General features: G+C 71.6%; 54 protein-coding genes (1 of these 54 cut by a window edge). 18 read left to right on the top strand and 36 right to left on the bottom strand.

The window, feature by feature from the left end:
• The 3 genes from AC0NH5_RS38495 to AC0NH5_RS38485 form a co-directional block, all read right to left on the bottom strand.
• A protein-coding gene (locus AC0NH5_RS38495; RefSeq protein WP_474412547.1) for an energy-coupling factor ABC transporter permease crosses the window boundary here: on the bottom strand, positions 1-312 show its start. Its footprint begins 387 nt before the window's first position; the window shows 312 of its 699 coding nt (coding positions 1-312); its start codon is at positions 310-312; the stop codon falls past the left edge of the window.
• 126 nt (positions 313-438) lie between these two features.
• Positions 439-1,143 carry an MBL fold metallo-hydrolase gene (locus AC0NH5_RS38490; RefSeq protein WP_474412545.1) on the bottom strand — a complete coding sequence of 235 codons (705 nt, stop codon included), beginning with the start codon at positions 1,141-1,143 and terminating at the stop codon, positions 439-441.
• A gap of 106 nt (positions 1,144-1,249) precedes the next feature.
• The gene (locus tag AC0NH5_RS38485) at positions 1,250-1,951 is read right to left on the bottom strand and encodes a TetR/AcrR family transcriptional regulator (RefSeq protein ID WP_474412544.1); all 702 of its coding nucleotides are present in this window, start codon (positions 1,949-1,951) and stop codon (positions 1,250-1,252) included.
• 55 nt (positions 1,952-2,006) lie between these two features.
• On the opposite strand from AC0NH5_RS38485, the gene AC0NH5_RS38480 reads away from it, so the two are divergent.
• Positions 2,007-3,266 carry a saccharopine dehydrogenase family protein gene (locus AC0NH5_RS38480; RefSeq protein ID WP_474412542.1) on the top strand — a complete coding sequence of 420 codons (1,260 nt, stop codon included), beginning with the start codon at positions 2,007-2,009 and terminating at the stop codon, positions 3,264-3,266.
• A gap of 10 nt (positions 3,267-3,276) precedes the next feature.
• Positions 3,277-4,122, top strand: coding sequence for an NAD(P)-dependent oxidoreductase (locus tag AC0NH5_RS38475; protein WP_474412540.1), 846 nt, complete (start codon positions 3,277-3,279; stop codon positions 4,120-4,122).
• Here the strand turns inward: AC0NH5_RS38475 and AC0NH5_RS38470 are convergent.
• Complete coding sequence (locus AC0NH5_RS38470) at positions 4,099-4,221, bottom strand: hypothetical protein (RefSeq protein ID WP_474412538.1); 123 nt, start codon at positions 4,219-4,221, stop codon at positions 4,099-4,101. The genes AC0NH5_RS38475 and AC0NH5_RS38470 overlap by 24 nt on opposite strands.
• Before the next feature lie 334 nt (positions 4,222-4,555).
• A complete protein-coding gene (locus tag AC0NH5_RS38465; protein WP_474412536.1) occupies positions 4,556-5,176 on the bottom strand; it encodes a hypothetical protein in 621 nt (206 codons plus the stop codon).
• A 332-nt stretch (positions 5,177-5,508) separates the two neighbouring features.
• Between AC0NH5_RS38465 and AC0NH5_RS38460 the strand changes: the two genes are divergently transcribed.
• Together AC0NH5_RS38460 and AC0NH5_RS38455 are read left to right on the top strand one after the other, a co-directional pair.
• Positions 5,509-6,708, top strand: coding sequence for a coiled-coil domain-containing protein (locus AC0NH5_RS38460; RefSeq protein ID WP_474412535.1), 1,200 nt, complete (start codon positions 5,509-5,511; stop codon positions 6,706-6,708).
• Positions 6,709-7,292: 584 nt separating this feature from the next.
• Positions 7,293-7,631, top strand: coding sequence for an RNA polymerase-binding protein RbpA (locus AC0NH5_RS38455; RefSeq protein WP_127552714.1), 339 nt, complete (start codon positions 7,293-7,295; stop codon positions 7,629-7,631).
• A gap of 419 nt (positions 7,632-8,050) precedes the next feature.
• On the opposite strand, the gene AC0NH5_RS38450 is transcribed toward AC0NH5_RS38455, so the two are convergent.
• From AC0NH5_RS38450 to kdd, 9 genes are all read right to left on the bottom strand, one after another.
• A complete protein-coding gene (locus tag AC0NH5_RS38450; RefSeq protein WP_474412533.1) occupies positions 8,051-8,557 on the bottom strand; it encodes an FxsA family protein in 507 nt (168 codons plus the stop codon).
• 60 nt (positions 8,558-8,617) lie between these two features.
• Positions 8,618-9,406, bottom strand: coding sequence for a polyprenol monophosphomannose synthase (locus AC0NH5_RS38445; protein WP_474412531.1), 789 nt, complete (start codon positions 9,404-9,406; stop codon positions 8,618-8,620).
• The gene (gene lnt / locus AC0NH5_RS38440; RefSeq protein WP_474412607.1) at positions 9,403-11,001 is read right to left on the bottom strand and encodes an apolipoprotein N-acyltransferase; all 1,599 of its coding nucleotides are present in this window, start codon (positions 10,999-11,001) and stop codon (positions 9,403-9,405) included. The genes AC0NH5_RS38445 and lnt overlap by 4 nt, the downstream gene beginning before the upstream one ends.
• A 375-nt stretch (positions 11,002-11,376) precedes the next feature.
• Entirely contained in the window at positions 11,377-12,618 is a 1,242-nt protein-coding gene (locus tag AC0NH5_RS38435; RefSeq protein ID WP_474412528.1) for a glutamate mutase L, read from the bottom strand.
• Positions 12,615-12,977, bottom strand: coding sequence for a 3-aminobutyryl-CoA ammonia lyase (gene kal, locus AC0NH5_RS38430; protein WP_474412526.1), 363 nt, complete (start codon positions 12,975-12,977; stop codon positions 12,615-12,617). The genes AC0NH5_RS38435 and kal overlap by 4 nt, the downstream gene beginning before the upstream one ends.
• Positions 12,974-13,714 carry a lysine 5,6-aminomutase subunit beta gene (gene kamE / locus AC0NH5_RS38425; protein WP_474412524.1) on the bottom strand — a complete coding sequence of 247 codons (741 nt, stop codon included), beginning with the start codon at positions 13,712-13,714 and terminating at the stop codon, positions 12,974-12,976. The genes kal and kamE overlap by 4 nt, the downstream gene beginning before the upstream one ends.
• Complete coding sequence (gene kamD / locus AC0NH5_RS38420; protein ID WP_474412522.1) at positions 13,711-15,255, bottom strand: lysine 5,6-aminomutase subunit alpha; 1,545 nt, start codon at positions 15,253-15,255, stop codon at positions 13,711-13,713. The genes kamE and kamD overlap by 4 nt, the downstream gene beginning before the upstream one ends.
• Positions 15,256-15,259: 4 nt before the next feature.
• Entirely contained in the window at positions 15,260-16,783 is a 1,524-nt protein-coding gene (locus AC0NH5_RS38415) for an amidohydrolase (RefSeq protein WP_474412520.1), read from the bottom strand.
• Between the two features lie 5 nt (positions 16,784-16,788).
• Positions 16,789-17,808: an L-erythro-3,5-diaminohexanoate dehydrogenase gene (gene kdd / locus AC0NH5_RS38410; protein ID WP_474412518.1), complete on the bottom strand. Its 1,020-nt coding sequence runs from the start codon at positions 17,806-17,808 to the stop codon at positions 16,789-16,791.
• A gap of 131 nt (positions 17,809-17,939) precedes the next feature.
• On the opposite strand from kdd, the gene AC0NH5_RS38405 reads away from it, so the two are divergent.
• Positions 17,940-19,283, top strand: a complete 1,344-nt coding sequence (locus tag AC0NH5_RS38405; protein ID WP_474412517.1) for a KamA family radical SAM protein — start codon at positions 17,940-17,942, stop codon at positions 19,281-19,283.
• A 46-nt stretch (positions 19,284-19,329) separates the two neighbouring features.
• On the opposite strand, the gene AC0NH5_RS38400 is transcribed toward AC0NH5_RS38405, so the two are convergent.
• On the bottom strand, positions 19,330-19,521 hold the full coding sequence (locus AC0NH5_RS38400; RefSeq protein WP_474412515.1) for a CsbD family protein: 192 nt from the start codon (positions 19,519-19,521) through the stop codon (positions 19,330-19,332).
• Between the two features lie 103 nt (positions 19,522-19,624).
• On the opposite strand from AC0NH5_RS38400, the gene AC0NH5_RS38395 reads away from it, so the two are divergent.
• Both AC0NH5_RS38395 and AC0NH5_RS38390 read left to right on the top strand, forming a co-directional pair.
• A complete protein-coding gene (locus AC0NH5_RS38395; protein ID WP_474412513.1) occupies positions 19,625-20,350 on the top strand; it encodes a class I SAM-dependent methyltransferase in 726 nt (241 codons plus the stop codon).
• Between the two features lie 130 nt (positions 20,351-20,480).
• A complete protein-coding gene (locus AC0NH5_RS38390) occupies positions 20,481-21,572 on the top strand; it encodes a hypothetical protein (protein WP_474412511.1) in 1,092 nt (363 codons plus the stop codon).
• 254 nt (positions 21,573-21,826) lie between these two features.
• Here the strand turns inward: AC0NH5_RS38390 and AC0NH5_RS38385 are convergent, their stop codons facing one another.
• Entirely contained in the window at positions 21,827-25,171 is a 3,345-nt protein-coding gene (locus AC0NH5_RS38385; protein ID WP_474412509.1) for a DUF4132 domain-containing protein, read from the bottom strand.
• 72 nt (positions 25,172-25,243) lie between these two features.
• Here AC0NH5_RS38385 and AC0NH5_RS38380 point away from each other — a divergent pair, with 72 nt between their 5' ends.
• Entirely contained in the window at positions 25,244-25,462 is a 219-nt protein-coding gene (locus AC0NH5_RS38380) for a hypothetical protein (protein WP_474412507.1), read from the top strand.
• 12 nt (positions 25,463-25,474) lie between these two features.
• On the opposite strand, the gene AC0NH5_RS38375 is transcribed toward AC0NH5_RS38380, so the two are convergent.
• Positions 25,475-26,899 (bottom strand): diguanylate cyclase, encoded by a 1,425-nt coding sequence (locus AC0NH5_RS38375; RefSeq protein ID WP_474412505.1) that lies wholly within the window; start codon positions 26,897-26,899, stop codon positions 25,475-25,477.
• A 293-nt stretch (positions 26,900-27,192) separates the two neighbouring features.
• Here AC0NH5_RS38375 and AC0NH5_RS38370 point away from each other — a divergent pair, with 293 nt between their 5' ends.
• Positions 27,193-29,691 (top strand): DEAD/DEAH box helicase, encoded by a 2,499-nt coding sequence (locus tag AC0NH5_RS38370; RefSeq protein WP_474412503.1) that lies wholly within the window; start codon positions 27,193-27,195, stop codon positions 29,689-29,691.
• 108 nt (positions 29,692-29,799) lie between these two features.
• On the opposite strand, the gene AC0NH5_RS38365 is transcribed toward AC0NH5_RS38370, so the two are convergent.
• The 7 genes from AC0NH5_RS38365 to AC0NH5_RS38335 form a co-directional block, all read right to left on the bottom strand.
• Positions 29,800-29,976 (bottom strand): DUF397 domain-containing protein, encoded by a 177-nt coding sequence (locus tag AC0NH5_RS38365; RefSeq protein ID WP_474412501.1) that lies wholly within the window; start codon positions 29,974-29,976, stop codon positions 29,800-29,802.
• 88 nt (positions 29,977-30,064) lie between these two features.
• Positions 30,065-30,919: a hypothetical protein gene (locus tag AC0NH5_RS38360; protein ID WP_474412499.1), complete on the bottom strand. Its 855-nt coding sequence runs from the start codon at positions 30,917-30,919 to the stop codon at positions 30,065-30,067.
• A gap of 346 nt (positions 30,920-31,265) precedes the next feature.
• A complete protein-coding gene (locus tag AC0NH5_RS38355) occupies positions 31,266-31,772 on the bottom strand; it encodes a hypothetical protein (RefSeq protein ID WP_474412497.1) in 507 nt (168 codons plus the stop codon).
• A gap of 435 nt (positions 31,773-32,207) precedes the next feature.
• Positions 32,208-32,834, bottom strand: coding sequence for a hypothetical protein (locus AC0NH5_RS38350; protein WP_474412495.1), 627 nt, complete (start codon positions 32,832-32,834; stop codon positions 32,208-32,210).
• 185 nt (positions 32,835-33,019) lie between these two features.
• Positions 33,020-33,763 (bottom strand): DUF6807 family protein, encoded by a 744-nt coding sequence (locus tag AC0NH5_RS38345; RefSeq protein WP_474412493.1) that lies wholly within the window; start codon positions 33,761-33,763, stop codon positions 33,020-33,022.
• Between the two features lie 234 nt (positions 33,764-33,997).
• Positions 33,998-35,779, bottom strand: a complete 1,782-nt coding sequence (locus tag AC0NH5_RS38340; RefSeq protein ID WP_474412491.1) for a sensor histidine kinase — start codon at positions 35,777-35,779, stop codon at positions 33,998-34,000.
• On the bottom strand, positions 35,776-36,465 hold the full coding sequence (locus tag AC0NH5_RS38335; RefSeq protein WP_474412489.1) for a response regulator transcription factor: 690 nt from the start codon (positions 36,463-36,465) through the stop codon (positions 35,776-35,778). The genes AC0NH5_RS38340 and AC0NH5_RS38335 overlap by 4 nt, the downstream gene beginning before the upstream one ends.
• 156 nt (positions 36,466-36,621) lie before the next feature.
• Between AC0NH5_RS38335 and asnB the strand changes: the two genes are divergently transcribed.
• The 7 genes from asnB (at position 36,622) to AC0NH5_RS38300 (ending at position 43,775) form a co-directional block, all read left to right on the top strand.
• Positions 36,622-38,517, top strand: coding sequence for an asparagine synthase (glutamine-hydrolyzing) (gene asnB, locus AC0NH5_RS38330; protein WP_474412487.1), 1,896 nt, complete (start codon positions 36,622-36,624; stop codon positions 38,515-38,517).
• Between the two features lie 50 nt (positions 38,518-38,567).
• On the top strand, positions 38,568-41,414 hold the full coding sequence (locus AC0NH5_RS38325; protein WP_474412485.1) for a hypothetical protein: 2,847 nt from the start codon (positions 38,568-38,570) through the stop codon (positions 41,412-41,414).
• 39 nt (positions 41,415-41,453) lie between these two features.
• The gene (locus AC0NH5_RS38320) at positions 41,454-41,723 is read left to right on the top strand and encodes a hypothetical protein (protein WP_474412483.1); all 270 of its coding nucleotides are present in this window, start codon (positions 41,454-41,456) and stop codon (positions 41,721-41,723) included.
• Positions 41,720-42,043, top strand: coding sequence for a ribbon-helix-helix domain-containing protein (locus tag AC0NH5_RS38315; RefSeq protein WP_474412481.1), 324 nt, complete (start codon positions 41,720-41,722; stop codon positions 42,041-42,043). Before AC0NH5_RS38320 ends, AC0NH5_RS38315 begins: the two co-directional genes overlap by 4 nt.
• A 66-nt stretch (positions 42,044-42,109) precedes the next feature.
• Positions 42,110-42,463 (top strand): PadR family transcriptional regulator, encoded by a 354-nt coding sequence (locus AC0NH5_RS38310; RefSeq protein ID WP_474412479.1) that lies wholly within the window; start codon positions 42,110-42,112, stop codon positions 42,461-42,463.
• Positions 42,460-43,431: a hypothetical protein gene (locus AC0NH5_RS38305; protein WP_474412477.1), complete on the top strand. Its 972-nt coding sequence runs from the start codon at positions 42,460-42,462 to the stop codon at positions 43,429-43,431. The genes AC0NH5_RS38310 and AC0NH5_RS38305 overlap by 4 nt, the downstream gene beginning before the upstream one ends.
• Before the next feature lie 59 nt (positions 43,432-43,490).
• Positions 43,491-43,775, top strand: a complete 285-nt coding sequence (locus AC0NH5_RS38300) for an STAS domain-containing protein (protein WP_474412475.1) — start codon at positions 43,491-43,493, stop codon at positions 43,773-43,775.
• A 37-nt stretch (positions 43,776-43,812) separates the two neighbouring features.
• Here the strand turns inward: AC0NH5_RS38300 and AC0NH5_RS38295 are convergent, their stop codons facing one another.
• A complete protein-coding gene (locus AC0NH5_RS38295; RefSeq protein ID WP_474412473.1) occupies positions 43,813-44,385 on the bottom strand; it encodes a DUF3455 domain-containing protein in 573 nt (190 codons plus the stop codon).
• 128 nt (positions 44,386-44,513) lie between these two features.
• A complete protein-coding gene (locus AC0NH5_RS38290; protein WP_474412471.1) occupies positions 44,514-45,467 on the bottom strand; it encodes a sigma-70 family RNA polymerase sigma factor in 954 nt (317 codons plus the stop codon).
• Positions 45,468-45,550: 83 nt separating this feature from the next.
• On the opposite strand from AC0NH5_RS38290, the gene AC0NH5_RS38285 reads away from it, so the two are divergent.
• A complete protein-coding gene (locus AC0NH5_RS38285; protein ID WP_474412469.1) occupies positions 45,551-46,342 on the top strand; it encodes an alpha/beta fold hydrolase in 792 nt (263 codons plus the stop codon).
• Positions 46,343-46,392: 50 nt separating this feature from the next.
• Here the strand turns inward: AC0NH5_RS38285 and AC0NH5_RS38280 are convergent, their stop codons facing one another.
• From AC0NH5_RS38280 to clsA, 10 genes are all read right to left on the bottom strand, one after another.
• On the bottom strand, positions 46,393-48,648 hold the full coding sequence (locus AC0NH5_RS38280) for an ATP-binding cassette domain-containing protein (protein WP_474412467.1): 2,256 nt from the start codon (positions 48,646-48,648) through the stop codon (positions 46,393-46,395).
• Positions 48,649-48,691: 43 nt separating this feature from the next.
• Positions 48,692-49,246 (bottom strand): MerR family transcriptional regulator, encoded by a 555-nt coding sequence (locus tag AC0NH5_RS38275; RefSeq protein WP_474412465.1) that lies wholly within the window; start codon positions 49,244-49,246, stop codon positions 48,692-48,694.
• A 180-nt stretch (positions 49,247-49,426) separates the two neighbouring features.
• Positions 49,427-49,891, bottom strand: coding sequence for a bifunctional nuclease family protein (locus tag AC0NH5_RS38270; protein ID WP_360208427.1), 465 nt, complete (start codon positions 49,889-49,891; stop codon positions 49,427-49,429).
• 128 nt (positions 49,892-50,019) lie between these two features.
• Positions 50,020-50,688: a transcriptional regulator FtsR gene (gene ftsR / locus AC0NH5_RS38265; protein WP_474412463.1), complete on the bottom strand. Its 669-nt coding sequence runs from the start codon at positions 50,686-50,688 to the stop codon at positions 50,020-50,022.
• A gap of 68 nt (positions 50,689-50,756) precedes the next feature.
• The gene (gene odhI, locus AC0NH5_RS38260) at positions 50,757-51,209 is read right to left on the bottom strand and encodes an oxoglutarate dehydrogenase inhibitor Odhl (protein ID WP_378029081.1); all 453 of its coding nucleotides are present in this window, start codon (positions 51,207-51,209) and stop codon (positions 50,757-50,759) included.
• A 228-nt stretch (positions 51,210-51,437) separates the two neighbouring features.
• Positions 51,438-51,818: a glycine cleavage system protein GcvH gene (gcvH, locus tag AC0NH5_RS38255; protein ID WP_474412461.1), complete on the bottom strand. Its 381-nt coding sequence runs from the start codon at positions 51,816-51,818 to the stop codon at positions 51,438-51,440.
• A 15-nt stretch (positions 51,819-51,833) separates the two neighbouring features.
• Positions 51,834-52,769 (bottom strand): DUF881 domain-containing protein, encoded by a 936-nt coding sequence (locus AC0NH5_RS38250; protein ID WP_474412459.1) that lies wholly within the window; start codon positions 52,767-52,769, stop codon positions 51,834-51,836.
• An 8-nt stretch (positions 52,770-52,777) separates the two neighbouring features.
• Entirely contained in the window at positions 52,778-53,110 is a 333-nt protein-coding gene (locus tag AC0NH5_RS38245; RefSeq protein ID WP_474412458.1) for a small basic family protein, read from the bottom strand.
• Positions 53,107-54,036, bottom strand: coding sequence for a DUF881 domain-containing protein (locus AC0NH5_RS38240; RefSeq protein WP_474412456.1), 930 nt, complete (start codon positions 54,034-54,036; stop codon positions 53,107-53,109). Before AC0NH5_RS38240 ends, AC0NH5_RS38245 begins: the two co-directional genes overlap by 4 nt.
• The gene (gene clsA / locus AC0NH5_RS38235) at positions 54,033-54,632 is read right to left on the bottom strand and encodes a cardiolipin synthase ClsA (RefSeq protein ID WP_474412454.1); all 600 of its coding nucleotides are present in this window, start codon (positions 54,630-54,632) and stop codon (positions 54,033-54,035) included. The genes AC0NH5_RS38240 and clsA overlap by 4 nt, the downstream gene beginning before the upstream one ends.
• Before the next feature lie 552 nt (positions 54,633-55,184).
• Between clsA and AC0NH5_RS38230 the strand changes: the two genes are divergently transcribed.
• Positions 55,185-56,144, top strand: coding sequence for an AraC family transcriptional regulator (locus AC0NH5_RS38230; RefSeq protein ID WP_474412452.1), 960 nt, complete (start codon positions 55,185-55,187; stop codon positions 56,142-56,144).
• Positions 56,145-56,284 lie beyond the last annotated feature (140 nt).

Genomic DNA, 56,284 nt, shown 5'->3' with positions numbered 1-56,284 from the left:
GGCGAACAGCAGGCACTGCACGAACAGCACCGTGGCGACGCAGAGCGACCCGACCCACGGGCCGACCAGGATGACCGCGAGGGTGCCGCCCAGCAGGTGACCGGAGACACCGGGCAGCACCTGGAAGTTGAGCATCTGCACGGCGAAGATGAAGGCGGCGACCAGGCCCGCCATCGGGGCCAGCCGGTCGTCCAGGTCGGCCTGCGCCCGCCAGACGCAGACCGCCAGCCCGGCGAGCGCCACCAGCAAGAAAATCATCGAAACGGGACCGTTGATGATCCCGTTGGCGATGTGCATCGCCGTCACGTCCATGGCACGCCCTTCCGAGGGACGCCGGGGCACCGGGCCCGACTTCCCGCAGCATATTGAGAGCGGTGGGTTGTTGCCAAGCTCTTGCAACTGTGGGCTGCAGAACTCCGACGGCGAGCCCGAGTCGATCTATTGAGGGGCGGCCTCCCGCAGCCGGGCGGCGGCGCCACTGGTCAGCGGCTCGCCGTGACCGAAGCAGGCGATGTCGGCGCCGAGGCCGGCCTGCCGGTGGAACGAGAGCACGGCCCGCTCCGGGTCGGCGTTGAAGACGCCCACCATCACCGCGCCGTCCGGGGCCCGGGCGATCGTGTCGCCGGTGAACAGGATCCGCGGCTCCGGCAGGAAGAACGCGACGCTGCCGGGGGTGTGACCGGGCGCGGCGACGCTGACGGCGCGCACTCCCCCGCCGAGGTCGATCTCGTCGCCGTCGCCGAGCTCGCGATCCACTCGCACCGGAGGCGCCGGCTCGTCGGGCATCCCGGCGTGCACCTGGTCCCACAACCGCGCCTCCCAGTCGGAAAGCACCGGTGGCGGCCCGGCGGCCTGCCCACGGATCATCGGCGCGTCCGCCCGGTGGGCGATGATCTCGACGTCGCCCCAGCCGGCCACTGCGGCGGCCGACCCGGCGTGGTCCTCGTGGAAGTGGGTGAGCAGCACCCGGCGCAGGTCCCGCGCGGAGTGGCCGAGTTCGCCGATCGCCCGCGCGATCTCCGGGGCGGAGCCGGGCACGCCGGTGTCGATCAGGGTGAGCCCGTCGTCGTCGAGCCACAGGTATGCGTGGCCCACCGGGAAGGCCAGCATCACCAGCCGCGGGGTGATCGTCACCATCTCCATGCGTGCCGACGCTACGTCGCCGCGCCCACCGGCCGGCAGGCAATCTGCCGACGGCAGAGGGCCAACGCCCTGTGTGTGAAGTTCGGGTGCGTATCGCACCCCAACTTCACACAGTCGGGCGGTGGGCGGCGATGCCGTCGAGGAGCAGTTCCAGAGCGGCCGGGTACGCACTGCCGACCATCTCCGCGGCCAGCAACGGCGCCACCTCCGCGACATGCGGGTGGGTGGCCGCGGGCAGCCGCGCGTACGTGGACCGCCACACCTGCTCCTCGGCGAGCAGGGCGGCGTTGGGCAGCGCCAGTGACGCCGCGTCCAGGGCGGCGAACGCCAGGGTCTGGTCGATGAAGGCGTGATAGACCCGGACGGCCTGCGGGACCGGCAGCCCGGCGGAGTGCAGCACGGCGAGGACCGCCTCGTCGGCGGCGAGCTCGTTGGGGCGCCCGGTGACCCGGCTGGTGGTGAGCACCGCGGCCTGCGGGTGGGCGATGTAGGCGGCGTGGATGCGCTTGCCCAGCGCGCGCAGGTCGTCGCGCCACTCACCGCTCGGTGACCAGCCGCGCAAGGCCTGCCCGATCAGCGCGTCGCCGATCGCCAGGATGATCTCGTCCATGCCACGGAAGTAGCGGTAGAGCGCGCTCGGGTCGCAGTCCAGCGCGAGGCCGAGCCGGCGCGCGGTGAGGCCGGCACTGCCGTGCTCGCGCAGCAGGCGCAGGGCGGCGTCGACGATGAGCTGCTCGGACAGGACGGTGCCGCTGCGGGTGGGGCGCCGGCGGCGGCGCTTCTCCTCCGGCACGACAGGCTTCGGCATGTCCTTATGCCAACACAGTTGACCTTAGGAACGCAACACGCGTTTCATGTGCCCCATGCGAATCCTCCTGGTGGGTGCTGGGGGTGTCGGCACAGCGATCACCCGGATCGCGGCCCGGCGCCCGTTCTTCGACGAGATGGTGGTGGCCGACTACGACCTGGCGCGGGCGTCGGCCGCGGTGGGCTTCCTGGACGACCCCCGCTTCCGGGCCGCGCAGATCGACGCCGCCGACCGCGCCGCCGTCGCGGCGCTGCTCCGCGAGACCGGCAGCGACGTGCTGCTGAACGCGACCGACCCGCGGTTCGTGATGCCGCTGTTCGAGGCGGCCCGCGCGGCCGGCGCGACCTATCTCGACATGGCGATGTCGCTGTCCCGGCCGCATCCGTCCCGGCCGTACGAGGAGTGCGGGATCAAGCTCGGCGACGCGCAGTTCGAGCAGAGCGCCCAGTGGGAGCGGGCTGGCCTGCTCGCGCTGGTCGGCATCGGCGTCGAGCCGGGCCTCTCCGACGTGTTCGCCCGGTACGCGGCCGACGAACTGTTCGACGAGATCGACGAGGTGGGCATCCGCGACGGGGCCAACCTGTCCGTCGACGGCTACGACTTCGCCCCGTCGTTCAACATCTGGACGACGATCGAGGAATGCCTGAACCCGCCGGTCGTCTACGAGAAGGACAAGGGCTGGTTCACCACGGCGCCGTTCAGCGAGCCCGAGGTGTTCGACTTCCCGGAGGGCATCGGCCCGGTCGAGTGCGTCAACGTGGAGCACGAGGAGGTGCTGCTGATCCCCCGGTGGGTGGGTGCGCGGCGGGTCACCTTCAAGTACGGCCTCGGCGAGCAGTTCATCGGCACGCTCAAGACGCTGCACCAGCTCGGGCTGGACAGGACCCAGACGGTCAAGGTGCCCGGCCCCGGCGGCCCGGTCGCGGTCTCACCGCGAGACGTGGTCGCGGCCTCGCTGCCGGATCCGGCCACGCTGGGCGAGCGCATGCGAGGCAAGACATGCGCAGGGACGTGGGTACGCGGTAAGCGTGCCGGCGTCGAGAAAGAGGTGTACCTCTACCACGTCGTCGACAACGAGTGGTCGATGACGGAGTACGGCAGTCAGGCCGTGGTGTGGCAGACAGCCGTGAACCCGGTGGTGGCCCTGGAACTGCTCGCCGCCGGCGTGTGGTCCGGCGCCGGGGTGCTCGGCCCCGAAGCGTTCCCGCCCAAGCCCTTCCTGGACCTGCTGGTGGCGTACGGCTCGCCGTGGGGCATGCGGGAGCAGACCAATTCCGCCCGATTGGACGCGGCGGCCCCGCCGGTCGCTGCGTAACGTCCGGCGGGTGACCGTTGGCTTCCTCGGCCTCGGGGTGATGGGCCGGCCGATGGCCCTGAACCTCGCCCGCGCCGCCGTCCCCCTCGTCGTCTGGAACCGCTCCACCCCCGCCCTCGGTGAGTTGCGCGAGGCCGGCGCCACCGTGGCCGCCGCGCCGTCCGAGGTGTTCGCCGCCGCCGAGATCGTCATCCTGATGCTCGCTAACGACCACGTGATCGACGAGGTGCTGGACGGCTGCCCGCTCTCCGGCCGGATCGTGGTCAACATGGGCACTGTCGCCCCCTCGTACTCGGCCGAGTTGTCGGCCCGCGTCCAGGCGCTCGGTGGGTCGTACGTCGAGGCGCCGGTCTCCGGTTCCCGCGGCCCGGCAGCGGCCGGCCAGCTCGTGGCGATGCTGGCCGGTCCCCGGCCTGCCGCCGACCGGGTCGCGCCGCTGCTGGCCCCGATGTGCTCGTCGGTGGTCCCCTGCGGCGCCGTCCCCGGCGGGCTGCGGATGAAACTGGCCGTCAACACGTTCCTGATCAGCATGGTCACCGGCCTGGCCGAGGCGTTCCACTTCGCCGCGCTGCACGGCCTCGACCCGGAAGTGCTCCTGCGGACGCTGGACGCGGGCCCGATGGCCAGTGCGGTGTCCCGGATCAAGGCCCGCAAGCTGGCCGACGGCGACTTCGAGGTCCAGGCGTCGGTGCGCGATGTCCTCTACAACAGCGAGCTGATCGTCGAGGCCGGCGGCCTGCCGCTGCTGACGGTGTGCCGGGACCTGTTCGCGGAGGCGGTAGCGGCCGGCCACGGCGGGGACGACATGGCGGCGGTGGTGCGGGCGTACGGATCAGGCACCTTCCGCGGTGCGTAGGTGGCGTTCGCCGGCGCGCTGCCGGCGGGTCTCCAGCCGCACCGGAAGCCAGGCCATCACCGGCCAGAAGAGCACGCCGAGCCAGCCCCACCGCGTCACGAAGATCCCCAGTAGATCGACAGCAGCACGAAGAGGCCGAGGAACACGGCTTGATGAACCGGCCGCATCCTCCGCCTGACCCATCGCCCCGCCAGCCGCGTCGCCGCCTCGCTCACCCGCGGATCGCCGGGCACCCGGGCAACACACACCGCCTGAACGGCTGTCTCGCGCTCGTCGGCGGTTAGATCTCCGAAGACATGACGCTCCTGCCCGCGAACCACAGCCCCGAAGATGACAACCTTTCTTCAGTACGACCTGGCTCCGGTCCCGTGGCATCCCCGCGACCGGACTGCCACCCGGGCCATTGCCGCGACCGCCGGGCGGAGCTGCCAACTCACCCACCAGCGGTCCCGCCACCCGGTAGACCACCGCCACAGGCCCGTGGCGATGGCCGAGGCTGCGAGGGGCCGAGTCCCAGTAGCTGAGCGACACGCAGGGTGCGCCGCACGGCCTCACGAACGCCGTCGGGGTGGGCGCCGCGCCGGGGCCGCTGAAAGGCGAAGAGCTCGTAGTCGCGGACCGTCCACGGCGGGATCTCGCCGCCCAGGAAGGCGACATCGAGGGCGGCGCTGTTCGGGATGCCGTCGCCGTGATGCTCGAACCGCCTGCGCATCGACATGGACCCGGCGGGCTCAGGCAGGTCGATCAGCACGAAGACGATCTGACCGTGGTCCCGGTCGATGACGCCGTCGAGAATCGTGCCTGTCGAACTGACCTCGCCGACGGTCACCGGGAAGCCGCCGGACTGAAATCTCCAGGCGGACCTGATACGGATCCGGCCTCTCGCTCGTGCCCGCACTTCATCGCCCTGATGAAGCAGGTCGGTCCAGGGCCAGTCGTGGCGCCCCGCATCGACATGCTGCCAGCCCGCACCGGCGGCGAAACGGCGCAGCGCGTGCGCCGAAGTCGTCTCCTGATCCAGACGACGACGGTTGGGCTCACGATCAGGCCGCACCCACCAACAAGAGACGCGTTGGGGAAGTTCTCTCTCAGGAGCAGCAGGGCCCATCCGACGAGGTGCACGGAACTGATAGCGGCGACGCTCACGGCAACCATGCCGAGGAGAGCGCCGACCCACCGGAGAACCACGCGCCGGGCTGATCATAACAATCGATGACCAGCCCGGCGGCCGTGCTGCGGGCCGTCGGCGCCTCAGTCACCTGCGCGTCGCCGGCCGGCTGTAGGTCACCACCGGGGACGTCGACCCCGGTCGTACGGCGTGGTTGGTGACCTTGTCGGTGTCGCTACCGGCCGTGGGTGGGACCTCGGCCTAGGGTTTAGGGCGCTATGACTGCGCCTGAACCCGAAGCCGAGACCCGGCCCTGCTCGCACTGCGGTCGCCCGGTGCCGCAGCGCGCCTCGGCTGGCCGCCCGTTCCGCTACTGCCGCGACAACGACGGCGAGTGCCAGCGCGCCTCCCGTAACGTGCGGATGCGGCACCGCTCCTCCCCCGGCCTGGCCGGTTCGGTCGCGCGCACCTGGGAGGTCGTCGACCGCCTGGACACGCTGGTCGGCACCCTCACCGAGGCGCTGCACTCGGAGATGTCCCCGGCGGGCGTCGAGCGGCAGGTCGCCGAGGTGCGCGCGGAGACGTCCCGGCAGGTCGCCGCCGCGCACGCGGAACGCGACGACGCCCGCCGCGACGCCGAGCAGGCCGAGGCCACGACCGCGGCGGCGCAGCGGATCGCCGTGGCGGCCACCGCGGAACGCGACGAGGCCCGGCAGCGGGCGGCGGACGCGGAACGGGCGGCCGAAGAGGCCGGGAAACGGTCCCAGGAGGCGGTCACGGCACGCGACGAGGCGGTGCGCACGGCCACCGCGGCGGCCGCGCTGCGCGAACGGGCCGAGGCCGAACGCGACGCCGCGGCCGCCGAACTGAGCGAGGCGCGGCACGCCTTGACCGAGATGCGCAACCAGCGCGACGCCGCCGAACGGGACCTGACCACGGCCCTCAAGGACGCGACAGATCTCCGGCGTACGACCGAAGCCGCCCAGCAGGAACTGTCCGCCGCCCGGGACCAGGTCGCCCAGCTGCAGTCGCGGCTCGACGAGGCCGCCCGCCGGGTGTCCGCTCTTGAGGACGCCCGCACCGCGTCCGCCGCCGAGCTCCAGCAGGTTCGTGCCGCGGCTGCCGCCGAGCTGGAGCAGGCACGGGCCGCGTCGGCGGCCGAGCTGCAGCAGGTGCGGGCCGCCTCCGCCGCTGAGCTGGAGCGGGTGCGGGCCACGTCGGCGGTCGTGGGCGAGGAGCTCAAGGACGTCATGGCCGAGCGTGACGCGCTCCGCCGTACCATCGCCGATCTGGACCGCGCCGCCAACGACCGCACGGACCTGGAGCGACGCCTGGCCGCGGCCCTGTCGGACGCCGAGGCCGCACAGACCCGCGTCGCCCAGCTGACTTCCCAGGTCAGCGACTTGGCGTCAGCGCTCGCGTCGCTCGGTTCCGCCCGTCCGGCGCCCGCCCAGCCCGCCGCCTCCACGAGCAGCTGACCCCCACCCAGCGTGTGAAGTTACGCCCCCATAGCGACCCCGACTTCACACGCAAGCGCCGCCGTGGCGGCTCTCTTGCGCGGTGCCGGCCGCGGTCTTGGCGGGGGCCTGGCTCGGCTTCGGCGGGTGCGGGGCTGGGGTCCGGGGGCGGCCACCGGGACGTGATCGAGTTCCCTGCGGTCGTGCTATCGACAGGGCGAGATTTCTCACGTAAGGGAGGCGCACGAAACGCATCAAGAAGGGCGAATCCCCGGGTGACTGCTACCAGATCGCTACCGATCGCCAACCGGCTGCCAACCCAAAGGTGCGTTAATTACCGGTGAATCAGAGTGAGTGACTGACATCGCAGCACCCGCACAAGTCGCAAACCCCCGTAAAGTGGACCAAGGTCCACTCGCACACCGGTTCGGTTTGCCGTGTAACGGGTGCGGCCGGTTACGCTCATAGCGTTAACTCCGCCGATACCGGCGGTCCGGACAGACACATTACGGCGGCGCCGGAGAGAAGCCGATGGCAGGAATCCAGCGGCCGCCCCTTTCGTTACACCAACGAGAGCAGCACCACGAGCGAGGGGAAAGCCGATCATGGGCGAACGCATGCTGCGCGGCAGCCGTCTAGGCGCAGTCAGCTACGAGTCCGACCGTAACACCGAGCTGGCGCCCCGACAGACCCGTGAGTACCTGTGCGTCAAGGGTCACCAGTTCGAGGTTCCGTTCGCTGTCGACGCCGAGGTGCCCACCACCTGGGAGTGCAAGTTCGACGGCAGCGTGGCCCGGCTGGTCGACGGCAACGAGCCGGAGCAGAAGAAGGCCAAGCCACCGCGCACCCACTGGGACATGCTGCTCGAGCGGCGTTCGATCGCCGAGCTCGAGGACATTCTCAACGAGCGACTGCAGGAGGTCCGCACCCGCCGCGGACGCTGACCGCACTCGACCAGAAGGGCCGTCCCGTCGCCGGGGCGGCCCTTTCGCGTGCGTCCTGCGGCCGTTCGGGCCCCGAACGGAGCTATCCGATTAACGCGCCACGTCATCGCAAAGCGCACTCGTCTCCGCGTCGGCATCGACGTCGGTCCGGCAGGCAAGGGCACGTGCAGGTTCATCGCATGGGCGGCTCGGAAGCGGGACGGTGCGCTTCGACCGGGCGAACGAGCGCGACGGGCGGGCGGCAGGCGCGCCGCGCAGGGCTACGGGTGGGCCCGAAGCGCGACGGGCCGCTTCGGCCCGGCGGTCGCGCTGTGGCCGTGCCGGTGCAGGGCGGCCGCGTGGTGGCCCGGGACGTCATAGGTGCGGTTGGGGAGGGCCTGGCGCGTACATCCGAAGTCAGGAAAGCGCGACAGCCCCGCTCAGCGGACGATCTCGCCTTCGATGGCGCCGGCCGGAGGACGGGGCTCGTCGTCGCGGACGACGACGGTGACCGGGTCGCCGGGGTGGACCTTGACGCGGCGGGGGCCGAAGAGGTCGCTGGTGACGGCGCCGCCGAGGTTGCGCTGGGCGAAGCGCTCGACGCCGCGGCGGGCGAGGATGCGGCCGGGTGGCAGCAGAAGGAGCAGGCCGGCGACGCCGGTGATGAAGCCGGGGATGGCGAGCAGCAGCGCGCCGCCGAGGCCGATCAGGGAGTGCGAGACCTCGGCGCCGGGCGGGCGGCCGGCGCGGGCGGCGTCCTGGAAGGCGTGCCAGCCGCGGATGCCCTCGCGGCGCAGCAGAGCGAAGCCGGTGATGGTGCTGACGACCAGGATGAGCATCGCCCAGCCGGTGCCGATGGCGTGCGAGACCGCCAGGAAGGTCATGATCTCCGCGAACGCCAGGAGCGGGAACGCGAGGGGTAGGTAGGCCAGTCTGCTTCGCCGCATGGGGTTCGTCCTCCGCAATCCCGGGCCCGCAACGCCCGGGCCCGGGTCAAGCATGCCACCTCACGGCCAGGTGGAACCCTGTCGCGGTTTGCGGTTGAGGAGATTGAGCAGACTGTCCCGGCGTGCCTGCGCGCCCCACAGAGTGACCCTGAGCAGCTGTTCCTTGAAGATGTTGCCGCTCATCTTGCTGACGCCGTGTTCGCGTTCGGTGAACGTGATCGGCACCTCGATGATCCGGTAACCCTGCCGGAAGGACCGCCAGGCCATCTCCACCTGGAACGAATAGCCGGTGGAGGCGATGGAGGCCACGTCGATCTTGTCGAGGACGCCGATCCGGTACGCCCGGTAGCCGCCCGTGGCGTCCTTGAACGGCATGCCCAGCGCCATCCGGATGTAGATGTTGCCGCCCCGCGAGAGCAGCAGCCGGTGGATCGGCCAGTTGTGCACGCTGCCGCCGGGGATGTAGCGGGTGCCGAGCACCACGTCGTGGTCGCCGAGCGCGTCGAGCAGCTTCGACAGCTCCTCGGGGGCGTGCGAGCCGTCCGCGTCCATCTCGACGACCGCGTCGTAGCCCTTGTCCTTGGCCCAGGCGAAGCCGGCCTTGTAGGCCGCGCCGAGCCCTTCCTTGCCGGCCCGGTGCAGCACGAAGATGTGATCGTCGGCGACCGCGAGCTCGTCGGCGATGGCGCCGGTGCCGTCCGGCGAGTTGTCGTCGGTGACCAGGATGTCGACCTCGGGAACCGCCGTGCGCACCCGCTCGGTGATCGACCGGACGTTGTCCGCCTCGTTGTACGTCGGGATGATCACGAGGACCCGTCCCACTCCCGGGTAGCCTTCCGCCTCGCTCACCGTTCCTCCGTAGCCTGATCACCCGTGCTGCTCGTGTCGTCGCGCCGACGGCGTAGAGGCAGCACGGCGGCGAGGGCGATCAGCGTCAGGAAGACCGCGATCACCTCGGGCCAGATGCCCGAACGAGTCGCCAGCGTACGCGGTCCATCCAGGTGGATGTCACGGACCACCACCGCAGCAGTGTTGAAACCGGTCGAACCATACACATCGCCTTCGGCGTCCACGAAAGCGGACACGCCGACCGTGGAGACCATCAATCCGTTGCGGCCGTGCTCGACAGCGCGCAGCCGCACCATGGCGAGCTGCTGCAGGGCTTCGGCCTCGTTGAAGGTGGCGTTGTTGGTCTGCACGGCGAGCAGTTGCGCCCCGCCGGTGACGGTGTCCCGCACGATCCCGTCGTAGGCCACCTCGAAGCAGATGACGTCGCCGACGATCCCGCCGCCGGTGTCGACCACGCCGGGGGCGTCACCCGCAAGCATGTTGCGCACCAGGTCGACCTTGTCGGTGACGAGCCGGGCGACCGAGCGCAGCGGCATGTATTCGGCGAACGGGACGGGGTGGCGCTTCTCGTACTGCTGGGAGTGGTCCGGACCGGTGCCCGGGCGCCACAGGATGCCGACGTTGTAGATGTCGCCGGGCACGTCGGTGCGCTGCAGCGTGCCGACCAGGATCGGCGCGTCGATCGTGTCGGCGGCCGAGGAGATCGCGGCGGCCGCGTCGGCGTTGCGCAGCGGGTCGATGTCGCTGGAGTTCTCCGGCCAGACCACCAGGTCGGGCTGCGGCTGCCGGCCGGCGGCGACCTCGGCGGCCAGCTGCCGGGTGCCGTTGACGTGGTTGTCCAGCACGGCGCGGCGCTGGGCGTTGAAGTCCAGCCCGAGCCGGGGCACGTTGCCCTGGACCAGCGCGACGGTCGAGGTGGCGCCGCCCGGCTGGGTGAGCGGGACGGCGGCCGGCGCGCCCATCGTGACGGCGGCGGCCACCGCGAACAGGGCGGCCCGGCGCGGGGTGCGGTGCAGGGCGATCGCCACCAGCGCCCCACCCGCCGCGGCGACCGCGAACGTGACCAGCGGCGCGCCGCCCCACGCGGCCAGCCGCAGCGACGGGGCGTCGCCCTGGCTGAACGCCAGCCGGCCCCAGGGGAAGCCGCCGAACGGGGCGCGGTCGCGCAACGCCTCCATGCTGGTCCACAGCAGTCCGCCCCAGAGCGGCCACAGCGCCGGCCACCGCTCCACCAGCGGCGAGGCCCAGGCCCCGGCGAGCCCGGCCAGGCCCAGGAACAGCGCCTGGGAGACGGACAGGATGATCCACGGCAGCCAGCCGGCGCCGATCGTGGTCCACTCCAGCAGGGGGACGAACAGCACCAGGCCGGCGAGCGTCCCGAGGCCGAAACCGGCGCGCAGGCGCCGCCGGTGCACCGCGCCGGCGAGCAGGGCCACCCCGCCCGGGGCCAGCCACCACAGGCCGAACGGCGGCAGCGCGGCGAGCACCGCGAGGCCGGCCGCCACTGCCAGCGCCACGGCGACCGGCAGGCGCAGCGGGCGCCGCGACCGGGCGTCCGGGCCTGGATCAGCGAGGGCGGGCGGCGGCAGTGTCATTTCCACGGGTCGCAGGCTACCCGCCGATGGCCTGCGACGACGGAGGAGCGCGGCCACGTTTCGGCCACGCTCCTCGGGTGCTTCCGTCTCATCCGTTCCCGGCCGGTGGGCCCGGTGATCCCGCGGTGACCTTCGGACCGGCCCGCCACGAGCCGGATGCCCGCGCCGTGCCGTTGTCTACTGGCCGCCGCCTGATCCCCAGACGACCACCTGAACGCGGCCCGGTCCGCGCCGCTTCGCCTCCACACCCCCTGGACCTGGCTGAACGCGCGACCCCAGCGAGGACTGCGGCCAGTGGGTGGTGGAACGAAGCGGATCACAACCGCTCGCCGTGAACAGGACCTGAAGACGGTACGTCCGGACACCGGCGTCCTGTCAACCAGGAGTTCGGCGTCCCGGCGTGTCGCGTTCATCGGCGTGTCTCTCCATCGACCCGATCGACTGGCCCAGAAGTGCCGCCGCGACCTGCGGATGATCGACAGCGAGCAATCCGGCGGCGGCCAGCACGTACTCCGTGTCGACGACAGCTTTGGCATGTTCCGGCGGGGCCCAGCCACCACCGACGTCACCGAGCACCGCGTCGAGGACCCGTGTCCCTCCACCGTGTCGCAGGACGCCGCCGGAACCCACCACAAGGCGTACGTCGCGGAGACCGGGGCGGCCGCGCGCGTGCCGGCGCAGTGCCACCACCGCCGCGGCGGTCGCCAGGGACAGATCGTCGTGCGGCTCCGGCAGCTTCTCGGTGGCCGCCGCCGCGCGGGTGCCGTCCGCGCCGGCCGCCACGCCGAGGTCACCCTCGACGGTGCGGGACCGCCACAGCGTCCCGGCCACGTCCCGGCGCGGGCCGGAGTCGCTCTCCGCGTCCGGGACCAGGGCCGAGTAGACGTCGGTGGTGGCGCCGCCGACGTCCACCACCAGCACCCCGGAGCCGGTGAGGTCGGCGAGCAGCTCGACCCCGGCCAGCACAGCGTCCGGGGTGGCGGCGCGGACCAGCGATGCGAAGCGACGGCCGCGGGAGAGGCGTTTGCCGCCGATCACGTGCCGCAGGAAGACGTCGCGGATCGCCGCGCGGGCCGGTCCGGGGTTGAGGACGCCGATGCGCGGGAGCACGTTCTCGGTGGCCCGCACGCCGAGGATCGCTTCGACGGGCGCCCGCGCGTCGGTGTTGCCGGCAACCACGATCGGGGCCTTGAAGCGGGAGAGCCGCCGCGCGTTGTGCAGGAGCACCTCGCTGTCCCCGCCGTCGGTGCCGCCGACCAGCAGCACCACGTCCGGCCGGGCGGCTCGCAACGCGCTCACGCCGGGCCCGGTCAGCGGCCCCGCGGCCACGTGCACGACCTGGGCGCCCGCGGACAGCCCGACCCGGTGGCCGGCCTCCGCGGTCACCAGGGCCTCGTAACCGACCACGGCGAGCCGCAGCCCGCCGCCGGCCGACGAGCAGACATAGATCTCGTCCCCGCCGCCGACGGCCGCCACGGCGGCGTCCAGGCCGTGCAGCACGTCGGTCCCGGAGGTGGTGGGCACCTCGGCCCGGCGGACCAGTCGCGCACCGTCGAGGTCGACGCGGGCGGCCTTGGTGTACGTGGACCCGACGTCCACGCAGACCACGGCGTTCACCGGGCCGGCACCACCACGGTCCCGACCGCGGTCACGGCGGTGATCGGCTCGTCGAGCACCTGAGCCGCCGACCCGCCCGAGCCACGGCACACGACCGTCGAGGTGAAACTGATCTTCCGGGAGCGGGTGCCCATGGTCAGCACCGTCGCCGTGATCTCCAGGACGTCACCGGCCCGCACCGGCGCCTTGAACTGCACGTCGTCGTACGAGGCGAACAGCCCCTCGTCGCCGTCCAGCCGGATGCACACCTCGGTGGCCACGTCACCGAACAGGCCGAGCGAGTACGCCCCGTCGACAAGGTTCCCGGCGTAGTGGGCGTGGGAGTAGGGGACGTACCGGCGATGGGTGACGGTGATCATGAGCGCTGTCTCTCCGTGACGAGGGCGTGGACGAGGTAGGAGGCGACCTCCCGGGGGGTGGTGCCGCGGCTGAAGATCCGGTCCACCCCGAGGTCGGCGGCCATCAGCTCGTCGAAGCGCGGCCCGCCGACGATCAGCAGCGGCCGTCTGCCGGCCGGCAGCGCCTCCCGGAACGCCGCCGACATGGCCCGGGTGTTCTGCAGGTGGGCGTCGCGCTGGGTGACCACCTGGGAGACCAGCACCGCGTCGGCCCGGCGCTCCCGGGCCGTCTCGACCAGGTCGGGCACCGACACCTGCGCGCCCATGTTGGTCACCGACAGCTCGGCGTACGACTCCAGGCCCTTCTCCCCCGCGATGCCCTTGAGGTTGAGGATCGCGTCGATGCCCACCGTGTGCGCGTCGGTGCCGATGCAGGCGCCGACCACGTTGAGGCGCCGCCGCAGCCCCCGTTTCACCGCGGCGTTCACCTCCTTGGCGCTGAGCAGCGGGAAGTCGCGCTCGACGACCTGCACCTTGTCGGTGTCGACGAGATGGCCGACCTTGCCGTAGACGACGAAGAACGTGTAGCCGTCACCCATCTGCTTGGCGTGCACCAGCAGCGCCGGGTCCATGCCCATCTTGTTCGCCAGCTGGACGGCGGCGCCCTCGGCGCGCTTGTCGTGCGGGATCGGCAGGGTGAAGGAGAGCTGCACCATCCCGTCGCCGGTGGTGTCGCCGTAGGGCCGGATGATCGTCACAACGCCTCCACGACCGGGTTGTAGTAGCCGTCCTCGTGCCGGGCCACGCCGTCGAGTCCCTTGCCCCGGTCGGCCGGGCGTTTCATGATCCCGAAGGTGCCGTCGGCGATGGCGTTGAGCAGCGTGTCGTCGGCGATCCGCTCCAGCAGGGCGATCGCCTCGTGCAGGACCTGGTCGGCGCGGCCCCGGATGAACTCGCCCGGCGTGAAGTCCTCGTGCAGGTTGCCGGCGCCGTTCAGGACGTACCGCACGTTCTGCAGGGCGATGTCGCGGTCGGACAGCCACGGCGTCACCACCGCCTCGGTCATCATGCCGACCAGCAGGATGCCCTGGCCGGTGAGCGCGCCCGCGAGGTTGAAGAACCCGTCGAGCAGGTTGCCCCGGAAGACGTCGCCGGTCATGTGCTTGGTGGGCGGCATCCACTTCAGCGGCGCGTCCGGGAACAGCTCCCGCGCCAGCAGCGCGTGCGCCAGCTCCAGCCGGAACGAGTCGGGCAGGTCGGGGTTGATCTCGAAGGCGTGCCCCAGCCCGAGCTGCCCGTCGGCGAGACCCGCCTCGTGGGCGAAGAACTCGTTCAGCAACTGCGACACGGTCACCGTGTGGGCGGCCTCGACCGCGTCCGCGGTGGTCAGGTAGTTGTCCTCACCGGTGTTGATGATGATTCCGGCACGGGCGTGCACCTGCCGGGAGAACCGCTGGTCGACGAAGGTGCGGATCGGGTTGATGTCGCGGAACAGGATCCCGTACATCGAGTCGTTCAGCATCATGTCGAGGCGTTCCATCCCGGCCAGCGCCGCGATCTCCGGCATGCACAGCCCGGAGGCGTAGTTCGTCAGCCGGATGTAGCGGCCCAGCTCCTTCGACGTCTCGTCCAGGGCGGCCCGCATCAACCGGAAGTTCTCCTGGGTGGCGTACGTGCCGGCGAACCCCTCCCGGGTGGCGCCCTCCGGCACGTAGTCCAGCAGTGACTGCCCGGTGGAGCGGATCACCGCGATGATGTCCGCGCCGGCCCGGGCGGCCGCCTGCGCCTGCGGGATGTCCTCGTAGATGTCGCCGGTCGCCACGATCAGATAGATCCACGGGCGCTGCTTCGGGTCGCCGTACCGCTTGATCATGCGATCCCGCTCGGCCCGGCGCCGGTCGACCAGCTTGAGCCCGGCCCGCGCCGCCCGGGAGGCGGCCTTGCGGGCCGCCGTGATCTCGCCCCGGCGGGCCGGGATGTCGAACCGGACCGCCCCGGCCGCCGCCTTCTGCGCCAGCACCGTGACGTCCTCGACGCCGGACTGCAGCAGGGCGTGGAACACCGGCACGGCCACCCCGTGCCCCAGCCCCACGTCGGCGCGCACGGCGTCGACCAGGCGGTTCACCCACGGGATCCCGTCGGTGTCGGCGCCGCGCACGCCGGCCAGGCGCAGCACCGCGCGTTCCACCGACACAGTGGTGTGCGAGCGCGCCAGGTCGACGACGGGTTGCCCGGCGCGCGCCGCCAGGGCGCGCGCCCGCGTCACCAGCCGCGGATCAAGGTCCAACTTCCCGGCCACCAGATCACTCCTCGTAGATCGTCTCGCCGTGCAACACCGTCCGCCGGCAGATCGGCCGGGGCGGCGTGACCCCGTCCGAGGGCAGCAGCGCCGGCAGGCCCTCGCTCAGCCCGCCCGGGGTCTCCCAGACGGCGAACGTCGCGTCGTGCTGCGGCGCCAGCACCCCCACCAGCTCGTCGATGCCGGCCGCCCGCCAGCCGCCCCTGCTGCTCGCGGCGAACGCCGAGCGCACCGCCATCCGGTACCGCGGGTTGCGCGGGGCCGCGGCGGCGACCACCACGGCCCACGGGTCCAGCGCGGTGACCGGCGAGTCAGAGCCGAAGGCCAGCGTCACCCCGGTGGCGTGCATCTGGCCGAGCGGGTTGCTGGCCAGGGCACGCTCGACGCCGAGGCGCTGCGCGTACATCCGGTCCGTGCCGCCCCACAGCGCGTCGAAGACCGGCTGCACCGAGGCGATGACGCCGAACTCGACCATCCGGGCGATCATCGCCTTGTCGATCAGCTCGACGTGCTCGATCCGGTGCCGGCCGGCGCGGAGCCGGTCCACGCCGACGGCCTTCGCGGCGAGCGCGAAACCGTCGAGGACAGTCTCGATCGCCGCGTCGCCGATCGCGTGGAAACCGCCCTGGAAGCCGACCCTGATGCAGTCCAGCAGGTGCTCCGCGGCCTGCTCGGCGGTCAGGAACGCCTCGCCGCAGCCGTGGTCGCCGTCGAGGTACGGCGAGCGCACCGACGCCGTCCGCGAGCCGAACGCGCCGTCCGCGTACAGGTCGCCGGCCGCGCCGTGCGCCCCCAGGTCGCGCGCCCGGTCCGCGCCGCCCAGTTCCCCCCAGTACCCGAAGACCTGCGGCAGCCCCTGCCCGGAGAGCGCGAGCACCGAGGCGAAATCGGCCTCGCTGGACGTGCCCGGCCCGGCGCACTCGTGCACCGCCGCGATGCCCATCGCCGCGGCCCGGCGCAGCGCCGTGGTCTGCGCGGCGGTCCGCTGCGCCGGTGTCAGCGCGCCGAGCGCCACCGCCCGCACCACGTGATGCTCGTGCTCACGCAGCCAGCCGGAAGCGTCCGAGCCGGGCGGCAGCAGCGACGATGACACCAGCGCCGAGTGCACCGACGCCTGCGACAGATAGACCCGGCGGCCGCCACCGGCTCGTTCCAGCTCGGCCGCGTCCGGCAGGGTCTGCTCGGCCCACGTCGACTCGTCCCAGCCGTGCCCGTGCACGACGCCGTCGGCCGGACGCGTCGCCGCGAACGACGCGACCGCGTCGAGGAGCTCACCGGCCGACCGCACACCCGACAGGTCGAGGCCGTCGAAGGCCAGCCCGGTGTCGGTGGCGTGCAGGTGGGCGTCGACGAACGCCGGGGTCACCAGCGCGCCGTCCAGGTCGACGGTGCGGTCGGCGGCGGGCGCCTCCGCACTGTCGCCGAGCCAGGCGATGGTGTCGCCGCGGACCAGCATCGCGGTGGCGCGCGGGTCGGCGGGCGAGTAGATGCGACCGTTCACGTAACGGACCAGGGGTAGCTGAGTCATGCGCGTCAGTCTGCCGCGATCCGGGCCTCGAAGAGCGACCGCACCGCGGGCACCTCGCGCAGCAGGCCGACGGCGAACTCCGCGTGCCCGGGCACATAGCCGTTGCCGACCAGCATCGTCACGTCCGCGGCCAGCCCCTCGGCGCCGAGGGCGGCGGCGGCGAAGCTGGTCGCCATCGAGAAGAAGATCACCGTGCCGCCGGGGGCGGTGGCCAGGATCGCGCCGTGCTCGCAGCCGGGCACGTCCACGCAGACGACGGTGACGTCCGCGGGCTCGCCGACCGCCTGCGCGACCGCGACCGGGTCCCGGGCGTCGGCGATCGCGACCCGGTCGGCCAGGCCCGCTCTCTCCAGCGCGTCGCGCTCCTTCGCGGAGACGACGATCGCGGTGGTACGCGCACCCGCGCGCCGGGCAGCGGCAAGAGTGAGCGACCCGCTCTTACCCGCGCCGCCCAGCACCGTGACGGCCGGCCGGCCGGGGTGGCCGCGGACGACGCGGTCGGTCAGCGCCGGCGCCCCGCACACGTCGTAGACCGCGAGGGCCAGCTCCGGCGCCAGGTCGTCCGGCAGGACGCCCACGATCGAGCGCCCGAACAGGATCGCCGTCCCGTCCGCCGGGACCTGCTCGCTCCGGCCGTCCCACCCGGCCAGACCGTCGGTGATCCGCAGCGGTGTCAGCGTCAGCGACACCAGGGTCGCCACCCGGTCCCCCGGCTTCACCGGCAGCGGCGACTGCGGCCCGACCTCCTCGACCACCCCGATCAGCATCCCGCCGGAACCGGTGACCGGGTTGTGCATCTTGCCACGGGTGGTGACGATCTCGAGCACCTCGGCCCGGATCGCCGCGCCGTCTCCCGCGTGCTTCTCCGCGAGCTGCCGATAGCTGGCGGCGTCCAGGTTGAGCCGCTGCACCCGGATCCGTGTCTCGTCCGGCCCGATCACCGGCGAGTCGTCCAGTCGCCAGGCCGCCTGCGGCAGCACCCCGGCCGGCTCGAGCACCCGCGCCAGACCCACGGATCCCGCCATGCCCAACCTCCCTCATGTGGAACATCTATCGCTTGACGTCGGTCCACCGTAAATCTTCCGTGCCCACGGTTTCTAGACCGAAGATTCTCCAGTATGTTGATCGAAGCCACAAGCGACGTCAGGAGGAACCGGTGCAGCCGTACGAGTACCAGCGGCGTGAACTGATCGAGCCGGAGTGGACCCGGTTCCCCGGCTGGCGCGACGTCACCGCCGCGCAGTGGCAGTCCGCCCAGTGGCAGCGGGTCAACTGCGTGAAGAACGTGAAGCGGCTGCGCGCCGTCCTCGGCGACCTGCTCGACGACAGCTTCTACGCCGACCTCGAAGCCGACCAGCAGCAGCTGGCCACCATGTCGATGCTGATCCCGCCGCAGATGCTCAACACCATGGTCCCGGACAGGGCGCCGGACACCGCCTCGTTCCTGGCCGACCCGATCCGGCGCTACATGCTGCCGGTCGCCTCGGACCGGCTGCCCGACTGGCCCTCACATCCGAACGCCAGCCGGGACTCCCTGCACGAGCACGACATGTGGGTGGCCGAGGGCCTCACCCACCGCTACCCCACCAAGGTGCTCGCCGAGCTGCTGAGCACCTGCCCGCAGTACTGCGGACACTGCACCCGGATGGACCTGGTCGGCAACAGCACCCCGGCGGTCACCAAACTGCGCCTGCTGGAGAAGCCGGTGGACCGGTACGCGGCGCATCTCGACTACCTGAAGACCCACCCCGGCGTCCGGGACGTGGTGGTCTCCGGCGGTGACGTGGCCAACGTCCCGTGGAAACAGCTGGAGGCCTACCTGATGGGTCTGCTCGCCGTGCCGACGGTGCGCGACATCCGGCTCGCCACCAAGGCGCTGATGGGCCTGCCCCAGCACTGGCTGCAGGACGACGTCGTCGAAGGCATGCACCGGGTGGCGGTCACCGCCCAGCGGCGCGGGGTCAACCTGGCCGTGCACACCCACGTGAACCATGTGAACTCGCTGACGCCGCTGGTCGCCCGGGCCACCCAGACACTGCTGGAGATCGGCGTCCGGGACGTGCGCAACCAGGGTGTGCTGATGCGCGGCGTCAACGCCACCGCCGCCGACCTGCTCGACCTGTGCTTCGCGCTGCAGGGCGAGGCCGGCATCCTGCCGTACTACTTCTACATGTGCGACATGATCCCCAACGCGGAGCACTGGCGGGTGCCGGTCTGGCACGCCCAGCAGCTGCAGCACGACCTGATGGGATACCTGCCCGGTTACGCCACCCCGCGGATCGTCTGCGACGTCCCGTTCGTCGGCAAACGGTGGGTGCACATGGTCGCCGAGTACGACCGGGAACACGGCATCTCGTACTGGACCAAGAACTACCGCACCTCGATCGAGCAGGACGACGCCGAGGCCCTGTCGAAGCTGTACGCGTACTACGACCCGATCGACACGCTGCCGGCGACCGGGCAGGACTGGTGGCGCAAGCAGGAGGCCGTCGCGGCATGACGAGAAAGGGCCCCGAACCGGGGCCCTCGTCCCGGTTGCCCGACCGTCAGCTGAAGGCGTCGCGGACGTCGCGCCCGGCGTCCTTCACGTGCTCGCCCGCCTGCTTGGCGTGCGCCTGCGCCTCCTGCGCCTGACCCTCGGCGTAAAGGCGCTCGTTGTCGGTCGCCTCCCCGATGCCCTGCTTGGCCTTGCCGGCGATCTCCTCGGCCTTGTTCTTGGCCTTGTCGCTGATGCTCATCCGTCAGCCCTCCATGGTCATCGTCCGGTGCTCTTCAGATGCCCGGCCGGCGGCGCCTCCAAACGGACCAGCCGTCCGGCCACCCGCACCACCGGCGGATACGATGATCACCGTGAATGACCACGCCTCGTCCTTCGGCGCGGCCGCCGACGCCTACGAGCGCGGCCGTCCCCCGTACCCGGCGGAGGCCCTCGACTGGCTTCTGCCCCCCGGCGAACCCCGCGTGCTGGACCTCGGCGCCGGCACCGGCAAGCTGACCCGGCAGATCCACGAGCGGGACCTGGAGGTCGTCGCCGTCGACCCGTCCCCCGGCATGCTCACCGAGCTGCGCCGCGCCCTGCCCGGCGTGCCCGCCCACCTGGGCAGCGCCGAGAGCATCCCGCTGCGCGACAACTCGGTCGACGTGGTGCTGGTCGCCCAGGCCTGGCACTGGGTCGACGCGGACCGCGCCCTCCCGGAGATCGCCCGCGTGCTGTCCCCCGGCGGCCGGCTCGGCCTGATCTGGAACGTCCGCGACGAGCGCACCGACTGGGTGGCCCGCCTCGGCGCGATCATCGGCGGCGCCGGCACCGACCGCGACCACCGGATCGGCCCGCCGTTCGGGCGTGCCGAGACCACCACGTTCGAGTGGGCGCACACCGTGCAGCCCGCCGAACTGCTCGACCTGGTCGCCTCCCGCAGCGGCATCATCCTGCTCCCGGCCGACGAGCGGGCCGCGGTCCTCGCCCAGGTGCGCCAGCTGCTGGCCACCCACCCGGCGCTGCTCGGCCGCGGCGAGCACCACCTGCCGTACGTCACCGAATGCGCCCGCGCCGACCTGCTGCCCTGAGTTCGCCACACCCACCCGCCGCATGATGCGCCCGCGCGAACCTGCTGCCCTGAGTTCGCCCGCCGTTCGCGTTCCCGTTCCCTTCCGGTGCCACCCTGAGGGCCGCTGATCACCGCGCCCGGAAGGCACCATGGCACGACGCGTTTTCCTCCACATCGGGGCGCCCAAGACCGGCAGCACCTACGTGCAGAACGTCCTCTGGCACAACCAAGGCGCCCTGCGCCGCGCCGGGATCCTGCTGCCCGGCAGCGCCCGCGAGCAGGACCAGGCGATGACCGACCTGCGCGCGGTGACCTGGCGCGACCCGGCCGCCACCTGGACCTGGGACCAGCTCGCCGCAAAAGCCGCCCGATGGCACGGCGACGTGATCGTCAGCAACGAGGCGCTCGGCGGCGCCACCCCGGAACAGGCCGCGCGCGCCGTCGACAGCATGCGCCCCGCCGAGGTGCACATCGTCGTGGCCACCCGCGACCTGTGGCGCACCTTCCCGTCGATGTGGCAGCAGAGCATCCGGTCCCGCAACATCTGGACGTTCGAGACGTTCCTGCGCTCCGTCGAACAGGGCAGGTTCGAGACGTTCTGGGAGATGCACACCGGCAACCGGATGCTGCGCCGCTGGGGCGACCTGGTCCCGGCCGCGCACCGGCACCTCGTCACGGTCCCGCCGCCCGGCGCCCCGCACGACACCCTGTGGAAGCGGTTCGCCGGCGTCCTCGGCATCCCCGACGGCCTCTGCGAGCTGCCGGACCCGAGCGCCAACACCTCACTCGGCGCCGCCGAGATCGAGGTCCTGCGCCGGGTCAACCAGGCGCTGGGCGACCGCTATCCGCACCGCACCCCGTACCAGCAGGTGGTCCAGCGGCACCTGGTCAACGCCGTCCTGCGCCGCGGCGGCAACGAGATCCGCTTCGGCGTCGGGCTGGACCGCGCCGAGTGGGTCCTGGACCTCGCCGACCAGCAGATCAAGGAACTCCGCGACTATCCCTGCCAGGTGGCCGGGGATCTGGAGGAGCTGCGGCCGGCCGGGATGAAGCAGGCGCCCACGCCGGACGAGCTCTCCGAGAGCCAGATCCTGGCGACCGCGATCGAGACGATCATCGGCATGGTCGGCCACGCGAACGAGCTGGGCGAACGCGCGGAGAACAGCTATCAGGAGCGGCTCCAGCGCCTGCGCAACCGCGCGACCGGCCGGGTGCGGCGAGGCCTGCGCCCGCGCGGCTGACCCACCCCACACCGCCGCTCACACCGCCCGCGCCGCCCGACCGCCCGCCCGAGCCTGCGTGTGAAGTTGCGCCCACCGGGCGACCCAAACTTCACACACCAGCACCACCGCAAGCCTGCGTGTGAAGTTACGCCCACCGGGCGACCCGAACTTCACACACCCGCACCACCGCGAGCTTGCGTGTGAAGTTGCGCCCACGGAGCGACCCGAACTTCACACGCAGGCACTGCAGTCGCCGCCCGCGCCGCTCGGTCTCAGCCGGTGAGTTCGCTCAGGTCGCGCAGCAGCTCGGACGCGGCGACCGGGTCGAGGCGGCTCAGCGGCACCCGCCCTTCCTCACCGGAGTTCCACCACCCGGCGGTGCCGTCGTGCAGATAGACCTCGGTGAGCTTCTGTTCGGCGTAGTAGGCGACGTCACCCACCGCGATGCCCGGCTCCAGCTCGACGGCGACCTCCAGCCCCGGACCGAGGCGCAACTCCAGGCGGCCCTGCATGCCGGCGTCCTGCGGCTCCTCGCGCTGCCAGCCGCGCTTCTCCAGACCGAGCAGCGTGGTGGTCGGCAGGACGAGGTTCTGGAAACGGTCGAGTTCGCTTCGTCGCGCCTCCTCCGGCGTGAGGGTGAAAACCTCGCGGCCGAGCTGCGGGAACGGCTGCACGATCTGGTAGTCGGCGAAGAGCCCGGCCCACCCGGGCAGCTCGTCGCCGAGATGCAGCGGGTGGGCGACGCCCACGGTCGCGTCGCCGGGCACGGTGGTCTCCTCGTCCTCCACCGAGGAACAGCTGCCGTCCTCGGCGACCCGGAAGGCCGTGGTCAACGCGCCGGCGTCGTCGTAGACACCCCAGACCAGGCGGCGCGCGAGGTGCGCGATCAGCGGGTGCCCGACGAAGAAGCGCCGGAAGTCCGTGCCGCTCCAGCGCCGGCCGGTGACCATCGCCCGTTCCAGCCGGCGGACCTGGTCGGTGGCGACCGTGCGGACGTCCTTGCGCAGGGCGGCGAACCGCTGGTGGGCCGCCGGCGCCAGCTCCGCGTCGTCGCGTGCGCCGGGTTTGGGCAGCGCCTTGAGCCGTTTGCCGGCCGCGTCGGTGACGACCGGCCGGAGCTGCTCGTCGAAACCGGCCACGAACTGACGCGGGCCGTAGTCGAGCCGTAGCCGGCCGTCGGCGTCCAGCTCGAAGTCGGGCACCAGCCGGTCGGCGAGCTGCTCGGGGGTGAGCCCGAGCGCGGCGGCGACCTCGGCGACCTTCTCCTGCGCGGCCGTCCGCAGGCCCTTGAACCTGGCGCGCCGGGCGATGCCGTGCAGGTGCATGAGGGCCACGTCGGTGCCGATCGTGGCCAGCACGTCGACGCCGGTGACGGCCTTGGTGTGGCCGCCCGCGCCGGGCCACACCAGGATCAGCGGGGTGAGGCGGCGCACCGTCTCGTCGTCACCGAACAGCCCCAGCGCCTCCAGCGCCCAGCTCTGTTTCGCCTCGGCGCCGGCCACCTGCCACTGGTGGAACAGGCCCCAGACGAACTCGGCGAGACCGGCCGGCTCACACGCCTGCCGCACCACTTCCACCCCCGCGTACGGACTGTCGAGCCGGGACAGCGCGAGCACGGTGACCAGGTGGCCGGCTGCCTCGGGCGGCAGCGCGCGGCCGTCGCGCAGGCGCACCGGTGGCAGCAGCGTCGGTGCCACCCACGCCGGGGTGGGCGGCAGTTTCGCGGGCAGCAGAGCCGGCGGATCGGTGGCGAGCAGCTGGTCGATCGCCGCGGCGGCCTGCGGTCCGTGAACCGCGGCGGCCGCCCGCACGGCGCCGGTGTGGCCGTTGGCGTGCAGGGCGACGAGCGCCTCCTCGGCCTGGCGCCGGGGGGCACCCGCTTCGCCCACGGCCGCCGGCAGCAACGCCCGGGCCGCTGCCGCGGGATGCCGCAACAGCCAGGCCAGGGCGGTCCGGCGCCGGCTCTTGACCCGGGCCAGCCAGCCGGCCGCCAGCACCGCGATCTCGGGTGACGCGAACGGCATCAGCAGCAGCGCCGCGTCGCCCGGGCCGCGCCGGGCCAGGTCGACGACGGCGGGCAGCGCCGTCACCTCGAAGCGGGCCGCGGCCACCCGCATCCAGGGCGCGGCGTGCCATGTCTGCTCGAACCGCCAGCCGGACAGCAGCAGGGGCCGGACGAGGTCGGCGGGCGCCTCGGCCAGGAACCGGTGAGCCTGGTTCCACGGGGCGTGGCCACCGGCGATCCGTTTGGCGACCTCCGCCCAGTCCGGCGGGCGCCCGGGCCGGGTCTGCGGGGCCTGCAACCAGGCCTCCCGCTCCCCCGGAAGCCATGCGACGACTGCCGGATCGGTGCAGGGCGGCACGGTGACGACGACCGGTTCGGCCGGCTCGGTGCGGTGTTGCCACGGCGGGTCGGCGAGCAGCGGGGGCAGCGCGGACACCGGTGCGATCTCGAGGCCGGCGGTCTCATCGAGGATCCGCCGGATCCGCGCGGCGGCCTCCGGCCCGAGCGCGGGCAGCACCCTGTCGACCAGGTCGGGGTGGGTCAGCACGTGCCCGCGCAGCAGGTCGGCGGCGGACTGCTTCGACGCTCTCTCGGCGAGGACACGCATCGCCCGGGCCGGGAATCGCCGGGCGGCCGTCAGCAGGGCCGGCCCGCCGAACTTGGTGTCGGCCCGGGCGACCAGGCCGCGCATCACGTCGTCACCGGGCAGCTCGGTCAGCACCGCGAGCAGCCGTTTCTGCGCGGCGGTGTCGAGCGGCCGGTCGAACCAGTGGAACAGGGCGGGTGCGGCGGCCGGGCCGGCACCGTCCACCAGCGTGGTCAGCACGGCCATCGAGGTGTGCACCATCCGGGTGCTGACGACCGGTGCCAACGCCTGCGCCTGCGCCCCGGTGCCGGCCGCCATGACCAGCGCGGCGGCGAGGTAGTCGTCGGCGTCGGCGACAGCGGCCGCCACGTCCTGCTCCACCCAGTCGGACCGGCCGGGGACCAGCAGGGAGGTGCCGGCCCGGGTGTAGGGGTGCGCCGCGCGCAACGGCTCCAGCGCCGCGACGACCTCGGCGTGCTGCTCCTCGGATGCCGAGGCGAGCGCCTCCCGGACGCGCAGCGCCATCAGCAACGGCAGGTCGACCTGCCACCCCGGTCGGCGCTCGCCGGGCGCCAGGCGGCGCACGCCCCGCTTCTCGTCACGGTTCAAACGGTACGAGGAGGGGGCGGCGTCGTTGATGATGATCATCGCCGTCAGCTCGACCGCGGTCTCGGCGGCGAACCACAGACCCCGCTCGGTGATCAACGTGTCGGCGGCGGCGACCAGCCGTGCCCGCCCGTACCAACTCGACGAGTCGGCGGCGGCGAGCGCGGCGGCCGCGCCGAGCGGCACCGCGCCGGGCGCCCCCGCCAGCCACGCCCACGCCGCGGCCCGGACCGGCTCCTCGGTCGTCGGCGCGACCAGGACCCGCTGCAACGGGTCGGGCTGGGCGGCGAGCTCGTGGTCGAGGACGGCGCGGGCACCCGGGTCCACCGCGAACGGCACGGCCCCGGCACTGCCGCGGCGGACGTGGCGGTGCTCCCGCCACGCCGCGGGGAAGACGAACCCGTCCTCGTCGATCTGCATGACCCGTCCCTCCGACGGCGAGAACGTTAGCGGTCCCCTCCGACAAGAACCCGGATCGGCGATGCTGGACACATGCCGGACGAGCGCCGAGTCGAGTGGCTCCTCAACGACCTGTGCATGAAGCTCGGCTTCTGTCTGCCCCCGGACGCCAAGCGCCGCCTGATCCTGGACCCGCCCGCCGACCCCGACGCGTTCACCGACGCCGTCCTCGCGGCAGAGGGCCTCGACGACCCCCGCGGCAGCGACCTGTGGCGCCAGGTCCGGGCCATGGTCACCCGTCACCGCCGGTGAGCGCCCGGGGGCCTAGCGCGACTCGGCCAGCACCCAGCGCCCGCGACCGCGCCGCTTTGCCTCGTACATGGCGTGGTCCGCGGTGCGCAGCATCTCGCCCTCGTGGGCCGCGACGTCCGAGCCGTACGCCGCGATGCCCACGCTGGCGCCGACGTCCAGCGTCGTGTCCTGGAACAGGATCGGGCGGGCCACGTCGGTGACGATCCGCTCGGCCAGCCGGATCGCCTCGGTCTCCGGCAGGTCCGGGCAGAGCAGGACGAACTCGTCGCCGCCGAGGCGGACCACCAGGTCGGTGCCGCGGACCGCGTCGGAGAGCCGCCGCGCCACGGTGGCCAGGACCAGGTCGCCGGCCTCGTGGCCGTGCTCGTCGTTGATCTTCTTGAAGCCGTCCAGGTCCAGGTAGAGCAGGGCGACCGCGCCCTGGGCACGCTGCATCTCGGCGCTGAGCACGGACCGGTTGGCGAGCCCGGTCAGCGGGTCGCGGCGGGCCTGCTCGGCGAGCGCGGCCTGCGCCTTCTCCTGCTCCCGGACCGCGATGGTGAACCGGGTGAGCACGAACGCCGTGCTCAGCGCGGTCGCCGCCAGCGCGACCAGGGCGTTGCGCTCGATGCCCGACTCGACGAGGGTGAGCGTCGGGGCGGCCAGGAACGCGAGGCCGAGGAAGAGCACCCGGGACGGGTGCAGCACGTTGGCGTGCGCGCCGGCCGTGGTCAGCTCGGAGTGGCGGGGGTGCAGGCACGCCGCAATGATCAATGCGTTGCCGAACATGATCAGCGGGCCGATCCGGGCCACCATCTCGTAGTCCAGGAAGTACGGCAGCACGTTGTAGGAGATGTCGATCGCCAGGTAGAGCAGGACGGCGCCGAGGACCAGCCGGGTCGGCGCGCCGCGGTCACCGGGCGACAGCGCGATGAACAGGATCGCGGCCAGCAGGACCACGTCGGCGATCGGGTAGAGCGCCGGCACGATCGTCTCGGTCAGCGAGTACCCGTCGTCGAGGGTCGGCATGATCAGGAACTGCCAGCTGGCCAGGCCCGCGGCGACGGTCAGCGTGAGCCCGTCGAGCACGGCGCTGCGCAGGCGCCCGGACGCCCGGCGGCGGGCCATCAACGTCAGCGCCGCCGCCATCAGCGGGTAACCGCTGAGCCACAGCGCGTCGGAGACGCCGACCGAGGGCACCTCTCCGGTCAGGTAGTAGTAAGCGCCCTCGACCGCGTCGCCGGCCATCCACAGCGTCTGCGCGGTCGCGATCAGCGCCCACGGCAGCCGGTCGGGGCCGGGCCCGAGCCGCCGGACGGCCAGCCAGGCCACCGTGCACAGCACGAGGTAGCCGCTGTAGTAGAGGACGTCACCGGCGACGGTGGCGTAGTTCGCGGCCATGACCGCGACAGCGGTCGCCGTGATGCCGAGGGAGAGCCAGATCCAGCGGGGTGCCATGTGCCGACAGTCGGCGGCCGCAGCGCCCAGCTGTGACAAACCCGCAGTGACCCGGGGCACACCGCGGTCAGCGAAACCCCGGCGCGCAACCGAACGGCAACCCGGCGCCCACCCTCGCCGCAACCGCCGCCGGGCAGATTGCCCAACAAGATCGAGACCTTCTGGGGGGTACGGCCATGCGCGCACGAATCGCAGCGACGCTCGCGGTGGTCGCCGCCGTCCTCAGCGTGGCCGGCAGCATCGCCGGTCCCCTGTACGCGGTGTTCGGCGCCAGCTGACAGACTTGGGGGATCATGACGCTGACCGATCGCCTGCCCGGCAACGCCGAACCCGACGCTGTCTTCGATGCCTTCCAGACCTGGGTGACGGAGCAGGGCCTCACCCTGTACCCGCATCAGGAGGAGGCGCTGATCGAGATCGCGACCGGCGCCAACGTCATCCTGAACACCCCCACCGGCTCCGGCAAGAGCCTGGTCGCCACCGGCGCGCACTTCGCCGCGCTGGCCTCCGAGCGGACCACCTTCTACACGGCGCCGATCAAAGCCCTGGTCAGCGAGAAGTTCTTCGCGCTCTGCGCGGTCTTCGGCGCGCAGAACGTCGGCATGCTGACCGGCGACGCCAACGTCAACGCGGACGCGCCGATCATCTGCTGCACCGCGGAGATCCTGGCGAACCTGGCGCTGCGCGAGGGCGCCGACGCCGACGTCGGCCAGGTGGTGATGGACGAGTTCCACTTCTATGCCGAGCCGGACCGCGGCTGGGCGTGGCAGGTGCCGCTGATCGAGCTGCCGCAGGCCCAGTTCATCCTGATGTCGGCGACGCTCGGCGACACCACCCGCTTCGTCGACGACCTGAGCCGCCGCACCGGCCGCGAGACCGCGGTGGTCAGCAGCGTGGACCGGCCGGTGCCGCTGCTCTTCGAGTACGCGATGACGCCGCTGCACGAGACCATCGAGGAGCTGCTGTCCACCAAGCAGTCGCCGGTCTACATCGTGCACTTCACCCAGGCCGCCGCCCTGGAACGCGCCCAGTCCCTGATGAGCATCAACATGTGTACCCGGGCGGAGAAGGACGCCATCGCCACCGCGATCGGCAACTTCCGGTTCACCGCCGGCTTCGGCCGCACCCTGTCCCGGCTGGTCCGGCACGGCATCGGCGTGCACCACGCCGGCATGCTGCCCAAATACCGGCGCCTGGTCGAGACGCTGGCGCAGGCCGGCCTGCTGAAGGTCATCTGCGGCACCGACACCCTCGGTGTCGGCATCAACGTGCCGATCCGCACGGTGCTGTTCACCGGCCTGTCGAAGTACGACGGCGTGAAGACCCGGCTGCTCAAGGCCCGCGAGTTCCACCAGATCGCCGGGCGGGCCGGCCGGGCCGGCTTCGACACCATCGGCACCGTCATCGTGCAGGCCCCCGAGCACGTGATCGACAACGAGCGGGCCCTGGCGAAGGCCGGCGACGACCCGAAGAAGCGGCGCAAGGTGGTCCGCAAGAAGCCGCCGGAGGGCACGATCGGGTGGGGCCGGCCCACCTTCGACCGTCTCGTCGAGGCCGACCCGGAGCCGCTGACCTCGTCGTTCCAGGTGTCGCACGCGATGCTGCTCAACGTCATGAACCGCAGCGGCGACCCCTATCAGGCGATGCGCCACCTGCTGCTGGACAACCACGAGGACCCCAACGCGCAGCGCCGGCACATCCGCCGGGCCATCGCGATCGCGCGGGCGCTGATCGCCGGCGGTGTCATCGAGCGGTTCACCACCGCGGACGGCTCACCGTCGTACCGCCTGGTCGAAGATCTTCAGCTTGATTTCGCTCTCAACCAGGCGCTGTCGCCGTTCGCCCTCGCCTCGCTGGAACTGCTCGACAGGGAGTCCCCGGAGTACCCGCTCGACGTCGTGTCGGTGATCGAGGCGACCCTCGAGGATCCCCGCCAGGTCGTCTCGGCGCAGCGCCAGAAGGCCCGCGGCGAGGCGGTCAACGCGATGAAGTCCGAGGGCATCGAGTACGAGGAGCGGATGCAGCTCCTGGAGGACGTCACCTGGCCGATGCCGCTGCGCGAGCTGCTGGAGGCCGCCTACGAGACGTACCGGCGCGGCCACCCGTGGGTCGCCGACTACGAGCTCAAACCGAAGTCCGTGGTCCGCGACATGTACGAGCGGGCGATGACCTTCACCGAGTACGTCTCGTTCTACGGCCTGTCCCGCTCGGAGGGCCTGGTGCTGCGGTACCTCGCCGACGCGTACCGCGCCCTGCGCCAGACCGTCCCCGAGGACGCCCGCACCGAGGAGCTCACCGACCTGATCGAGTGGCTCGGCGAACTGGTCCGCCAGGTCGACTCCAGCCTGCTGGACGAGTGGGCCCGGCTGCAGAACCCCGGCGAGGCCGTCGAGGAGGTCCGCCTCGACGACAAACCGCCGGCGGTCACCCGCAACGCCCGCGCCTTCCGGGTGCTGGTCCGCAACGCCATGTTCCGCCGCGTCGAGCTGGCCGCGCTGCGCCGCTGGGACCTGCTCGGCGAGATGGACGCCGAGCACGGCTGGACCGCGGAACGCTGGCAGAAGGCCATCACCGAGTACTTCGAGGAGTACGACTCACTGGGCACCGGGCCGGCGGCGCGCGGTCCGGCGTTCCTGCACATCGAGCAGGGGCCGACGGCGTGGACGGTGCGTCAGGTGTTCGAGGACCCCGAGGGCGACCACGACTGGGGTATCGACGCCACCGTCGACCTCGCCGAGTCCGACGAGGCCGGCACGGCGGCGATCACGGTGACGGCGGTCGGCCCGCACTGACGGCCGGGGCGTCTCGGGCGCGGCCGCACCTTCGCACGGCTGTGATTCTCCGGCGCGAGCCGTCGGGCCGGCCGGCCCGCCCTGAGGGCGGTGCCGGCCAGTCCCGCCTCACTTCGGCACTGGCGCCGACTGCAGCGTTCGGATGAAGGCGCGCCACGCCTCCAGGGAAAAGGACCGCACGATCTCCGGCCGCTGAGAGTTGCGCATCAGCACGTTCACGCCGTCGAAGTCGACCTCCACACATTGGTGGTCAATTTCGCATCGAGTGCTGCGCTTCCAGGCCATGGTGTTTCCCTTCGAAGACGAAAAGGGGCGGCGCCGGAACGTGAAGTTCCTGGCACCGCCCCTGACTCGGGTGGTGATGAGCAGCCGGTCAGGACGACAGCGGCTGGTGCTCCGGTGTAGCTGTGGGGGTGGGACTCGTGGTCTGCTCTACTGCGGGAGAAGACCTGACCGGCCTCGGCTTCTCCGGTGGCTGCGACCGCCCGGCGGGCACTGCCGACGGCTCCGAGCGGCCGGCGGGCTCGGCCTGCGGCTCCGCGGTGGGCCCGGTCGGGGCAAGTGACCCGGTCGGTTCGCCGGTACTGCTCGGGCTGCCCGGCGTGGGTGGGCCGGCAGGTTCGCTCGGCGCGGGTGACCCTGCTGCCTCGCCCGGATCCGCCGTTTGGCCCGGTTCGCCCAGGTCGATCGGGACGGGCGGCGGGGGGCCGGGCACGGGCACCACCGGTACGGCCTGCTCCACGCGGACCACCGTGCAGTCCTCCCGCCGATCGATGGTGCCGGCGATGTCCGGGACGACCGACAGCCTCGACCATTCACCGGCCGGGATACGGAACACCCGGGACCGCCCGGGTTCGAGGGCGACCCCCGCCGCCCTCTGGGCGCCGTCCATCGTGGACTTGATGATGCTCCACCGGCACGCCTCCTCCCTCGCCGCCGACCCGCTGGACCTCAGCGACACCAGCAGATCCTTCGCCCGGCTCGGACCGGCCAGATCGATCTGGAACTGCGGGCGGGCCGGCGGGGCGAACGCGATCACCGCCGGTACCTCCCGGCCGGCCGGCGGAGCGGCCCGGGGCAGCGCCGAGAAACGTGGGATGACCGGTTGCCGCTGGTCGCGGACCTGACTGGCGGTAATGCCGTCGCCGTTCGGCTTGGGCGGCAGCTGAGGGCTGATGATCATCCCCAGCCCGGCGGCGGCCGTGATTGCCAGCGTGCAGGCGGCCACAGACCAAAGCATGCGGGCCGCCGGCTGCACGCCACCAAATGGAGCCATTTCTGTGCGGGTGACTTCTAATGCGGTGTCCTCATCCGCTGACTCAGCATTGCCGCACCCCAAAAGGAATTGGTCGTCGGTGTCTCGCCAGAACAGGAGGTCTGCTTCGGCCTCGGCAAGTTCGCACCGTGCGGCGACCTTCAGACAGTCCCGGGCGATGAGGCGGTCTCCCCTGGCCAAGAGACGATGCGCGATCCGGTGTATTTCGATGCCCGCCTCGAGGTGGAGTATTTCAATCTCGGTTTCGGTCGACTCATCGCTATCCTCTGATTCGGACGCCAAATCCTGGAGGGTGGGCCTAGTCAATCTTCTCACGTTTCACCTTCCCGGGCTGCAAAGGATAGATTGCGCTGTGCGCTTCGGTCAGCAGCGAGGCTAGATAATCATCTGGAATGTCCAAGACAGCGCTCGTTTGTTTGGCTGTGAACGGCTGAAAGGTGAACAGCAGATAGGCCGACTGGCATAATTCGGGCAGCTCAGATAGCCTGCTATGGACGTCTCTGGGGCTGGCTTTCGCATGCCTTTTGAGCAACCATTGACGCGCTCGTGCACTCCTCTGGGGACAGGCGTACGCCATTTTCCACGGCGGTACGGTCACTTTCAGCGAAGAGTACTTGTAGGATTCGAGGCGCTTCTTCGTCAGAGACGCGAAGTCGCGGGCCGGGAATCGGCACACCGCCTCAGCAACGTACCTATCGACTTTTTCTCCGGGCGGCAACCGGGGTTCCAGGAAAGGCCGCAGGACTTCCCTGAGCCAACGCCTTGCGTCATCATCCGAGAACGCCCCCACCGATGCGACCTCCATGAATCTCTCTAAAGGAATAGAATCAAAAAAAATAGCCCGCTCCCAAAGGAGTCGGGCCAAGATGCATACGTTCGTATGGCGTCCGGCAACGAGTGCTGACACCTGCGGACGTGACGCATCCGTGGGTGGCAGATCTCGTGGGGCGATCGTGCGAGCTATGCCACTTCGTGGTTCGCGCGCTTTCGCGACAGCCTGACCTTAACAGAGGATCGCACACAAGTGGCGAAGACATCCAAATCGGTCACCGATCGGATGACCAGGTGGTCACCTGGGTCAGGCAACAGCTCGAACGTCACGGCAACGGGCCACCGAGCGAAGACCCGCGCATGCCTCGCCGGGACGTTACGCCGGCGGAGGTTCGTGCGCGGCTGTCCGGCGAAGATGGGGCGATGCGACGTGTCCGAGGCAGGCCGCCAGTGACGCCGTCCAGCGGCTTTACGGCGCCGGGTGTCCCGGGGGCAGCGGGATCTGCGGCTGCTGCGGGCCCGCGAGCTGCGGCGGCGGGTTGTAGCCCGGCGGCCACGGCGCCCGGAACAGCGTCGCGCAGATCGCCACGGTCGCCCACGGCACCCACGGTCCGCGCAGCAGGACCGGGTTCGCGCCTTCGAAGTGCAGGGCCACCGAGTAGTTCAGCGGGTCCGGCTCAATCATCAGCAGGGCCGGATAGTGGTACGACGTCCACTGCTCCGTCATCAGCAGGAGCCGCTGGTTCGTGACGATCGCCGGGAACCGCCCCCACGGCCGCCACTGCGGGCGGGAGGCCGCCTCGGCCTTCCTGCGGTTGTTGGAGTTGATCGCGGCGGAGGCGGCCAGCGTGGCGGCCGTGAACAGCAGCCCACCGGCCGCGAACATGCTGCTCGAGTACTCCACATCGGCGCCGCAGAAAACCTGGGCGTCGACCGGGAAGGCGCCGTACTGCTCCTCACCGGCCCGGCACATGATCGTCGGCGCGGTGCGGGTCGGCGCGCCGCCGGCCCGTACGTGCTCGATCAACATGCCCATCGACTGCCAGCCTGCCGCGACCTGCTCCGCCTCGTGCTGCTGGATCTGCCGTCTGTTCACCGGCGCTCCTTCCCGTCGGGCGCGACGATGCCACCCGCGGCGGCCCGGCAACAGACGTTGTCCACTGTAAGTGGCGAAGTCCGTCCATTCTGCTCATCGCTGCTCCCTTGATCGGAAGCCACTCCACACCGGACGGCTGATCCACCCCAGCTCAGAAGCGAATCCGGTTCGCCATCGCCGGGCGCTCAGCGGCGGGGGCGACGGCCCCGGCCCGGTGGCGTCGCCGGACCGATCGCGGGCGCGCGCCGCATGGTGCGGGCGTGGCTGGCCGCACACCCGTGCCAGGCTTCCGCGGCGAGCACCGCGCGGCCCAGGCCGGCGAGGGCCTCGGTGGGCCGGTCACCAGCGGCGATGACGGCCGCGTGACGGAACGCGACGGTACGGCCGGCGGCCACCGGCAGACCGGTCCCGCCCATCGCCGGGTTGGCGCTGTCGTCGACCAGCACCGTCACGGCGTCCTGCGACGGCGGCGGCCAGCGCAGCCCGCCACCGCCGGCGAAGGTCAGTGTGGTCCCGCCGACGTTGGTCATGGTGTTCTCGAACAGCAGCACCCAGGTGGCGCTGTCGGCGGCCAGCGCGGTCAGTGCCCGCCACTCGTCGACGGCGGCCCGGCCGCACCGGTCGGTCCAGGTCAGCCGATGCGCGACGGTCACCGCGGCGTCGGTGGCGGCCAGCTCGGTCAACCGCCCGTGCTCGGCGCCGGCGGTGTGCAGCGGGGGATGCTCCGCGATGCGCGGCAGCGCCCAGCCGACCGCGCCCGCCACCACCGGGTCACCGCCGAGGGTGCACACCGGATGCAGGCGCGGTTCGTCCCGGTAGCGATAGGTGAACAGGGCGCTGCCGCCGGCCGCGACGGTCACCGAGTGCCCCGGCGAGTGGTCGACGCGCAGAGCCCGCGAAGCCGTGGCGGCGGACGCACCAGGGTGCATGCGGATCCCTCCGGACCTCAATCGAACATTTCCCGACTCGTTCACCCACAACCAATCAGAGTCAACTTGCCCGCCGTGACGCCCGTCAATCCCCCACAGCTAACGGCTGCGCATCGACTCGTGTGCGGGCCGAACTTCACACACAGAACCAGCCGCCCGCCGCACCCGTGACACCCGCGTGTGAAGTTGCGGCTCGTACGGGGGCGTAAGTCCACACGCAGGGATGAACAGCCCTCAGGTCGCGGGAAGCCGGACTGTGAAGGTCGTACCCAAGCCGGGTGTGCTCTCCGCCTCCAGGCTGCCGCCCTGGTCGGCGACGATGCGCCGGGCGATGGTCAGCCCCAGGCCCGATCCGCCGGTGGCCCGCTGACGCGCCGGGTCGGCCCGCCAGAACCGGTCGAAGGCCCGGGCCACCTCTTCCGGGGTCATGCCGACGCCGGTGTCGCGGACGCTCAGCACGGCGCCCAGCGCGTCCCGCTCCACCCGCAGCTCCACCCGCCCGCCCGCGTCGGTGTACCGCACGGCGTTGCTCAGCAGGTTGCTCAGCACCTGCCGGATCCGGTCCGGGTCCGCGACGATCGGCACCGGCGCCGGGGCGTCCACGACCAGCTGGATGCCGGCCGCCGCGGCCACCGCCCGATGCGCGGTCGCGGTCGTCTCGGCCAGCTCCGCCAGGTCCAGCGGCGCCGGGGAATAGTCCAGATCGCCCGCCTCGGCCAGCGCCAGCACCTGCAGGTCGTCCAGGATGCGCCGTTGCAGCAGGGTCTCCTCGTGCAGCGAGGTGAACAGCTCCGGGCTCGGCTCGATCACGCCGTCGGCCAGCCCTTCGAGGTAGCCGCGCAGGTTCGACAGCGGGGTGCGCATCTCGTGGGCGACGTCGGCGATGAGCCGGCGCTGCCGTTCCTCGCTGCGCTGCAGCGCCTGCGCCATCGCGTTGAACGACGCCGACAGCCGCGCCAGTTCGTCCTGGCCGCTGGTCGGCACCCGCACGTCGAGGCGGCCCGCCGCGAGCTGCCGGGACGCGCCGGTGAGCAGGCGCACCGGGCGGCTGACCCGCCGCGCGATCCAGGCCGTGCCGATCGCGGCGAACACCAGCAGCCCGGCCACCCCGAACAGCGCCGGGCGGCCCAGCTGGTCCAGCTCCGAGCGGGCCTGCGCGCCGAAGTAGACCTCCACCCGCATCGCCGTGGTGCTCAGCGCCGTCTCACCGAACGCGCCGGTCAGACAGCTGGTGTACGAGTCCGGCGTGGGCGCGGCGGAGCAGGCGATCAGGTCGGTGTACGACATGTCCAGCCACATCCGGTCACCGTGCACCCGTTGCAGCACCGTCCGCCGGCAGTCGGGGTCGGCGAGCTGGTCCTTGCTGAGGTACGGCGAGACCTCCATGTCCAGGGCCGGCTCCACCGGTTCCTTCTCGGCCGAGCACCGCACGATCGCCAGCGCCGCTCGGTACTGGGCCAGCTGGAACAGCGCCTGCGCGGTCGTGTCCGTGAACGCCCGGGTCGTCGGTGTCGCGCCGAACAGGTCGTACGGCAGCTTCGGCGCCCGCAGGGTGTATCCCTCGGTCTTCGCGTTCCGCAGCGGGAGGCCTTTCTTGTCCAGCGCCTCCAGCAGGGCGGACGGTTTGCGGGCGGTCTGCTGGGCGCGGCGCGCGATCGCCGGGTCCAGCACCGGCGCCGGATCCACCGCCGCGGCCACCAGCTGCACCGGCCCGACCGACCGTTTCGCCACCACGTCGGAGTCGGTCAGCACCTCGTCGTCGGTGGTCTGCACCCGGATGTGCAGCCCGGTCTGCCGGCTCAGCTCGGCCACCACCCGGTCGATGCCGTTCCACCGGCCGCGTTGCAGCCCGTACAACCGGATCCGTTCGACGATCTCGGCCTGGTGCCGGTCCCGCGCCTGGTCCGCCTCGGCCACCTCCCGCGACGTCAGGCTCAGCGTCAGCCAGGCGGTGGCGCCGATCGCGGTACCGGCCACCACCAGCACGAGCAGGAAGATCCGCAGGCGGAAACTCACCGTTCGGCCATCCGGTAACCCCGGCCGTAGACGGTCTGCACGTAGCGCGGCTCGGCCGGGTTCGCCTCGATCTTGCGGCGCAGGTTGACCACGTGCGCGTCGACGGTCCGCTCCGACACGTCGTTCTCGAAGCCGAACACCTTGTCCAGGATCTGCCCACGGGTGAACACCCGTCCCGGCTCCTTGGCGAGCAGCTCCAGGATGCCGAACTCCTTGGCGGTCAGCTTGACGGCGGCACCGCCGACACGCACCTCGAACCGGGGCGCGTCCACCTCGAGCTCGCCGACCCGCAGCACCTCGGCGGACTCACCGCCGCGAACCCGGCGCAGCAGCGCGCGGATGCGCGCGGTCAGCTCCCGGGGGCTGACCGGCTTGCTCAGGTAGTCGTCGGCGCCGATGTCCAGGCCGAGCAGCATGTCGTTCTCCGCCGAACGGGCGGTCACCATCACGATCGCCACGTCCGACTCGGCGCGCAGGATCCGGCACACGTCCAGGCCGTCGACCAGCGGCATCATCACGTCCAGCACGACCAGGTCCGGCTTGCGTGCCCGGGCCTGCTCCAGCGCCGCCCGCCCGTCACCGACAGTGAGCACCTGGTGGCCTTCCCGCTCCAGGTACAGGCGGATCAGCTGGGCATGCTTGGGGTCGTCATCGGCTACCAGAATGCGGGCGGTCACGATTCGCATTCTCGCCGAGCCTGTCCAGCCGGCCAAGGAATGTCAGGAACCGGTGAAGAAGCGTGCGGAGTTCCGGTGCGCGCACGGATCCCGGCCGGAACCGCACAAGTTCTTGACAACCCGCGCCCTACGTTCGCCTCCCCTCTCTCCTGCTGGAGGCTTTCGATGTGTGGTCTGAGCGCTTTCGTCAGTAGCCGGCCCGACGCCGGCCCACCGGACGCGGACACCGCGGCGGCCTTCGCGGCGGCGCTGGCGACGATGCGCCACCGCGGCCCCGACGACACCCAGATCGCCTACGGCGACGGCTACGCGTTCGGATTCAACCGCCTGGCGATCATCGACCGCGAGCATTCGGTGCAGCCCATCGCGTACGCGAACCGGTGGACCGTGGTGTTCAACGGCGAGATCTACAACTACCGGGAGCTGCGTGCCGAGCTGATCCGCGAGCACCGGGCGGTGTTCGCCACCGACGGCGACTCGGAGGTGCTCGCGGCGGCGTTCCACTACTGGGGCGAGGCGGCCCTGCCCCGGCTGCGCGGGATGTTCGCGTTCGTCGCCTACGACCACCGGACCGGCACCGTGCACGCGGCCCGCGACGCGTTCGGCATCAAGCCGCTCTACGTGCTGGAGACCGCCGACGGGCTGTTCCTGGCCAGCGAGCGCAAGGCCCTCGACCCGTTCGCCCCGAGCGCCGGCGCCGCCCTGGACACCGACGCGGTCGCGCACTACCTGACCTTCCAGTTCGTCCCCGAGCCGCTCACCCTGCACCGCCACATCCGGCGCCTGCCGCCGGGCCACCGGCTGGTCTGGACCCCGGGCGGCGGAGTGCGCCAGCAGCGCTGGTTCCGCCCGTCGCTGCGCCCGCTGCGGGTGCAGCCTGCGGCCGCGTACCAGGCGATCCAGGACGCGCTGACCGCCAGCGTCCGGCATCACCTGCACGCCGACGTGCCGGTCGGGGCGTTCCTGTCCAGCGGCGTCGACTCCTCGGCGATCGTCTCGCTGGCCGCCCGGCAGCGCCCCGACATCCACGCCTTCACCGCCGGTTTCGCCGCCCAGGGCTACTCCGAGATCGAGATCGCCCAGGACACGGCGGATCAATTGGGGGTACGACTGACGCCCACCGTGGTGACCGACGAGGACGTCCTGGCGTACCTGCCGCAGATCGTGCACCTGCTCGACGACCCGGTCGCCGACCCGTCGCTGATCCCGCTGTACTTCCTGTCCCGCACCGCCTCCCGCCACGTCACCGTGGTGCTCTCCGGTGAGGGTTCCGACGAGCTGTTCGGCGGCTACCGCATCTACCGCGAGCCGCAGTCGCTGGCCCGCGTCGACCACCTTCCCGAGGGCATGAAACGCGGCCTGCGCCACCTCGCCGAGGTGCTGCCCGAGGGCGTCCGGGGCCGCTCGTTCCTGGAGCGCGGCACCACCCCGATCGAGCAGCGCTACTACGGCAACGCCCGGATCTTCACCCCGGACGAGAAGGCGCGGCTGCTGCGGTACACCGCCCAGCCGCACACCGCGATCACCGGCCAGCTGTACGCCGAGACCGCCGACGTCGACGACGTCGCCTCCATGCAGTACGTCGACCTGCACACCTGGATGCCCGGCGACATCCTGGCCAAGGCCGACCGGATGTCGATGGCGCACAGCCTGGAACTGCGGGTGCCCTTCCTCGACCAGCAGGTGTACGCCGCCGCGGCCGGCCTGCCCACCGAGCTGAAACTGCCGGCCGGCAGCGACACCACCAAGCACGCCCTGCGCGAGGCGATGCGCGGCATCGTCCCCGAGTCGGTGCGCTCGGCCCGCAAGCTCGGCTTCCCCACCCCGACCCGGCTGTGGCTGCGCGGCCCGATCGGCGACTGGGTGGACTGGCTGCTGGCCTCCTCGCAGGCCGGTCACCTGCTGGACCTGGAGTACGCCCGCGGCCTGCTCGCCGAGCACCGCCGCGGCGAGGCGGACCGCTCCCGCAAGGTGTGGACGGTGGCGATGTTCTGCCTGTGGCACGCCATCAAGGTGGAACGCACGATCACCGTCCCGGGGACGGCCACGGTACCCGCCTGAACGGTCGCTCTCCGCTATGGTCGACGGACATCACATCGAGGTTCGTCGGGGTGTCCATGGAACAGAGCCCGCCAGTCTTCCGGGGCGTCCGCGAGCTTCTGGAGCTTCTGCAGTCGCTGCGGGCCCGCCCGTCGTTCCTCGCCCGCAACCCCCGGCTCAAGGTGCGCGGCGACGTGCCGCTGCCGCTGGTCAGCCTGATCGGCCCGCGCACCGCCGGGCACGCGTTCCTGCAGGCGCTGCGCGACCGGCTGACCGAGACCGGGACCGGCGCTCCGCACGCGATCGTCGACGCCGCGCAGGCCCGCGAGCAGACCGACCGGCGCTGGCGGATCAGCGAGAAGGACGCGAGGGAGGCGCCGCTGCTGCCGGTGCTCGACCAGCTCTGCCACGAGCTCAGCCGCAACCGCTTCGGGGTCCGCCGGATCGACTTCCGGCGGTACCGGCTGGCCGAGTGGCTGACCGGCAAGCGGCTCGATCCGGCCACCAAGCAGGACGACCAGGAGGAGATCGTCACCACGTTGCGGGACTGGCGCGGGTCGTGGCGCGGCCGGGAGGAGGCCGGCCGCACCGAGCTGTCCGGCCCCGGTTCGTTCAGCGGCGCGGCCATCCTGTGGGCGGTCCGGCTGCTGATCCTGAAATGGTTCGGCCGCCGGTCGTACGCCATCGTGCCGGAGGCCCGCTGGTTCATGCGCCGCCAGCCGTACCTGATCCCGAAGCACTCGACCGACTTCTTCGGCTTCGCCGAACGCCTGACCCCCGAGCTGCGCCTCGCCGACGAGGACCCCGAGCAGGTCGACAAACTGCTGGTGCACGCGTTCCTGGAGGATCTGCGGGTCGCCTACCGCCGGCGCCGCTGGTCGGTCCTGCCGCGGCGCAGCGGGTGGCGGCGCACCGCGTACGTGACGGCGCTGATCGACAACGCCGACGAGGACAACGGCGGCTTCGCGCTGCTGCACCTGATCAACGACGTGCGCAACGAGACCGGTGACCTGGACCCGCTGCTCGTGGTGGCCGCCTGCGAGACGGTGCCCGCCAAAGCCGTGCCGGTCAAGGCCGGTCCGCCGGCCGCCGGCAGCGCCGAGGTGACGCCGTACAACGCCTACGACCAGTGGCTTGAGCAGCTGCCCACCCGGCGGCAGAAACTGGCCGACGACGCCCGTTTCCTGACCATCCCGCTGCCGGCCGCCGCCGCCGTCGAGGACCGGGAGGACCGCAACGCCTGGCGGCCCGGCGAGGTCGACTTCCGCCCCGCGTCGCCGCCCCTGCTGACCCGCCGATTCGTGCTGGAGTCGGTGCTGGTGCTGGCTCTGGTCGCGACCGCCGCCTACCCGGTGGTGCGCTGGCAGGCGTACGACGGCGCCGGCTGCTCGTTCGTCCGGTCCCGGCTCGGCGGCGACGTCGCCGTCCGGCTGGCCGATATCGCCCCCGGTGACCGCCAGTGCGTCGGCTACAGCGCCGGCCCGGCCCAGGTCTTCGGCAGCAACGCCCGGCTCACCGCCGCGCAGCGGACCGTCTTCACCCACAACGACCAGGTCGCCGCCCGGCACGACGCCCAGCCGAACCGCCCGATGATCAGCTTGGTCTACTTCGCCGGGCTCACCCACGCCGGCAGCGACCTGGAGACCGACCACGCCGTCGCCGAGGAGCTCGAGGGCATGGCCATGGTGCAGCAGCGCCAGCTGGCCGCCCCGTCCAGCACCGAACCGCTGCTGCGGGTGATCGTCGCGAACGGCGGCCGGGCGATGAGCGTCGCCGACGACGTCACCCGCGACATGCTGATCCCACTGATCGAGCGCGACCCGTCGATCAAGGCGGTGATCGGCCTGGACCGCACCGTCGCCGAGACCGAGGCCGCCATCCGCGACCTCGGCGCCGCCGGGGTGCCCACGGTCGGCACCACCCTCACCGGCACCGGCCTGGAACAGAAGTCCCCGCTCTACTTCCCGCTGGTCCCCGACAACACCCAGCAGGCCCGGCTGGTGGCGGCGTACCTCGCCGGGCAGGTCCGCGCCGGCAACCCGGTGCGCACCCTCACCATCGCGCACCCGGCGCTCGCCGACGACGAGCCGGACACCTACGTGCGGACCCTGGTCGAGGAGATCCGGGCGGTCGTCGGCCGCGAGGTGCCCGAGGTGAGTGTCACCGCCACCGACCTCACCTGGGAGAAGTCGCCGAGCGTCGACCTGGCGCCGCCGTGCACCTCGGCCGGCTGGGCCACCACCCGCGACCGCACGCTGTACTTCTACGCCGGCCGGGAGACCGACTACCGCGACTTTCTGGAAGTGATGAGCCGCGGCTGCCCCCGGAAGGCGTCGATCCCGCAGATCATCGCGGACGACGCGGTGACCCGGGTGGTGGCCCAGGCCGCCTTCCGCAACGACCCGACACTGGCCGGGGTGGACGTCTCCTACGTCGCGCTCGGCGGCCTGGTCGTGCTGGCCGGCACCGACTGTGTCACCAGCGGGCTGCCGTCCGGCACGCTCGCCGACAAGGTGCCGCTGCAGCAGTTCTGCGACAGCTACACCGGGCTGCGCAAGCGCCTCGACGAGCAACTCCCGGCCGGCGAGCGGCCCACCACGCCGTACCCGGGCGAGCGGGTCGGTGTCGCGTACGACGCCGCCGGGCTGTTCGTCGCCGCCGCCAGCCAGGGCGGCCGGCACCTGTGGCACCGGGCCACCCTGGCCCAGCTGCTGCGCGACCCCGATTACGCCTATCTCGGCGCGAGCGGCCGGATCACCTTCGCCCGCACCGACGCCGCCGAGCCGGACGGCGCCGCCCGCCGGGCCATCACCATCCTCCGCCAGGAGGCCGGCCGGCCCGACCCCACCTGCGTCTTCATGCTCGGCGACCAGTTCGAGCCGGCGCCCGCCGCCCCCACCGGAACAGGCTGCCCCTGAAAGCTGGCCGTCGTCTGACGAACGTCATACGCTGGCACCGTGGGTTACGAGTGGCTGAGCGAGGCCCTGGCCGCGCTCCGCGACGTCGAGACGCAGGAGGTGACCCAGGTGCTGTCCGCGACACGACGGCTGCCGCTGGCGGCCGAGAGCGCCGGGGTGCACTTCCTGACGATCAGCGGCCGCACCCTGACCGGCCGTCCGCTGGTCGTCGCGGTCCGCCTGCTCGGCGCCCACCACCAGCAGATCATCGGCGCCCGCACGATGACCGCCGAGGAGTTGGCCCGCTTCGAGGCCTGGGAGGCGTCATGAGCCAGCAGTACACCGACAACCAGCTGGCCGCGGCCGCGGCCGCCTTCGCCGCCGGCGACGTCCGCTACGACACCACCACCCCGGCGGCGCTGCCCCCGGCACCGGAGACCGAGCCGATGGTTCCCCTGGGCGTCCGGGTCCCGCCCGCCCTGGCCCAGCGCGTCCGCGCGGCCGCCGAGCAGTCCGGCGTCCCGTACTCCCAGCTGGTCCGCGAGTGGATCGAGCTGGGCCTGACCGAGATGGCCGGCGACATGCAGGTGTCGGTCGCGGTGCTGCGCCGGGCGATCGCGCACGCGGCCCAGACCGGCCACGCCGCCTGACGGGCAGCGATTCCGCTCACTGAGCCCCATCTGCCGTTATATCCTCGCACCCGATATATTCAGGGCGTGGAGACTCCGGTACGCGAACCCACCTTCCTGATCCTCACGGCGCTGGCCGGGGAGCCGCAGCACGGCTATGCACTGATCACCGAGGTGGCCCGGCTCTCCGACGGCCGCGTGTCGCTGCGCCCCGGCACGCTCTACGGCGCGCTCGACCGGCTCCTCGACGCGGATCTGGTCACCGTCGAGCGGGAGGAGGTGGTGGACAGCCGGCTGCGCCGCTACTACCGGCTCACCGAGCACGGCGGTGAGCTGCTCGCCGCTGAAACCGAACGGATGCGCCGCAACGTCGAGGCCGCCACCGCACGGCTCGCCCGGACCCGCCGGGCCACGCCCCACCTCAGTGGAGGGATCGCTTGAGCGACCTGGAACGCCGCTACCGGCGACTGGTCCGGATCTTCTATCCGGCCGGTTACCGCGACGAGCGCGGCCCCGAGATCGTCGGCACGTACCTCGCCCTGTCCGCGCCGGACCGGCGGTGGCCGTCGCCCGCCGACGTGGCCGACCTGGCCGGTGGTGGACTGCGCCGGCGCCTCCGCGCGGTCGGCGCCACCGGACTCGGCCCGGGCTTGCAGCTGGCCGCGACGCCGGCTTTGTCGACGGCAACAGCTCTCGCCGGCGGCTGGACCGTGCTGGAGCTCAACCCGTGGACGACGGCGTGGTTCGGCTTCGCGCAGCACGGCACGTCCGTCTCCCCGGGCGCCGGCGTGTGGGCGGCCTGGCTGCTCGCCGCGGTGGTGCACGTGGTGGCGCCCGGCCGGTGGGCGCGCCTCGCGATCGGCCTCGCCCTCGTCCTGACCGTCGCCGTCGTGCCGCTGGCCGCCGTCGCCGGCCAGCCCCGGCCTCCGCTGTTCGTCCTTCTCGCACAGGCCGGCCTCGGGCTCGTGGCGCTCGGCGTTCCCGGCCGGCTGCCCGTGTGGCAGCGATTGCTGCCCCTCATCGGCGCCGCCGCGGCTCTCCCCGTAGCGGCGACCTTCGCGTATGACATGAGCGACGTTTCCCCCGAGTACTACGGCTGGCCCGCCGGGCAGGTCCTTCCCGCCGCCGGGATGGTGCTTCTGCTGGTGACGGTGCTCGACGGCGCGGGCCTGGCGGCGCGCAACGACTTTCGTGGCGCCTGGGCACTGCTGGTGCTGCTCGGCCCGATCGGCATGCTGTGGCTGCATCCGCTGGCCGAGCAACTCGCCGTCGGCCTGTACGGCGGCGGGCCCGCCGCGGACCGGACGACGCTGGCCGCATCGGCGATCGTCGTGGCGGCGGCTGCCGCGATGATCGTCGTGTCAGCCGTGGCGGTGGCCCGGCGACGGATCGCCGTACGGCACGTCTGACACGACGGCGATTCGGCACCGACCGATGATTTCGCGGCGGCCGGCCGGTCTGAGCCGGTATGACTGCCACCTTCGCGCTCGGCGCGGGGATCACGCGCGCGGACATCCCGCACCTCTGCGCTGATCTGAGTGCCCGGCTGGAGCGCCCCGGCAGCGGCGACGTCGTGTGTGACGTCGCCGCTGCGCCGAGGACCGATGTGGTGACGGTCGAGTTGCTGGCCCGCCTGGCGCTGACCGCCCGCCGGCACGGCCGAAGATTCGTCGTCGCCGGCGCCGGGCCGGAGCTGGTCGAGCTCCTCGGCCTGCTGGGCCTGGCCGGCGTGGTGGTGTTCGACCCGGACTGAGCTTGCCCGGCCCCCGCCGGGCTGAGCCGCGTGCGGGTCAGTTGGTCCAGAAGACGTAGACGGCGCCGTACGGGACAGCGGTGGTGCTGCCGTCCGTGCACGTGCCACCCGGCGCGGTTCCCCGCGACGTCAGCAGCCGGCTGATGTAGGTGGCCTTGCTCAGCACGCCCTTGCCGGTGCTGGTCTTGACCTGCAGCAGCAGCTCCGGGATGGTGCCGGCGCGCGGGCTCTCGGCCACCTTCGCCGCGGTCACGAGCGAGCCGTCGCGGGTGGACTCCCAGCTCGGCCCCGCATAGTGGTGCAGACGCCCGCCGGTCCCCACCAGCTGAGCCTCCGGCACCGAGGCGCCGGTGTAGACGCCACCGGTGCAGGTGTAGGTCTGGGTGCCCTTCGTCACCACGTACGCCCCGATCGGCTTGGCGCCCTTGGGCGGCTTGATCGCCTCCGGGATGCCGGGAATCGCGACGGCGCGGGCGTCCGGCCCGACCGCCTTCGGCGCCGCCACCTCGGCGGCCGACGCGTTGAAGGTCACGGCCGCGACGGACACCGTCACGGCGGCCATCCCCACTGCCGCCGCCGCACGGATCCGCGAACGAGTCGTGGAAAGCATGTCTGTTCTCCTCGGGTACGGGACGTGAGCATCGCCCCAGTCACCCTTCGAAAACGGATGCCGCTGCCGGATCGATCAGCGTCAGCGCGAAATTAACCGTCCGTACACTATGGAGACGATGATCGGCGTCACACCCGGGCCGGAAGGCCGAACAGCGGGAACAGCCGCTGCGTGTCGAGGAAGTTGTTCACCCCGGCGATGCGGCCGCCGGCGATCTCCAGAACGATCAGCGCCCACGGCTCGTGGCCGCCGGCCGGGCCGGGCCGGTACTGGCCGAAGGCGGGCAGCCCGTTGGCGACCACCGGGATCAGACGGGAGCCGCGGCAGCCGCTGCCGGTGCCGGCCATCCAGGCGCTGATGTCGTCGTGGCCGCGCAGCCACAGCGGCAGCGGCGGCATCGACAGGGTGGCGTCCTCGTGCAGCAGGGTGGTCAGGGCGCGCAGGTCGTACGCTTCGAAGGCCTGCACATAGCGGCTGAGCAGAGCCTTCTGCTCGTCGTCGAGGGGCTGGTAGACCTCGGTGGTGGTGTCCGCGGCGGCGATCGTGGCCCGGGCCCGCTGCAGGGCGCTGTTGACGCTCGCCACCGACGTGTCGAGCAGTTCGGCGACCTCCTGCGCCGACCAGGCGAGCACCTCGCGCAGGATCAGCACCGCGCGCTGGCGGGCCGGCAGGTGTTGCAGGGCCGCGACGAACGCCAGCCGGATCGACTCGCGGCCGGCGACCACGTTGGCCGGGTCGGTGCCTTCCGGCAGCACCCGCTCGTCGGGGACGGGGCCCACCCAGATCTCTTCCGGCCGCGGCTCGCCCGGGTTGCCGGCGTGCCCGGAACCGGCCGGGCCGAGGTCCATCGGCCGGACCCGGCGCTGGGCGCTGCCCAGCATGGTCAGGCACACGTTGGTGGCGATCCGGTACAGCCAGGAGCGCAGCGCCGAGCGCCCCTCGAAGCTGTCGATCCCCTTCCACGCCCGGATCATGGTGTCCTGCACCGCGTCCTCGGCCTCGAAGCCGGACCCGAGCATCCGGTAGCAGTAACCGGTCAACTCCGGCCGGAACACTTCAAGCTGCGCCGCCACATCGCTCACCCGAAGAAAACTAGCCCAGCGCCGATGAATTCGGCGTACCCCCCTGGTCTACCTCGCAACAACGACTTCTCAGGGAGCACATGATGGGCCAGTACGCCGAGGTCAACGGCATCAACCTCTACTTCGAGACGCACGGCTCCGGCAGCCCGGTGATCCTGCTGCACGGCGGTCTCGGCTCCGGCGAGATGTTCGCGCCGGTGCTGCCGGCCTTCGCCGAGCGCCGCCAGGTCATCCTGGTCGACCTGCAGGGCCACGGGCGAACCGCGGACATCGACCGCCCCCTGCGGATCCCGCTGATGGCCGACGACGTCGCCGCCCTCATCGACCACCTGGGCCTGGACCGGCCGGACGTGGTGGGTTTCTCGCTCGGCGGCGGCGTGGCCCTGCAGCTCGCGATCCGGCATCCGCAGAAGGTGGGCCGGGTGGTCTCCGCCTCGGCCGGCATCCGGCGCAGCGCCACGTACGCCGAGATCCTCCAGCAGCAGGGCCAGGTCACCGGCGCCGCCGCCGAGTTCATGAAGGACACCCCGATGTACGAGCTGTACCAGCGGGTGGCGCCGCGCCCGGAGGACTTCCCGAAGCTGCTCGACAAGATCGGCGAGGCGATGGCCGAGGACTTCGACTGGACCGAGGACGTCCGTGGCCTCCAGGTACCCACGCTGATCATGGCCGCGGACGCCGACATGTGCCCGCCGTCGCACTTCGTCGAGGTGTTCGGCCTGCTCGACGGCGGGCAGCGCGACGGTGGCTGGACGGGTGAGGGCCGGCCCGAGGGCGGGCACGCCCTGGCCATCCTGCCCGGCCTGACCCACTACAACGTGGTCGACTCGCCGCTGTTCGCCGCCACAGCGCTCGCCTTCCTCGACCAGAAATAACCTGTGTGTGGATTTCGGGCTCGATTCGAACCCGAAATCCACACACCCGTTCAGGAGACGTACGACCGGAGGTGTTGCGCCGTCACGGTCTCCGACTTGGCCACGAGTTCGGCGGGCGTACCCTCGAAGACCACCCGGCCGCCGTCCTGGCCGGCGCCGGGGCCCAGGTCGATGATCCAGTCCGCGTGTGCCATCACCGCCAGGTGATGCTCGATCACCACCACCGTGTTGCCGGCGTCGACGAGCCGGTCGAGCAGCGCGAGCAGCTGATCGACATCGGCCAGATGCAGTCCGGTGGTCGGTTCGTCGAGCAGATAGGTGACGGTCCCGCCGCCCATGTGCACCGCCAGTTTCAGCCGCTGCCGCTCACCACCGGACAGGGTGTTGAGCGGCTGGCCGAGGGTGATGTACCCGAGGCCGACGGCGGCCAGCCGGTCCAGGATCAGCCGGGCCGGCCGCTCGGTGAAGAACTCCAGCGCCTCGCTGACCGGCATCGCCAGCACCTCGCTGATGTCGCGGCCGCGCAGCTTGTAGCCGAGCACCTCGGCGGTGAACCGCCGGCCCTCGCACTCCTCGCAGACGCTGGCCACCCCGGCCATCATCGCCAGGTCGACGTAGACCAGGCCGATGCCCTTGCAGTTCGGGCAGGCGCCCGCCGAGTTCGCACTGAACAGCGCGGGCTTGACCTTGTTCTCCTTGGCGAACGCGGCCCGCACCGCGTCGAGCAGACCGGTGTAGGTGGCCGGGTTGCTGCGCCGGGACCCGCGGATCGCCGACTGGTCGACCACGACCACCCCGTCGCGGTGCGGCAGCGAACCGTAGATCAGCGAACTCTTGCCGGACCCGGCCACCCCGGTGATCACCGACAGCACCCCGGCCGGCACGTCCACCGAGACGTCGCGCAGGTTGTGGGTGGAGGCGTGCCGGATCTCCAGGGACCCGGTGGGCCGGCGCACCGACGGCTTGAGCCCGACCCGGTGTCCCAGGTAGCGCCCGGTCAGCGAGTCGCTCGCCCGCAGCCCCTCGACCGTCCCCTCGAACTGGATCCGGCCGCCGCCGGGCCCCGCCCCGGGACCGAGATCGACCACATGGTCCGCGATCGCGATGGTCTCCGGCTTGTGCTCGACGACCAGCACCGTGTTCCCCTTGTCGCGCAGGCGCAGCAGCAGCCCGTTCATCCGCTGGATGTCGTGCGGGTGCAGGCCCACGGTCGGCTCGTCGAACACGTACGTGATGTCGGTGAGGCTGGACCCGAGGTGGCGCACCATCTTCACCCGCTGCGCCTCCCCGCCGGACAGGGTTGCCGACTCGCGGTCCAGCGACAGATAGCCGAGACCGATCTCGACCAGCGAGTCCAGGGTGTGCCGCAGGTTCACCACGACCGGGCCGACCGACGGCGCGGTGATCCCGGCCAGGAACGCGGCGAGGTCGCTGACCTGCATGGCCGAGCACTCGGCGATGTTCTTCCCGTCGATGCGCGACGCCAGGACGGCGGGCTTGAGACGGGTGCCGCCGCAGTCCGGGCACGGCGCGAACGTGGCGGCCCGGTCGATGAACGCCCGGATGTGCGGCTGCACCGACTCGCGTTCCTTGGTGAGATACATCCGCTGCACCTTGGGCACCAGGCCCTCGTAGGTGGTGTTGATGCCACCCAGCTTGATCTTGGTGGCTTCCTTGTGGAGGAAGTCGGACAACTCCGCTTCGGTGAACTGGCCGACGGGTTTTGCGGGGTCGAACATTCCCGACTCGGCATAGGCCTTCACATACCAGCCGTCGACGCTGAAGTTCGGCACCGTGATCGCGCCTTCGTTGATCGACTTGTCGAAGTCCACCAACTGCGCGACGTCGATCGAGGAGACCTTGCCGAGACCCTCGCACCCCGGGCACATGCCCTCGGCGTTGAACGAATAGGCCAGCGCGCTTCCCGCGGACGGCGACCCGAGCCGGCTGAAAATGATCCGGAGCATCGTGTACGCATCGGTCGCGGTCCCCAGCGTGGACCGGGCGTTCGCGCCCATCCGCTCCTGATCGACCACGATGGCGGCGCTCAGATTGTGCAGCGCGTCCACGTCCGGCCGCGCCGGGCTGCCCATGAACGACTGCAGGAACGCCGAGTACGTCTCGTTGATCATGCGCTGCGACTCGGCCGCGATGGTGCCGAAGACCAGCGACGACTTGCCGGAACCGGAAACGCCGGTGAAGACGGTGAGGCGCCGCTTCGGCACGTCCAAAGAGACGTCGCGAAGGTTGTTCTCCCGGGCCCCGCGGACCTGGATGACATCGTGGGTGTCTGCGATGTGAGTCACCCGGGGACGGTACCGCGCGCTGCGGTCAGAAACTGACCGTAATCTAGCCGGCCCGGCGACGCGCCCGCCGTGCGGCCAACTCGTCGCCCGCAGCCGGTTCGGCCGGCCCGTCGGCCCCGGCCGGCTGTGGCGCCGCCGGCTCCGCGGGCAGGTGCGACAACGAGCCCTGGATCTCCTTGAAGGCCCCGCCGATCGCGATGCCGAACACGCCCTGACCGCCCTGGAGCAGATCGACGACCTCCTCCGGCGACCGGCACTCGTACACCGTCGTCCCGTCCGAGATCAGCGTGATCTCCGCGAGGTCGTCCACGCCGCGCGAGCGCAGCGTCTCGATCGCCCGCCGGATGTTCTGCAGCGACACACCCGCGTCCAGCAGGCGCTTCACCACCTTGAGCACCACCAGGTCACGGAACGAGTAGAGCCGCTGCGTGCCCGACCCGGAGGCGTCCCGCACGCTCGGCACCACCAGCGTGGTCCGGGCCCAGTAGTCGAGCTGCCGGTAGCTGATCCCGACCGCCTGACAGGCCGTCACCCCGCGATAACCGACCGCGCCGTCCTCACCGAGGAGTGGGCCTTCTTCCAGAGGCTGCCCGTGCACGCGATACCTCCCCGCTGTCCATGATCAAAATCTCGGCGGTCTGCCGGTTCACCTGGACTTCACGAGCGTATATCTCACCGGGGGCCGAAACATGGAGGTAACCGCACGACACGCCGCGTACGAGCGAGAGGTAGCCGTCAATATCGGACAAAGGGTCTGTCGTGCCGGACACTCACCGGATCAGCCGGCGAAGTCCTCCGGGCGCACCTGATCGAGGAACTCGCGGAACTTCTCCACCTCGTCCTCCTGCTCGTCCGGGATGACGATGCCCGCCTCGGTCAACACCTGGTCCGCGCACCGGATCGGCGCACCCACCCGCAGGGCGAGGGCGATCGAGTCGCTCGGCCGGGCGGACACCCGCAGGTTGTCCCCGATCAACAGGTCGGCGTAGAAGACGTTGTCCTTCAGCTCGGTGATCTCCACGGCCTTCAGCGGCGCCTGGAGCGCGGCGAGGATGTCCCGCAGGAGATCATGCGTGAGCGGCCGGGCCGGCTTCACGCCCTGCTGTTCGTACGCGATGGCGGTGGCCTCCACCGCCCCGATCCAGATGGGCAGGTAACGGTCCCCGTCGACCTCCCGCAGCAACACGATCGGCTGGTTGCTCGGCAGCTCCACCCGTACCCCGACCACGCTCAGCTCGCGCACCGCCCGCCTCCGTGTTCGTTGTATTTCCTCGACGCTGTACGTCCAGCCGCCCCTACCTGCACGGTACACGCACACCGTCGGAAACCGACCCGCGGCGGATACCCCCCACAGGGTAGGCCGAACCGTTCTCAGCGCCCCAGTTCGCCGCGCAGACCGGAGCGCACCAGAGCCGCGTGCAGCCGCTGCGACAACGCCTGCAGCTCACGCGCGGTCTCGGTCGCCCGGGCCCGGGCCGCCGGGTCCTGCTGCCGCACCATCGGCGCCAGCAGCTGGGAGAACAGGCCCACCTCACGGTCCGCGCCGTTCTTGAAAGCACGCAGGTGACGCGCCTCCAGGCCGTACCGGGTGAGACCCACCACCGCCTCGACGATGATCACCGCATCGGCGTCGTACCACCCCGGCGGGCGCGCCGTCACCAGGCCGATCTGCTCCAGCTCGGCCAGCAGCGACTCCTCGACGCCGGTCCGCTCCAGCAGATCAGCCTTCGGGATGCGGGTGTCCGCCGGATCCGTGGCCCGCTGCGCCCCCACCGCAACCAGTGTCGGACGCTGCGGAACCGCCGGCTCCTGCTCCATCCGGTCCAGCTGCTCGCGGATCACCCGCAACGGCAGATATTGATCACGCTGCGCGGTCAGCACGAACCGCAGCCGCGCCACGTCGTTCCACGAGTACTTGCGGTACCCGGAGGCGGTGCGTTGCGGGTCGACCAGACCCTCCGCCTCCAGGAACCGCAACTTCGAGATCGTGGTGTCGGGGAACTCGGTGCGCAGATGTGCCAGCACCTCCCCGATGCTCATCAGCGCACCCTCACGCCCGCCCTGCGGGCCCGAGGCCCCCGGGTCACGCGCTGCCGCCCCCGACGAGTTCACGCCCGGCCGCCCTCGCCCTCCGGACGCGGACCGGCGATGAACACCAGACGGAACTTGCCGATCTGGACCTCGTCGCCATTGCTGAGCGTCGCGGCTTCAACCCTTTCCCGGTTCACGTACGTACCGTTGAGGGAGCCGACGTCGCGAACGGTGAACGTGCCACCGTCCCGGTGGAACTCGGCGTGGCGGCGCGACACCGTCACGTCGTCGAGGAAGATGTCACTGTCCGGGTGCCGGCCGGAGGTCGTCACGTCATGATCCAGCAGGAACCGCGCGCCCGCGTTCGGGCCACGGCGCACGACGAGCAGAGCCATACCGGGCGGCAGCGAGCCGGACATCCGGCTCGGGACCACGTCGGTATCCGGTCCCTCGAGCACCTCGTCAAGGGCGCCAAGGTTCAGCGTGGACGTGACGTCGAGTGGGGGGAACTCGTCGTCTGGGCGCGTCATCGGACCACCTCACGGATCAGTTGGTCGTCGCCTCCCGGCGGAGCCCCCGCGTTGCGGCCCCGCCGAGGCCAAATCGGCCCGACGCACGACTATCGGTTTCAAAGGGATAACAGTTCTTCGTGTGCTCCGCGAGCCTAGTCAGCGCCAATATCGCTGAGCAACCGGACTCGCGGGAACGAATTGACTTCCATTCGTTTCCGGCGCGCGAACACGCCGCCGGAAGACGACTCAGCTCTCGGTGATCGCCCGATATGCCGCGGCATCGAGCAGAGAATCGAGCGCCGCCGGATCCGCCGGCGCGATCTCCACCAGCCATCCGGCCGCGTACGGCTCGCCGTTGATGATTTCCGGCTCGTCCGCGAGGGTCGCGTTCTTCGCCACCACGGTGCCCGCGATCGGCGCATAGATCTCCGAGACGCTCTTGGTCGACTCGATCTCGCCCAGCGAATCCCCCGCCTGCACGACCGTGCCCTCCTCGGGCAGGTCCACGAAGACGATGTCGCCCAGGGCGTCCTGCGCGAAGTGGGTGATGCCCACCCGCACGGGCCCGCTGCCGTCACCGGACACCCACTCGTGCTCCGCGGTGTACCGCAGATCCTCAGGAATCAACGCTTCCTCCGTTAATCACGAAACCGGACGCGCATGCCGCAGCGATGCCGCCTTACGGACCTCGGTCACTTCGACCAGGGAACGCGAGTCCATGGTCACGCTACCGCCGTCCTTCTGCACCGACGCGACCACCCCGCCCGGGATCTGCAGCGCCGTCCGCATGGTCTCCGGCTGCCCGATCACGAGAAGTCGAAACGGGCCGGTGAGATGTTCACCGTCGGCGATGATCCCGCCGCCTGCGGCGTCCACGAAATAGCTCGACGCGACCACCCGTACCGCCGCCCCGTTCGCGCCGTTGAGCTGCATCACCTCACCCCGCGCGCCACGCAGCTCCTGCACCGCGTTCAGCACGTCGGACGCCTTCACCCGGTCCAGCAGGATCTCCAGGCCCGGGCCGCGGCCGGCCACCGTACCGGCCAGCAGGCCCAGCTCCGCCTCGCGCTTCGTCGCCTCGGCGAGCGCCGCCTCCCGGCCCTGCACCCCCGACGACAGCTGCTGCCGGGTGCTCTCCAGCGCCTGGATGTCGGCCAGCAGCCGGCTGTCCTGCGCCTCCAGGTCGCTCAGGATCCGCACCAGGTCCTCCTGCCGCGCGGTGGCCAGGCCGTAGTCGGCGTCGTTGCTTCGCAGTTGCACGACCAGCGTGAACCCGAGCAGCGCCAGCAGCACCCAGATCAGCGTGCCGGCCGGCGCCGGCCGCCGGATCCTCCCGCCCTCCTTCGCCTTCTCCGCGGGCTCGCCCTCTTCCTCGCGATCAAGATCACTTTTCGCTGGCGCGGCCTCGGGCGTGTCGGAAATCGACGGATCGGGTGACGTGTCGGAGGTCTCTTCGGGCTCCGCCGGTGCCGCGGGCGACCCGGGTTTCACCACGGCAGCGATCGACCCGTCCAGGGGCACAGTCGGCTCATCGGCGGCCTCGGCCGGCCGCTCGCCGGTTTCGTCACGGTCGGTCATCGACAGTCCTAAGCCCGGAAGAGGTGCCTGCGGATCGCAGCGACATTACCGAAGATCCGCACGCCCAGCACGACCACGACACCCGTGGACAGCTGGCCGCCCACACCCAGCTGATCACCCACGTACACGATCAGAGCGGACACCAGCACGTTGGAGATGAACGACACGACGAACTGCTTGTCGTCGAAGATGCCGTCGAGCTTGGCGCGCACCCCGCCGAACACCGCGTCCAGCGCCGCCACCACCGCGATCGGCAGATAGGGCACCAGCTCCGGTGGGACCGACGGGTTGAACACGATGCCCAGGACGACACCGGCGAGCAGAGCGAGTACGGCGATCATCGGCCGCCTTCCGACGCAGAGCCGGACGGCACGGGGGAACCGGAGCCGGCCGGCGACGACAAGCCCGACGGCGCGGGCGGGGCAGAACTCGGCACGGCGACCCGCAGCTTCAACTCGGCCGCCGCCTCCAGAGTCACGTTCTTCACCTCGGACACGTCGAACGACATGCCGAAACGGGAGGACAGGGTCTCGAAGAACCGGCCGGCGTACCCGTCCCGGAAGTCGTCGGCCAGCTCACCGGGGCCGATGGCAACCACCTCGTACGGCGCGGTCACCGGCCGCACATCGACCAGGATCGCCTCACCGGCCTGCCGGATCGTCGAGGTCGCGGTCAGCCGCTCCCCGTTGATCGCGATCGCCTCGGCACCCGACGCCCACAGCGCGTTCGCCGCCAGCTGCAGATCGGTGTCCTTCACCTGGCCCTCGGTGCGCCGGTGCCCGGTCACCGCGTCCACCGACGTAGGACCGTCGGCCAGCGTGACCCGGGCGCCGCTGCCGCGTACCGTGCCCAGCCCGGCCGCCGCCGCCAGATCACGCAGCTGGGCCACCGCCGCGTCGCTGAGCTCACGCTCGCGCAGCGCGGCCACCTCGCCGGCGAGGTCGTCGGCCCGGCCCTGCAGCCGCTCCACCTCGGCCCGGCGGCGCTGCACCTGCTCGACCAGCTCCTGCCGGGCCTGCGTCCGGCCCGGCTCCTCGGCCATCGTCTGCCGGTAGGCCACCACCAGCAGGAAGCCGATCAACAGCAGCACCACCGCCGCCGAGACGCTCGCCGCCTGCTTGCGCCGGCCGGTCCGCCCGCCGGTCTCGGCCCGCCGCGCCGCCGCGTCCGCGTAGCCGGGGTCGAGCGGATTGCGGAACAGCTCGGTGAGGAAGTCCGGCGCGTACGTCCGTTTCCCCGAACCGCCGTCCGGATCGGGAACCGTCACGACCGGCCGGCCTCGGACCGCAGCATCCGCCGCGCCTGGAGGATGTAGAGCACCCCGGCCGCCCAGTACAGCCCCAGCGCCCACCAGGCCAGCCCCCAGCCCACCGGCACGGCCCACCAGGCGATCGACGGCACCGCCTTGGCCAGCAGGATGATCGGGAACGCCGCGAGCAGCAGGAAGGTGCCGGTCTTACCGACGTAGTGCACCGGCGGCGGCCCGAACCCGCGGCGGCGCAGCACCAGCAGCACCACGCCCATCACGGCCTCACGCAGCAGCAACGCACCGGTCAGCCACCACGGCACCACGTCACGCACGGTGAAACCGATCAGCGTCGCCAGGATGTAGAGGCGGTCCGCGAACGGGTCCAGCAGCTCACCGAGCCGGCTCACCGAGTTCGTCCGGCGGGCGATGTAGCCGTCCACCCAGTCGGTCGACCCGCCCACCGCGAGCACGATCACCGCGGCCACGTCGTTCTCGACGACGAGCAGCAGATAGAGGAAGAGCGGAACGCCGAGCAGCCGCAGCAGGCTGATCACGTTCGGCAAAGTCCAGATGCGGTTGGAGGTCTCGATGGACGGCGCAGGCTGCTGCGACATCACGATTCCTCTCCCCCTCGGCCGTGGACCCCCGCCCGGCTCATCGCGAACGACCGCGCATCGCCGGCCCGCTCCCCCGCGGACGGCTTCTCCTGGTCGCTCGCCGAGCAACTATAACCAGCCGCGTTCCCGCAGCCGACGTGCAGTCACAACCGCCACACCGTCTAGGCCATCCTAGGAGGCTAGTTCAATCGCTGCGCTTTCGGTGGCCGGCGATTCACCCGATCGAATTTCACCCTCGGGGGTACGACCCAGGCGCACCCGAACGCCGCAATGACGTCCCGGGCCATCCGCGAGCACCTGCCTGGTCCGGGCCGCGTCGCGACCGCCGGTCCACCTGCGACACCGGCTCAGAGCAATCTGAGGTTCCGGTCACGCGTGACGTGGTGGGATACACAAGATGTCTCGGACATCCGACCTATATCCGGACCGATCGCCAGAAGCAGCGACTCCCCCTGCGCAGGTTAAGCGCGAAATGCCGGAATGAGCACGCGCGGTGATGGCGTGACAGCTGTTTGTCAACGCGTTCGGGGAAACGTCAAGCTGTCAGACGTGCGTGCGACGACCCACTCCATCTCGGACATCGACGAGGCCCGTTCCGTGCTCTCACGGTACTTCTACACGCTGGACGTCGACGTGCTCACCCGGCCCAAGCCGTGGACCGCCACCTTCGCCGTCGCCGGGGCCCCCGCCATCACCCTCGGCGACCTGGACTTCGGCGTCGACGTGCGGATCGCCGCCGGGGAGCTCGGCTCGTACCACGTCAACATGCCGCTGACCGGCGGCTTCTGCTGGCACCAGGGCACCGACCAACCACGCCGCGCGACCACTGACGCCGCAGCGGTCCTCCAGCCCCTCGGCGACACCACGATCGATCGCTGGGACGGCGACTGCCGGATACTCGCCGTCAAGATCGGCCGCCGCGAGCTGGAGAACCAACTCGCAGACCTCCTCGACGCCCCGGTCCGCGGCCCGATCGACCTGGCCCCCGTTCTCGACGTCACCCGGGGCCCCGGCGCCGGCTGGGCCCGGCTGGCCCGCTTGATCGCCACTGATACCGGCACTCCCGGTGGGCTCACCGCTCACCCGGTGGTCGGCGCGCGCCTCCAGGAGAGCCTGCTCACCGGGCTGCTGCTCGCCGCCGACCACCGGTACCGCGACCAGCTCGACCGCCTGCGCCCGGTGCTGGCCGCGCCCGGCGCGATCAGGCGGGTGGTCGAGGCGATGCGCGCCCAGCCCGGCCGCCCGTTCACGGTGGCCGACCTGGCCGGCATCGCCGGTGTCGGTGTCCGCTCCCTGCAGCAGAGCTTCCAGCGGTACGCCGGCATGCCCCCGATGGTCTACCTGCGCGAACTACGCCTCGGCATGGTCCACGACGAGTTGCGCACCGCTCCGCCCGGCACCACGGTCGCCCAGATCGCGTACCGCTACGGCTTCACCCATTCCGGCCGCTTCGCCGCCGCCTACCGCGCCCGCTACGGCGAAGCCCCCATAGACACCCTCCGCCGCTGACAGCGTGTGAACTTCCGGTCCGGAACGCACCCGAACTTCACACACAACAAAGCCCAGCGTGGAGACTTACGGCGCGGAACGCACCCCAACTTCACACACAACAAAGCCCAGCGTGGGGACTTACGGCGCGGAACGCACCC

The organism is Actinoplanes sp. 13 (genome assembly GCF_056134165.1).
The sequence above is the reverse complement of the archived record's forward strand: the minus strand, read 5'-3'. Positions and strand labels throughout refer to the sequence as shown.

What these genes read in the sequence shown, in the direction of transcription:
- AC0NH5_RS38490 (WP_474412545.1), bottom strand. Translation starts at nt 1,143, where the DNA reads ATGGAGATGGTGACGATCACCCCGCGGCTGGTGATGCTGGCCTTCCCG.
- AC0NH5_RS38485 (WP_474412544.1), bottom strand. Translation starts at nt 1,951, where the DNA reads ATGCCGAAGCCTGTCGTGCCGGAGGAGAAGCGCCGCCGCCGGCGCCCC.
- AC0NH5_RS38480 (WP_474412542.1), top strand. Translation starts at nt 2,007, where the DNA reads ATGCGAATCCTCCTGGTGGGTGCTGGGGGTGTCGGCACAGCGATCACC.
- AC0NH5_RS38460 (WP_474412535.1), top strand. Translation starts at nt 5,509, where the DNA reads ATGACTGCGCCTGAACCCGAAGCCGAGACCCGGCCCTGCTCGCACTGC.
- AC0NH5_RS38455 (WP_127552714.1), top strand. Translation starts at nt 7,293, where the DNA reads ATGGGCGAACGCATGCTGCGCGGCAGCCGTCTAGGCGCAGTCAGCTAC.
- AC0NH5_RS38450 (WP_474412533.1), bottom strand. Translation starts at nt 8,557, where the DNA reads ATGCGGCGAAGCAGACTGGCCTACCTACCCCTCGCGTTCCCGCTCCTG.
- lnt (WP_474412607.1), bottom strand. Translation starts at nt 11,001, where the DNA reads ATGACACTGCCGCCGCCCGCCCTCGCTGATCCAGGCCCGGACGCCCGG.
- kal (WP_474412526.1), bottom strand. Translation starts at nt 12,977, where the DNA reads ATGATCACCGTCACCCATCGCCGGTACGTCCCCTACTCCCACGCCCAC.
- AC0NH5_RS38415 (WP_474412520.1), bottom strand. Translation starts at nt 16,783, where the DNA reads ATGACTCAGCTACCCCTGGTCCGTTACGTGAACGGTCGCATCTACTCG.
- kdd (WP_474412518.1), bottom strand. Translation starts at nt 17,808, where the DNA reads ATGGCGGGATCCGTGGGTCTGGCGCGGGTGCTCGAGCCGGCCGGGGTG.
- AC0NH5_RS38400 (WP_474412515.1), bottom strand. Translation starts at nt 19,521, where the DNA reads ATGAGCATCAGCGACAAGGCCAAGAACAAGGCCGAGGAGATCGCCGGC.
- AC0NH5_RS38395 (WP_474412513.1), top strand. Translation starts at nt 19,625, where the DNA reads ATGATCACCGTGAATGACCACGCCTCGTCCTTCGGCGCGGCCGCCGAC.
- AC0NH5_RS38390 (WP_474412511.1), top strand. Translation starts at nt 20,481, where the DNA reads ATGGCACGACGCGTTTTCCTCCACATCGGGGCGCCCAAGACCGGCAGC.
- AC0NH5_RS38385 (WP_474412509.1), bottom strand. Translation starts at nt 25,171, where the DNA reads ATGCAGATCGACGAGGACGGGTTCGTCTTCCCCGCGGCGTGGCGGGAG.
- AC0NH5_RS38380 (WP_474412507.1), top strand. Translation starts at nt 25,244, where the DNA reads ATGCCGGACGAGCGCCGAGTCGAGTGGCTCCTCAACGACCTGTGCATG.
- AC0NH5_RS38375 (WP_474412505.1), bottom strand. Translation starts at nt 26,899, where the DNA reads ATGGCACCCCGCTGGATCTGGCTCTCCCTCGGCATCACGGCGACCGCT.
- AC0NH5_RS38370 (WP_474412503.1), top strand. Translation starts at nt 27,193, where the DNA reads ATGACGCTGACCGATCGCCTGCCCGGCAACGCCGAACCCGACGCTGTC.
- AC0NH5_RS38365 (WP_474412501.1), bottom strand. Translation starts at nt 29,976, where the DNA reads ATGGCCTGGAAGCGCAGCACTCGATGCGAAATTGACCACCAATGTGTG.
- AC0NH5_RS38355 (WP_474412497.1), bottom strand. Translation starts at nt 31,772, where the DNA reads ATGGAGGTCGCATCGGTGGGGGCGTTCTCGGATGATGACGCAAGGCGT.
- AC0NH5_RS38345 (WP_474412493.1), bottom strand. Translation starts at nt 33,763, where the DNA reads ATGCACCCTGGTGCGTCCGCCGCCACGGCTTCGCGGGCTCTGCGCGTC.
- AC0NH5_RS38335 (WP_474412489.1), bottom strand. Translation starts at nt 36,465, where the DNA reads ATGCGAATCGTGACCGCCCGCATTCTGGTAGCCGATGACGACCCCAAG.
- asnB (WP_474412487.1), top strand. Translation starts at nt 36,622, where the DNA reads ATGTGTGGTCTGAGCGCTTTCGTCAGTAGCCGGCCCGACGCCGGCCCA.
- AC0NH5_RS38315 (WP_474412481.1), top strand. Translation starts at nt 41,720, where the DNA reads ATGAGCCAGCAGTACACCGACAACCAGCTGGCCGCGGCCGCGGCCGCC.
- AC0NH5_RS38300 (WP_474412475.1), top strand. Translation starts at nt 43,491, where the DNA reads ATGACTGCCACCTTCGCGCTCGGCGCGGGGATCACGCGCGCGGACATC.
- AC0NH5_RS38295 (WP_474412473.1), bottom strand. Translation starts at nt 44,385, where the DNA reads ATGCTTTCCACGACTCGTTCGCGGATCCGTGCGGCGGCGGCAGTGGGG.
- AC0NH5_RS38285 (WP_474412469.1), top strand. Translation starts at nt 45,551, where the DNA reads ATGGGCCAGTACGCCGAGGTCAACGGCATCAACCTCTACTTCGAGACG.
- ftsR (WP_474412463.1), bottom strand. Translation starts at nt 50,688, where the DNA reads ATGAGCATCGGGGAGGTGCTGGCACATCTGCGCACCGAGTTCCCCGAC.
- odhI (WP_378029081.1), bottom strand. Translation starts at nt 51,209, where the DNA reads ATGACGCGCCCAGACGACGAGTTCCCCCCACTCGACGTCACGTCCACG.
- AC0NH5_RS38250 (WP_474412459.1), bottom strand. Translation starts at nt 52,769, where the DNA reads ATGACCGACCGTGACGAAACCGGCGAGCGGCCGGCCGAGGCCGCCGAT.
- AC0NH5_RS38245 (WP_474412458.1), bottom strand. Translation starts at nt 53,110, where the DNA reads ATGATCGCCGTACTCGCTCTGCTCGCCGGTGTCGTCCTGGGCATCGTG.
- clsA (WP_474412454.1), bottom strand. Translation starts at nt 54,632, where the DNA reads ATGTCGCAGCAGCCTGCGCCGTCCATCGAGACCTCCAACCGCATCTGG.